General features: G+C 64.3%; 46 protein-coding genes. 24 read left to right on the plus strand and 22 right to left on the minus strand.

Translation table 11 applies throughout. The annotated features are described in order from the left end of the window. Positions 1–246 precede the first annotated feature (246 nt). Positions 247–1,827 carry a BCCT family transporter gene (locus tag RSO41_RS17230; RefSeq protein WP_315620478.1) on the plus strand — a complete coding sequence of 527 codons (1,581 nt, stop codon included), beginning with the start codon at positions 247–249 and terminating at the stop codon, positions 1,825–1,827. A gap of 134 nt (positions 1,828–1,961) precedes the next feature. Next, complete coding sequence (rlmM, locus tag RSO41_RS17235) at positions 1,962–3,026, plus strand: 23S rRNA (cytidine(2498)-2'-O)-methyltransferase RlmM (protein ID WP_410000355.1); 1,065 nt, start codon at positions 1,962–1,964, stop codon at positions 3,024–3,026. 32 nt (positions 3,027–3,058) lie between these two features. Here rlmM and RSO41_RS17240 read toward each other — a convergent pair whose 3' ends face one another. Then, complete coding sequence (locus RSO41_RS17240) at positions 3,059–3,346, minus strand: antibiotic biosynthesis monooxygenase family protein (protein WP_315620480.1); 288 nt, start codon at positions 3,344–3,346, stop codon at positions 3,059–3,061. Positions 3,347–3,390: 44 nt separating this feature from the next. On the opposite strand from RSO41_RS17240, the gene tusA reads away from it, so the two are divergent. Next, a complete protein-coding gene (gene tusA / locus RSO41_RS17245) occupies positions 3,391–3,642 on the plus strand; it encodes a sulfurtransferase TusA (protein WP_315620481.1) in 252 nt (83 codons plus the stop codon). A gap of 165 nt (positions 3,643–3,807) precedes the next feature. Here the strand turns inward: tusA and RSO41_RS17250 are convergent, their stop codons facing one another. The 3 genes from RSO41_RS17250 to RSO41_RS17260 all read right to left on the minus strand — a co-directional run bounded on the left by RSO41_RS17250 (position 3,808) and on the right by RSO41_RS17260 (position 7,161). Further along, the gene (locus RSO41_RS17250; protein WP_315620482.1) at positions 3,808–4,509 is read right to left on the minus strand and encodes a hypothetical protein; all 702 of its coding nucleotides are present in this window, start codon (positions 4,507–4,509) and stop codon (positions 3,808–3,810) included. Between the two features lie 176 nt (positions 4,510–4,685). After that, complete coding sequence (locus RSO41_RS17255; protein WP_315620483.1) at positions 4,686–5,678, minus strand: DUF3080 family protein; 993 nt, start codon at positions 5,676–5,678, stop codon at positions 4,686–4,688. A gap of 28 nt (positions 5,679–5,706) precedes the next feature. Next, positions 5,707–7,161 (minus strand): MATE family efflux transporter, encoded by a 1,455-nt coding sequence (locus tag RSO41_RS17260; protein WP_315620484.1) that lies wholly within the window; start codon positions 7,159–7,161, stop codon positions 5,707–5,709. 148 nt (positions 7,162–7,309) lie between these two features. Here RSO41_RS17260 and RSO41_RS17265 point away from each other — a divergent pair, with 148 nt between their 5' ends. Then, positions 7,310–7,873 (plus strand): elongation factor P hydroxylase, encoded by a 564-nt coding sequence (locus RSO41_RS17265; protein ID WP_315620485.1) that lies wholly within the window; start codon positions 7,310–7,312, stop codon positions 7,871–7,873. Between the two features lie 13 nt (positions 7,874–7,886). On the opposite strand, the gene RSO41_RS17270 is transcribed toward RSO41_RS17265, so the two are convergent. Together RSO41_RS17270 and RSO41_RS17275 are read right to left on the minus strand one after the other, a co-directional pair. Then, positions 7,887–8,366 (minus strand): hypothetical protein, encoded by a 480-nt coding sequence (locus RSO41_RS17270; RefSeq protein ID WP_315620521.1) that lies wholly within the window; start codon positions 8,364–8,366, stop codon positions 7,887–7,889. Between the two features lie 2 nt (positions 8,367–8,368). Further along, complete coding sequence (locus RSO41_RS17275) at positions 8,369–9,256, minus strand: TatD family hydrolase (protein ID WP_315620486.1); 888 nt, start codon at positions 9,254–9,256, stop codon at positions 8,369–8,371. A gap of 113 nt (positions 9,257–9,369) precedes the next feature. Here RSO41_RS17275 and RSO41_RS17280 point away from each other — a divergent pair, with 113 nt between their 5' ends. Continuing rightward, entirely contained in the window at positions 9,370–11,310 is a 1,941-nt protein-coding gene (locus RSO41_RS17280) for an ATP-binding cassette domain-containing protein (protein ID WP_315620487.1), read from the plus strand. 95 nt (positions 11,311–11,405) lie between these two features. On the opposite strand, the gene RSO41_RS17285 is transcribed toward RSO41_RS17280, so the two are convergent. Next, positions 11,406–11,867 (minus strand): universal stress protein, encoded by a 462-nt coding sequence (locus tag RSO41_RS17285; protein WP_315620488.1) that lies wholly within the window; start codon positions 11,865–11,867, stop codon positions 11,406–11,408. Between the two features lie 153 nt (positions 11,868–12,020). On the opposite strand from RSO41_RS17285, the gene RSO41_RS17290 reads away from it, so the two are divergent. Next, a complete protein-coding gene (locus RSO41_RS17290) occupies positions 12,021–12,569 on the plus strand; it encodes a preprotein translocase subunit YajC (RefSeq protein ID WP_315620489.1) in 549 nt (182 codons plus the stop codon). Between the two features lie 11 nt (positions 12,570–12,580). Here RSO41_RS17290 and slyA read toward each other — a convergent pair whose 3' ends face one another. Further along, complete coding sequence (gene slyA, locus RSO41_RS17295) at positions 12,581–13,021, minus strand: transcriptional regulator SlyA (RefSeq protein ID WP_275289047.1); 441 nt, start codon at positions 13,019–13,021, stop codon at positions 12,581–12,583. Between the two features lie 75 nt (positions 13,022–13,096). Continuing rightward, positions 13,097–14,317 carry a DUF5924 family protein gene (locus RSO41_RS17300; protein WP_315620490.1) on the minus strand — a complete coding sequence of 407 codons (1,221 nt, stop codon included), beginning with the start codon at positions 14,315–14,317 and terminating at the stop codon, positions 13,097–13,099. 235 nt (positions 14,318–14,552) lie between these two features. On the opposite strand from RSO41_RS17300, the gene fadB reads away from it, so the two are divergent. Together fadB and fadA are read left to right on the plus strand one after the other, a co-directional pair. Next, positions 14,553–16,736, plus strand: coding sequence for a fatty acid oxidation complex subunit alpha FadB (gene fadB, locus RSO41_RS17305; protein ID WP_315620491.1), 2,184 nt, complete (start codon positions 14,553–14,555; stop codon positions 16,734–16,736). A gap of 57 nt (positions 16,737–16,793) precedes the next feature. Then, positions 16,794–17,972, plus strand: a complete 1,179-nt coding sequence (fadA, locus tag RSO41_RS17310) for an acetyl-CoA C-acyltransferase FadA (RefSeq protein WP_315620492.1) — start codon at positions 16,794–16,796, stop codon at positions 17,970–17,972. A gap of 90 nt (positions 17,973–18,062) precedes the next feature. On the opposite strand, the gene RSO41_RS17315 is transcribed toward fadA, so the two are convergent. Both RSO41_RS17315 and RSO41_RS17320 read right to left on the minus strand, forming a co-directional pair. Continuing rightward, entirely contained in the window at positions 18,063–18,662 is a 600-nt protein-coding gene (locus RSO41_RS17315; RefSeq protein ID WP_315620493.1) for an inorganic diphosphatase, read from the minus strand. A 76-nt stretch (positions 18,663–18,738) separates the two neighbouring features. Further along, complete coding sequence (locus RSO41_RS17320; protein ID WP_315620494.1) at positions 18,739–19,200, minus strand: flavodoxin family protein; 462 nt, start codon at positions 19,198–19,200, stop codon at positions 18,739–18,741. Positions 19,201–19,350: 150 nt separating this feature from the next. Between RSO41_RS17320 and RSO41_RS17325 the strand changes: the two genes are divergently transcribed. Next, on the plus strand, positions 19,351–19,827 hold the full coding sequence (locus tag RSO41_RS17325) for a YbhB/YbcL family Raf kinase inhibitor-like protein (protein WP_315620495.1): 477 nt from the start codon (positions 19,351–19,353) through the stop codon (positions 19,825–19,827). A gap of 50 nt (positions 19,828–19,877) precedes the next feature. Here RSO41_RS17325 and RSO41_RS17330 read toward each other — a convergent pair whose 3' ends face one another. Further along, positions 19,878–20,765 (minus strand): LysR family transcriptional regulator, encoded by an 888-nt coding sequence (locus RSO41_RS17330; protein WP_315620496.1) that lies wholly within the window; start codon positions 20,763–20,765, stop codon positions 19,878–19,880. A gap of 102 nt (positions 20,766–20,867) precedes the next feature. Here RSO41_RS17330 and RSO41_RS17335 point away from each other — a divergent pair, with 102 nt between their 5' ends. The 3 genes from RSO41_RS17335 (at position 20,868) to RSO41_RS17345 (ending at position 23,805) form a co-directional block, all read left to right on the plus strand. Beyond that, the gene (locus tag RSO41_RS17335) at positions 20,868–21,752 is read left to right on the plus strand and encodes a hypothetical protein (RefSeq protein ID WP_315620497.1); all 885 of its coding nucleotides are present in this window, start codon (positions 20,868–20,870) and stop codon (positions 21,750–21,752) included. A 65-nt stretch (positions 21,753–21,817) separates the two neighbouring features. Then, complete coding sequence (locus RSO41_RS17340; RefSeq protein WP_315620498.1) at positions 21,818–23,101, plus strand: Xaa-Pro peptidase family protein; 1,284 nt, start codon at positions 21,818–21,820, stop codon at positions 23,099–23,101. Between the two features lie 131 nt (positions 23,102–23,232). After that, entirely contained in the window at positions 23,233–23,805 is a 573-nt protein-coding gene (locus RSO41_RS17345) for an ATP-dependent zinc protease (protein WP_315620499.1), read from the plus strand. Between the two features lie 144 nt (positions 23,806–23,949). Here RSO41_RS17345 and RSO41_RS17350 read toward each other — a convergent pair whose 3' ends face one another. The 6 genes from RSO41_RS17350 to ggt all read right to left on the minus strand — a co-directional run bounded on the left by RSO41_RS17350 (position 23,950) and on the right by ggt (position 30,496). Then, a complete protein-coding gene (locus RSO41_RS17350; protein ID WP_315620500.1) occupies positions 23,950–24,540 on the minus strand; it encodes a YajG family lipoprotein in 591 nt (196 codons plus the stop codon). 92 nt (positions 24,541–24,632) lie between these two features. Beyond that, a complete protein-coding gene (locus tag RSO41_RS17355) occupies positions 24,633–25,751 on the minus strand; it encodes a sulfate/molybdate ABC transporter ATP-binding protein (RefSeq protein WP_315620501.1) in 1,119 nt (372 codons plus the stop codon). Further along, positions 25,748–26,575, minus strand: a complete 828-nt coding sequence (gene cysW, locus RSO41_RS17360; RefSeq protein ID WP_315620502.1) for a sulfate ABC transporter permease subunit CysW — start codon at positions 26,573–26,575, stop codon at positions 25,748–25,750. The genes RSO41_RS17355 and cysW overlap by 4 nt, the downstream gene beginning before the upstream one ends. Next, positions 26,575–27,438 (minus strand): sulfate ABC transporter permease subunit CysT, encoded by an 864-nt coding sequence (cysT, locus tag RSO41_RS17365; RefSeq protein WP_315620503.1) that lies wholly within the window; start codon positions 27,436–27,438, stop codon positions 26,575–26,577. The genes cysW and cysT overlap by 1 nt, the downstream gene beginning before the upstream one ends. Before the next feature lie 41 nt (positions 27,439–27,479). After that, positions 27,480–28,502, minus strand: a complete 1,023-nt coding sequence (gene cysP, locus RSO41_RS17370; RefSeq protein WP_315620504.1) for a thiosulfate ABC transporter substrate-binding protein CysP — start codon at positions 28,500–28,502, stop codon at positions 27,480–27,482. A 263-nt stretch (positions 28,503–28,765) separates the two neighbouring features. Next, positions 28,766–30,496, minus strand: coding sequence for a gamma-glutamyltransferase (ggt, locus tag RSO41_RS17375; RefSeq protein ID WP_315620505.1), 1,731 nt, complete (start codon positions 30,494–30,496; stop codon positions 28,766–28,768). Between the two features lie 145 nt (positions 30,497–30,641). Between ggt and rpe the strand changes: the two genes are divergently transcribed. The 3 genes from rpe to RSO41_RS17390 all read left to right on the plus strand — a co-directional run bounded on the left by rpe (position 30,642) and on the right by RSO41_RS17390 (position 32,516). After that, positions 30,642–31,340, plus strand: coding sequence for a ribulose-phosphate 3-epimerase (gene rpe / locus RSO41_RS17380; protein ID WP_315620506.1), 699 nt, complete (start codon positions 30,642–30,644; stop codon positions 31,338–31,340). A gap of 2 nt (positions 31,341–31,342) precedes the next feature. Next, on the plus strand, positions 31,343–31,618 hold the full coding sequence (locus tag RSO41_RS17385) for a GIY-YIG nuclease family protein (RefSeq protein ID WP_315620508.1): 276 nt from the start codon (positions 31,343–31,345) through the stop codon (positions 31,616–31,618). A 64-nt stretch (positions 31,619–31,682) separates the two neighbouring features. Continuing rightward, on the plus strand, positions 31,683–32,516 hold the full coding sequence (locus RSO41_RS17390; RefSeq protein WP_315620509.1) for a mechanosensitive ion channel family protein: 834 nt from the start codon (positions 31,683–31,685) through the stop codon (positions 32,514–32,516). 81 nt (positions 32,517–32,597) lie between these two features. On the opposite strand, the gene RSO41_RS17395 is transcribed toward RSO41_RS17390, so the two are convergent. Then, entirely contained in the window at positions 32,598–33,896 is a 1,299-nt protein-coding gene (locus RSO41_RS17395) for an NAD(P)/FAD-dependent oxidoreductase (protein ID WP_315620510.1), read from the minus strand. Between the two features lie 103 nt (positions 33,897–33,999). Here RSO41_RS17395 and RSO41_RS17400 point away from each other — a divergent pair, with 103 nt between their 5' ends. From RSO41_RS17400 to trpC, 5 genes are all read left to right on the plus strand, one after another. Continuing rightward, entirely contained in the window at positions 34,000–34,665 is a 666-nt protein-coding gene (locus tag RSO41_RS17400; RefSeq protein ID WP_315620511.1) for a phosphoglycolate phosphatase, read from the plus strand. 256 nt (positions 34,666–34,921) lie between these two features. Beyond that, positions 34,922–36,409: an anthranilate synthase component I gene (gene trpE / locus RSO41_RS17405; protein ID WP_315620522.1), complete on the plus strand. Its 1,488-nt coding sequence runs from the start codon at positions 34,922–34,924 to the stop codon at positions 36,407–36,409. A gap of 271 nt (positions 36,410–36,680) precedes the next feature. Beyond that, positions 36,681–37,262 (plus strand): aminodeoxychorismate/anthranilate synthase component II, encoded by a 582-nt coding sequence (locus tag RSO41_RS17410; RefSeq protein WP_315620512.1) that lies wholly within the window; start codon positions 36,681–36,683, stop codon positions 37,260–37,262. 19 nt (positions 37,263–37,281) lie between these two features. After that, positions 37,282–38,301 carry an anthranilate phosphoribosyltransferase gene (gene trpD, locus RSO41_RS17415; protein ID WP_315620513.1) on the plus strand — a complete coding sequence of 340 codons (1,020 nt, stop codon included), beginning with the start codon at positions 37,282–37,284 and terminating at the stop codon, positions 38,299–38,301. Between the two features lie 22 nt (positions 38,302–38,323). Next, entirely contained in the window at positions 38,324–39,118 is a 795-nt protein-coding gene (gene trpC, locus RSO41_RS17420; protein ID WP_315620514.1) for an indole-3-glycerol phosphate synthase TrpC, read from the plus strand. Between the two features lie 138 nt (positions 39,119–39,256). Here trpC and RSO41_RS17425 read toward each other — a convergent pair whose 3' ends face one another. Then, positions 39,257–41,080 carry a sodium:proton antiporter gene (locus tag RSO41_RS17425; RefSeq protein WP_315620515.1) on the minus strand — a complete coding sequence of 608 codons (1,824 nt, stop codon included), beginning with the start codon at positions 41,078–41,080 and terminating at the stop codon, positions 39,257–39,259. Between the two features lie 315 nt (positions 41,081–41,395). Beyond that, positions 41,396–44,572 carry an FAD-binding and (Fe-S)-binding domain-containing protein gene (locus RSO41_RS17430; RefSeq protein ID WP_315620516.1) on the minus strand — a complete coding sequence of 1,059 codons (3,177 nt, stop codon included), beginning with the start codon at positions 44,570–44,572 and terminating at the stop codon, positions 41,396–41,398. Positions 44,573–44,910: 338 nt separating this feature from the next. On the opposite strand from RSO41_RS17430, the gene serS reads away from it, so the two are divergent. Further along, positions 44,911–46,191, plus strand: a complete 1,281-nt coding sequence (serS, locus tag RSO41_RS17435; protein ID WP_315620517.1) for a serine--tRNA ligase — start codon at positions 44,911–44,913, stop codon at positions 46,189–46,191. Between the two features lie 19 nt (positions 46,192–46,210). Here the strand turns inward: serS and queG are convergent, their stop codons facing one another. Further along, positions 46,211–47,323, minus strand: a complete 1,113-nt coding sequence (gene queG, locus RSO41_RS17440) for a tRNA epoxyqueuosine(34) reductase QueG (protein ID WP_315620518.1) — start codon at positions 47,321–47,323, stop codon at positions 46,211–46,213. 103 nt (positions 47,324–47,426) lie between these two features. Here queG and RSO41_RS17445 point away from each other — a divergent pair, with 103 nt between their 5' ends. Genes RSO41_RS17445 through RSO41_RS17455 form a run of 3 tightly spaced genes read left to right on the plus strand, consistent with a single transcriptional unit; the run spans position 47,427 to position 50,886 of the window. Beyond that, on the plus strand, positions 47,427–48,932 hold the full coding sequence (locus tag RSO41_RS17445) for an NAD(P)H-hydrate dehydratase (RefSeq protein WP_315620520.1): 1,506 nt from the start codon (positions 47,427–47,429) through the stop codon (positions 48,930–48,932). Between the two features lie 2 nt (positions 48,933–48,934). Further along, positions 48,935–49,438: a tRNA (adenosine(37)-N6)-threonylcarbamoyltransferase complex ATPase subunit type 1 TsaE gene (tsaE, locus tag RSO41_RS17450; RefSeq protein WP_315620523.1), complete on the plus strand. Its 504-nt coding sequence runs from the start codon at positions 48,935–48,937 to the stop codon at positions 49,436–49,438. A gap of 23 nt (positions 49,439–49,461) precedes the next feature. Beyond that, positions 49,462–50,886, plus strand: coding sequence for an N-acetylmuramoyl-L-alanine amidase (locus RSO41_RS17455; RefSeq protein WP_315620524.1), 1,425 nt, complete (start codon positions 49,462–49,464; stop codon positions 50,884–50,886). Positions 50,887–50,971 lie beyond the last annotated feature (85 nt).

Here is a 50,971-nt window from a genome sequence, read left to right on the forward strand (position 1 = left end):
AGTTCCCATGCGAGAGTAGGTCATCGTCAGGCACTTACATCAAAAAAATCCCCCGGGCCTTCCCGGGGGATTTTTTTTATGCAGGGCCGTGGTATTCGGCCCTTTCTCCCGGACTTTTTTCCGTTTCCGATATCCGCTTGCCGCACACTATGTCAGGCGGTGGCCCCATATTCATCCTTTCCGGCTGAATGACATTCTCGCCAGCAAGAGGAGGCTGGTCCGTCGAGGATCAGGCCATCATCACGCATGAGCAAGACGCAAACCAACGACGATACTCGATCCATCCACAGGCTTGGCGATCCACTGGTACTCGCCTTGAGCGTGGGCTTCATACTGGCGTTCATCGCCTTGTCGCTGTATGACATCGACATGGTCGCGGAGGGGGTCTCCGCCGGGTTCGCCTGGACGGCCAAGACCTTGGGCAGCTATTTCCAGTTGCTGCTGCTGCTGACCTTCCTGGTTGCCATGGGGTTGGCATTCACTCCGGCAGCGAGCGCCAGAATCGGGGGGCTCGAACGCCCCGAGCTGAGTACCTTCAAGTGGCTCTCGATCATCATGTGTACGCTGCTGGCGGGAGGTGGTGTCTTCTTCGCTGCCGGGGAGCCGGTCTATCATTTCATCGTGACGCCGCCGGCCTTCGAGACCGAGGCAGGAACGACGGAGGCTATCGCAGGCGCCCTGGCACAGTCCTTCATGCACTGGGGGTTTCTGGCCTGGGCCGTGCTGGGTTCCTTGACCGCCGTGGTGCTGGCTCGGGCGCATTATGACGAAGGGCATCCCTTGCAGCCTCGTACCTTGCTGATACCGGTGCTGGGCAAGCACCTGGTGAGCGGCTGGCCGGGAGGTGTCGTCGACGCCGTGTGCGTGATTGCCGTCGTCGCCGGTACCGTGGGCCCGATCGGTTTTCTCGCCACCCAGGTCAGCTTCGGACTGCATGAGCTATTCGGTGTACCGGAAGGCTATGGGACGCAACTGGTTATCCTGGCGGTGCTGGGGGGGATCTATGTCACCTCGGCCGTCACGGGGATTCATCGGGGTATTCAGGTCCTCAGTCGTTTCAATGTCTTCCTGGCGTTGGCCATTGCATCGGTGATCTTCATCTTCGGGCCGACGCTGTTTCTCGTCGATGCCTATACCCAGGGCTTCGGGGAATATCTGTCTTCATTCTTCACCATGGCGACCATGACCTCGCAGACGGCGCCCGACTGGTGGATGCAATGGTGGACGGTTTTCTTCTTCTCCTGGTTTATCGGGTATGGCCCCTTGATGGCCATCTTCGTGGCCCGTATTTCCCGGGGGCGGACCATTCGCCAGATGATTCTGGCCGTCGCGGTCATGGCACCGATCGCCACGACCGTCTGGTTCACCTTGATGGGCGGCTCGGGTATCCATTATCAGCTGACCGGTGCCATCGAACTTACCGAAGCCTTGAATGACTTCCAGTTTGACGTGGCGACCCTGACGGTGGCTCAGGCGTTACCGGGTGGTACCCTGATGGCTCTGGCCGTGCTGGTACTGACGACGATCTTTGTTGCCACCACGGGTGATTCGATGAGTTATGCCATCTCGGTGGTGGGGTCGGGGCATGATGAACCCAATGCCCTGGTGCGAGCCTTCTGGGGCATCATCATGACACTGATGGCGGCGATCCTGTTGCACATGGGCGCGGGGCAGGTTGGCGCGCTCCAGCAGTTCATCGTGATCACCGCCATTCCGGTATCCCTGGTGCTGCTGCCGTCACTGTGGACGGGGCCGCAGGCGGCGCGTGCCATGGCGATGGAGCAGGGCCTGCTCGGCGATACCCGTTGCTCCGATCCGGCTCGGTAACGTGCCGTCGTCCTGTCAGGGCTTGGCCTGCTAATATATCGACTTCGCGGATGTGCCGTCTCGGCAGGGGCGGTGCTTCCATGGCTTCGGGCAGGTAGGGAAGCCTTCCGACCAGAGGAGTCCCATCGGTGAAGATCGTCCCCAATGAGCTGTTGCTCTACTGTCGTCCCGGTTTCGAAACCGATCTGGCGGCAGAGGTGCTGGAAAAGGCCGCCCTGTCCGGTATCGGCGGTGCCCCGTGCTTCGAGCGTGGCGGGGGCCATGTGCGTTTCGACGTGGCCGGTGGGTGTCCTGCCAACGACTTGCATCGTGCTCTGCCGCTTGCGTCACTGGTCTTCGCGCGACAGAGCCTGGTCGCCATGCCGCCGCTGACCCTCGACCGCTCGGATCGGCTGGGCGCCATCATGGCACAGGTTCGAGACAGCGGCTGGAGTTGCGAGGCAGTCTGGCAGGAAACACCGGATACCAATGAGGCCAAGGCGCTGGCGGGATTGATCAAGTCGCTCAAGCGTCCTCTGGAGTCGCAATTGCGCAAGGCGGGTGTGTTGCGCCGCAAGGCAGGAGGGCGCCGTCTGCACCTGTTATGGAGTGATGGCGACCGAGTGCAGCTCGGCATGAGTTTTCCCGGCAATCGCAGCGAGCAGCTCGGCGGCATTCGTCGACTGCGTTCTCCCTCCCGAGCGCCGAGCCGTTCGACGCTCAAGCTCGAGGAGGCCTGGCACGAGTTCGTGCCGGCAGAACAATGGGCGACACGGTTGAGTGACGGCATGCAGGCGGCCGATCTCGGCGCCGCTCCCGGAGGATGGACTTGGCAACTGGTCCAGCGGGGGATGCAGGTCTTCGCCATCGACAATGGGCCGATGGATCCTGATCTGATGGCATCCGGCCTGGTGGAACATCTGCGCGAGGATGGCTTTGCCTGGACGCCGCCAGCACGCCTGGACTGGCTGGTCTGTGATATCGTCGACAAGCCGTCCCGAGTGATCACCATGGTCGAACGTTGGCTAACGCGACGTTGGTGCCGCGAGGCGGTGTTCAATCTCAAGTTGCCTATGAAACGTCGTTGGGACGCGGTTTCGGAAGGCCTGGCGCACCTGTCGGCATCTCTGGGGAGTGCCGGGGTGAGGGCTGAGATCGGCTGCCGTCACCTTTACCATGACCGCGAAGAGGTGACGGTGCACGTGCGCCTGCTTGATTGAGAGAGATCAACTGGTGATGCGGATTGTTGGGTTCACTGACTCGGCTCGTAGATGCGGATGCGCTCTTCTTCAGTCAGCAGGGGTTGCAGGCGTTGCATGGCCCTGGCGCGATGCTCGCTGTTGACCCACTCTTTCCAGGCGCGCATGTCTCGCCATTTGGTGATCACCAGGCGCCGGTCGCCGTGCCCCATCTCGACCAGGGTCTCGCCGCTGACGAAGCCCGATGCGCCAAGCGATTGGCGTATGGCCTCGCGAGCGGCTTCCTCGTATTCTTCTTCGAGTCCGGGCATGATACGACGCTCGATAATGACCTTGATCATCCAGCCACTCCCTATGTTTGCTCTTCGACACGATGAGGTTATCGATGGTTGATTCTGCGGATTCCCTTCCGAGCTGTCATGCAGAACTGGATACGACGGGACTCTACTGCCCGGAACCGATCATGTTGATGCACAACAAGGTGCGCGACATGCAGGCGGGCGAGGTCCTCAAGGTGATCGCCAGCGATCCGGCGACCACCCGGGACGTTCCCAAGTTCTGTGGCTTCCTCGGTCATGACTTGCTGCATCAGTACGAAGAGGAAGGGCATTACCATTATTTCATTCGCCTTGGCTGAGAGGGTGTTTACAAACTACTGCGCTCGCCCATGTGGCGTTGAAATCAGCCTCAAAATGCTCATTTACCCGCTCGTAAACTCCGCTGTTGCGGCTGATTTCGCCTGGCCTGGCCGTCGCTCGTGACTTTTGTAAACACCCTCTGAGAGGCAGAGCACTGCGCCTAGCTATTGTCCGGCGTCAGGCATGACCATCAACGCCAAGGCCTCCAGGGTGGCAGGGTCCTCCCGTCGGATGCGGTTGGCGATCTGGCGCTGGAAGAAATAGACCACGCGATGGCGACTATGGCCAGTATACAGGCAAGGGTCGCCGGGCAGGATCGGTGTGGAGTCGATCAGCTGCTCGTCGGCGAGCAGGGCCTCCACGGCACCATCGCTGTACAGCCGCCAGCCGAAGACTTGCTTCAATTGCCAGGGAGCGTCGCTGTCGTCCATGCACAGCGCATGGGTCCCCTGGGTCTCGGGTAGCTGCTGGATCAGGGTCGGCTCACTGGTTGTCTCATAGTCGAAGTAGGCCGCGGCCTGTTCGAGCTCGAACACCTTGTGGCCCGGCGCTTCCTCGAACAACTCTTCGGTTTCCGGATCGCGATACCCGATGAAGTGCCCATGTTCGGGATCCTCGAGGCGCTCGCAGGGCGTGAGGCTTTCCATCCAGGGCACCAGGCCGATGACATGGCCATCTTCCCTGAGTCCCCAGGCGAGCAGTGGCATGCCGTAATAGGCATCGGGCTCGGAGGGTAGCTGGTAGACCATTTCCAGGCCATCCAGCTCCGGTGAGAGGCGGACCAGGCGTCGCCTGGCCTCCTGGCGTTGGCGCATGGCGTCCAGATCAATGACCTGGGCGGGGCGCGGTGACAGCGGGATACCCATGAAGTCCCTCCTGCTGCTGCGTGGTCACGTCATTGGCATGGGAGGGGGCTGGCGATATGGCAGGCATATCCGGTGCCCTTGCCATATTGCGGCGTCCCCCTGGCCAGTCGGCAGCGCACAACGTCACTGTTCTTCCATCAATAGCACAGAGTGATGATCCCGTTAAGCCCTGGCTGTCATCGGCAGCGTTTCGTCAGTCGTTGGCGAAGTGCCTGATGTCGCTCTCGGGCGGTAACCATTGCCGACCATGGAGCATCCGGATTGTCCAGAGAAAGCCAACGATGTCGGTAGTCGGCCACCGCCGGCGGGGGCTCGAGCGGGTGGGCATCGAGCAAGTCCCGAATGGCGCCCAGCCAGCGGGCCGACTGGGCTTCGAGCCGTGTCAGCCAGCGATTGAGTGACGCCATGTCGGGAAGTGGCGGGGTTGCCTCGGGGGCATGGCAGTCTCCGGCACGAGCCAGTGCCGTCTCGAGCAGCGCCGAGGCTTCCGTCAGGCGCTGCTCGGTCAGCAGCAGGGCGCGCAGCAGCTCGGCCGTCAAGGGACGCTGACGCAGGGTGTTCAGGTGACCTTCCAGAGTGGCGGAATCCGGCGTCCAACGTGGATCGAACTGGTGCAGCGTCGCTTCGCGCAGGTAGGCGAGGGCAGGCAATTGCTCGTTCACCGCGTCCAGGGCGTCCGGCGGCAGCGGCGAGCTGGCTCGCGAGAAACTGTCGGCCCATTCGCTCGAATCGAAGAGCGCGTTCCAGCTGGCACGGGGCAGGCGTTCGGTCTTGAGTTGCGTCAGTCGCGCCAAGCGTTGGCGGTCGTCAGCGTCGAGGGCGTCTGGTACGTCAGTGTTCCAGCAGTCGCTGAGACGCCGCCAGAGTTTGAGTTCATAAAGCCAGCGTTGGCTGGGGGCGGCCACACGGCCCAGCTGGTTGTTGCGTTTGGCGACCAGATTGCTGATGTGGCAGCCGCGCAGGGCATAAATGTCGAGAAGGCTCTGGCGAATGTCCTCGAGGGGGAAGCGTCGTGCCTCGCGCTCCGGAAAGGCCCCGATATTGTCGGGTGTAGCGGTGTCCGGTGGCGAGAGTTTCAGGCTCGAGGCGAGACGTTGCTGATAATCCTGCAAGCGGTGTTCGGCCGCACCATCGGCGCAGCCGGTTAGCCAGCCGGTCAGCAGCAACACCACAAGAGTGGATCGCCAGCATCGTCTGTCAGATCGAGGTATCAGGGATCTCTTCGTCGCCACGTGCCACCGCCTTGCTGCGTCGTCGCAAGCGTTCTCCCAGCAGAATGGCGGCCACCGTCAGGCCGGCGATCAGGCCGGTCCAGTAGCCATGCACGCCCATGGGCGGCACGACGTCGAACAGCCCGTACACGCCCAGCCAGTGGCCGCCGCCGAGGCCTACCAGCCAGTAGGCCACCATGGTGATCAGCATGATCACGCGGGTGTCCTTGTAACCGCGCAGAGCGCCGGCCAGGCTGACCTGCAGGGAATCGGAAACCTGGTAGATCATGGCCAGGCCGATCAGCGACAACGTCAGTTGCTGGACGGCGGTATCGTGCGTGTAGAGTTCGATCACGGGGCCTGCCGTCAGCCACAGTATCAGGCTGTTGAGCAAGGCCACCACCAGGGCGATCAGAATGCCGTTCCAGGCAACCAGGCGGGCGCTGCCCGGCCGCCCCTGACCGAGGGTATTGCCGACCCGGACCGTGAGGGCCATGCCCAGTGACAGGGGAAGCATGAACAGCAGACCGGTGTAGTTGAGCGCGACCTGGTGCGCGGCCACGGTCACTTCGCCGAGGCTGGCGATGAACAGCGCGATCAGCGTGAACAGCGTGACCTCGACGAAGATCGCGACGCCGATGGGGACCCCGACATGGAGCAGTTCGCCGATCAGGCGCCAGCGCGGAGGCGCCGGCTCGCACCACAGCTCGACGTCGCCATAGGCGCGGCTGCGACGGGTGTAGGCGGCCATGGTCAGACCCATGACCCACATGGAGAGCGCGGTGGCGATGCCGCAGCCCATGGCCCCCAATGCGGGCAGCGCCTGCAGGGGCGCCGGCAGCGCGTCGCCCAGCAGAGCCGTCAGGCCCTCGCCGCCGTAGATGAGGACATAGTTGCTGGGAATGTTGACGGCGAGCCCGATCAGACTGATCCACAGTGCCGGGCGTGTATGGTTCATGCCATCGGAAAAGGCGCGCAGGGTCTGGAAGATCGCCACGCCTGGCATGCCGAAGCCGACCGCCGCCAGGTAGCCGGCGGAGCGCCGGGCGACTGCGTCGGGGACATCCATGGCCGAGAAGATCGGCATGACCGCCGTCCACAGCAGCAGGGCCGACAGGATCCCCAGACCGAGACCGATCCACAGGGCCTGGTGGACCTGGAGACGGATTCCCGCGCGCCGTTCGGCGCCGAGCAGGTGGGCTACTACCGGCGTCAGTCCCATCAGGGTGCCGGTCATGAACAGCATCAGCGGCATCCACAGGCTGGAGCCCACCGAGACCGCTGCCAGGTCGGTAGCACTCAGGCGGCCCGTCATCATCACGTCCACGACGCTCATGCCGGCCTGTGCAAGCTGGGCGCCGCAGATGGGCAGGGCGAGACGGATCAAGGGGCCGGTGTCGCGGCGTGACACTTCGCGCAAATCGGTGATGAATCCAGCCACGGCATGATGCTCCATGCGAATAACGGAAAGCCCCGGGCGTCATTGCATACGGGGAAGCTGCCCAGTCTATCAGCGCATGCCGGTTTTCGCCCCCGGCGCCGGCTCGCTATACTACGCCGCGCCGATCATTCACGACTCTGGAGTCCGCGTGACACACCGTCTCGACGATGTCATCGCCCTGTTCGACGGCCTCTTCATGCCGCGCCATGGCACCCGACTGGTGCGTGGTGACGACGAGCCGATCTATCTGCCGGCCGACGCCTCGTGTTCCTGGCATCGGGTGGTCTTTGCCCATGGTTTCTATGCCAGCGCCCTGCACGAAATCAGCCACTGGTGCATCGCCGGTGCGCGGCGACGCCAGTTGGAGGATTACGGATACTGGTATCAACCCGATGGTCGGGATACCGGCCAACAGCGCGAGTTCGAGTCGGTGGAGGTGGCGCCGCAGGCCCTGGAATTACTGTTCTCCAGGGCTTGCGGCTTGCGGTTCAACGTCAGCGTCGACAACCTCGGCGGTGAGGCGGACGTCGATCGTGACGCCTTCCGGTCGCGAGTCGCGGCGCGGGCTGCACGCTATGAAGCGGAGGGCCTGCCGTGCCGCGCCGAGGCCTTTCGTGCAGCCCTCGCCACCTTCTACGGTGAGGGGGCCTCTCTCGAGGCGGCGTTGGCCGTGGGACGTGAATGTCTGGAGAAGGCCCCCGAACCTGCCTGAGAGCCCGAGACAGTCAGGCGTCCTCGTTGATTCTCAGGTGCAGGGCGAGCATCACCTGTATCTCTTCTTCGGGGCGTAGCGGCTCGAGCCCCAGTTCGCCGAACAGATCCCCCCTGGCTCGGGCCCACTCCCCGGGCGCCAGGCCGTTGTAGAGGCTTTCGGCGGGCGCCAGTTCGACGAAGGGGTCCAGTCCATAGGTCTCGAACAGTCGCGACAGAGCGGCCTCGTCGTCGCCGACCCCGGCGGTGTAGAGCGTGGCGTTGAAATGGTCGGTCTCCAGCTCGCGGATGACGTCCAGAGGACTCACCCCCATGCTGTTGAGTTCTTCCAGGCTGTAGTCACCCAAGGAGACGAGCTCATCCTCTAGCCAGTTGTTGTCCGGCTGGATCAGGGTGTGCTTGACGCGACCATCCGGCAGGGTCCAGGCAATGGAGAGCGGCAGGTCTCCATCGTTGCCGGTCTCGATCGCGATGAATGCGGGCAGCTCATCCATGGTCATTGCCCCTCCTCGAGGGCAGAGTGGTGATCGTCCGCCATCTCGAGCCGGAAGAAATGGCGAGCGGTCGCGGTGGTAGCCCTGGCCAGCTCGGCTTCCGTCAAGCCACGCCAGTGGGCGATCTCGCGCACGATCCACGGCAGCAGAGCCGGTTCGTGGCGTCTGCCCTTGAGTCTGGCAGGTAAATTGCGCGGCAGCAGGTAAGGGCAGTCGGTTTCCACCATCAGGCGTTCCAGGGGAATGTCGCTGACCAGGTCGCGCAGGTGATGTCCACGGCGTTCGTCGCACAGCCATCCGGTCAGGCCGATATGCAGGTCCAGGTCGAGGTAGCCGTATAGTGTGCGGCGTTCTCCGGTGAAGCAATGCACGACTGCCCGAGAGATATCGTCGCGCCAGGCATGCAGGATCTCGTGCAGGCGCACACCGGCGTCGCGTTCATGGATGAACAGCGGCAGTCCGCTTTCGGCGGCGAGGCCGAGTTGGGCCTCGAAGGCGCGCTCCTGCTCGGAAGGCGTGGAAAAGTTGCGATTGAAGTCCAGGCCGCATTCCCCGACCGCGACCACTTCGGGGCGGCGATGCAGCTCGCGCATGCTGGCCTCGAGAGAAGACGACCACTCGCTGGCGCCGTGGGGGTGCAGGCCGGCGGTGGCATAGAGGTCGGCATGTTCGCGGGCCAGGGCGGCGGCCTGCTCGGCGTGTTCACGATCCGTGCCGGTCAGGATCAGGGATTCGACGCCGGCCTTTCGGGCGCGGTCGAGGGTTGCATGCAGGTCGCGGGCGAAGCTCGGGTGGGTCAGGTTGGCGCCGATGTCCACCAGCGGTGCCGGCGAGCGGAACCTCAATGCCTCGGGCAGGCCATCGTCGCGGTGTTCGGTGGTATCGACCAAGGGGCATCCTCCTGTACAGCGGTCGCGTATTGTACCCGGCGAGAACGGTATGGGGCCACGTCGGAGCGGTCATACGTTACACTAGCGCCCTCGATGAACCTGGAGGTGTGCGAGTGACCCTGCTACGTCTGGAACGGCTGCAACTGGCCTATGGTCCCCAGGTGCTGCTCGATGGTGCCGACCTGGTGCTGGAAAAGGGCGAGCGCCTGGCGCTGGTGGGCCGCAACGGCACCGGCAAGTCGACCCTGCTCAAGCTGGTGGCCGGCGAGATCACCCCCGATAGCGGTGAAATCTGGCGTGCCCCGGGGCTCAAGATCGGTGTGCTGGCCCAGGAATTGCCCGATGCCACCGGTGCGACCATCTTCGATGTGGTCGCCCAGGGGCTACCCGAGGCCGGTGAGCTGTTGTCCGAATATCATCACCTGGTTCAGGCCGATGATCCCGACATGTCACGCATGGCGCAGTTGCAGAGCCGTATCGAAGCAATCGATGGCTGGTCCTTCCATCAGCGCATCGATGTGGTGCTGACGCGGCTCGGACTGCCGGAAGACGCCGAGATGTCCGGCCTCTCCGGTGGCTGGCGGCGTCGGGTGGCGCTGGCTCGGGCCCTGGTCGCTGAACCCGATCTGCTGCTGCTCGATGAGCCGACCAACCACCTCGACCTGGACACCATCGCCTGGCTGGAGGAGCAACTTTCCGCCTTCAATGGGGCGGTGTTGTTCATCACCCACGACCGGGCCTTCCTGTCGCGGCTGGCCACGGCGATCCTCGAGCTCGATCGTGGTCGACTGGGGCGTTATCCCGGGGATTACGCCAGATACCAGGAACAGAAGACCCACGAGCTGGAAGTCGAAGCGCGTGAAAACGCCGAGTTCGACAAGAAGCTGGCCCAGGAAGAATCCTGGATCCGACAGGGCATCAAGGCACGGCGTACCCGCAACGAAGGCCGCGTGAGGGCCCTGGAGCAGATGCGCCGTGAACGAAGCGAGCGCCGTGAGCGCCAAGGTCGGGCCAATCTCGCCGTGGACAGTGGCGAGCGCAGTGGCAAGCGGGTCGTCGAGCTGGAAAACGTGACACAACGCTTCGGCAACGATGTGGTGATCGATGATTTCAGCATCGAGATTCAGCGTGGTGACCGAATCGGCTTCATCGGTCGCAACGGCGCGGGCAAGACGACGCTGCTCAAGATTCTGCTCGGCGAGCTCGAACCCAGTGAGGGGAATGTGCGGGTCGGTACCAAGCTGCAGGTCGCCTATTTCGATCAGCTGCGTGCCGGGCTGGAGCCGGAAAAGACGGTCTATGAAAACGTCGCCCAGGGTAGTGACCGGGTCGAGGTCGGTGGCCGCGATCGTCATGTGATGAGCTATCTGCAGGACTTCCTTTTCACCCCGGAGCGGGCTCGTCAGCCGGTCAAGGCCCTGTCGGGCGGTGAATCCAATCGCTTGCTGCTGGCGCGTCTGTTCACCCAGCCGGCCAATGTGCTGGTGCTCGATGAGCCGACCAACGATCTGGATGTCGAAACGCTGGAGCTGCTCGAGGAATTGTTGCTGAGTTTCGAGGGCACCCTGTTGCTGGTCTCTCACGACCGGGCTTTCATGGACAATGTGGTGACCAGCGTGCTGGCCTTCGAAGGCGAGGGAAGAGTCCGCGAGTACGTAGGGGGCTATAGTGACTGGGTGCGTCAGGGAGGCAAGTTGCCGCCGGCACCCTGGGAAGGGGCGGCGCGGCAACGGGCCGAACCGGTGGCCGATGTCGAGGCAGCGGGGGCACGCAAGTCTCCGGAGGTCTCGACGACGCCCGCCGCCTCGGCGGCGCCCAGGCGCACCAAGCTTTCCTACAAGCTGCAACGGGAGCTGGATGGTCTGCCGGCGGAGATCGAGCGCCTCGAGAGCGAGGTGGCCGAGTTCGAGCGTCAGGTGGGCGATCCGGCGTTCTACCAGCAGGACCCCGACACCGTTACCGCGACCCTGCAAGCGTTGAACGACAAGCAGGCCGAACTGGATTCGGCCATGGAACGGTGGATGGAACTCGAGGCCATGGTCGCTGGCGAGTAAGCGACGCTTGGCGACAATCAAATAGATCAGGACGATCTATTTGATTGTCAGGTTAATAGTAACCGGGCGGTCCATGCGACGAGCCGGTGGAGGCTCTACTCGGCGCTTTCCTCGCCATCCTCACCGGTGCCGACGCGCACGGCCAGGACGTCGCACTTGGCGCCGTGCAACACACCCGTGGAGGTGGAGCCGAGCAGGAGGGCGAAGCCGTGACGCCCATGGGAGCCGACCACGATCAGGTCGACCTTCTGGTCATCGGCGAAGCGGTGGATCTCGGTATCGGGCATGCCGACCATGACATGCTGGTTTTCGCGTGGCACATGGTCGTCAGCGATTTCGGCGAGACGCTGCTTGGCGTGTTCGTCGAGCTGGTCCTGAATGCTGGTGAGATCCATGGGGATATCGCCCCCGTAGGCGAAACCGAGCGGCTCCAGGGTGTGCATGATGGAAAGCTTGGCATGGTTGCGGTCGGCGATGTGCATCGCGCGCTCCAGAACCTTGTGGGAGTCCCTGGTCAGATCGACGGCGACCAGGATATGACGATATTCGTTGCTCATGTTGCATTCTCCGCAGCGGTGTCCAACGGGGTTGGTAACTGTCTTCCACTCTAGGATGCCAGGAATGACAAGACAACGACTTGCATCAACACAGGAAACACGGAAAGAACGGTGCATTATTATTCGGTGTTTCCCGAACAGGCAGGATGACGAATGCTCTGGTTGATCATTCTCGGTGTAGTGGGCCTGGCGTTTGCGCCGGCAATGACGCTGCGTCCGAGCCGGCGACAGCAGCGCGTGACGGGGCTGCGTGATCTCGCTCGAGACAACGGGGTTGCCGTGCGGCTCGAAACCTCGCCGCTGCACGACGGCGGCGAAGCGCTGCCGGCGTACCGGTGGCGTTATCCGCCCCAGCGGCCTGGCCCGGACTTCCTGCTGGTACGCGATGCCGTGGCCAGTGAGGCACTCAAGCCCTTTCGGCCGGGGTGGCGCTGGCGGGTGGAACCACTACGGCCTCTGCCGGAAGTGGTGGATCGTCAACTGGAGGATTTGCTGGGCCGCTTGCCGATCGATGCGGTCGTGGTCGAATCCAGCGCGGCCTGTCTGACGCTGTGGTGGGATGAATCCTGGCCGCCCGAGGCATTCATGGGGCTCGACGAGTGCATGAGAGCCCTACGTGACGACCTGGCTGGCAGGCCGGATTATCCCGGCGCCCATCGCAGCGCGCAGGCGCCGAGCGTTCCCCCCTCGACTGGCGGTTAGGGAGGCTTTCCTCAGCCCTCTTCACGCTCCTGGATCGCCAGCCCATTGGCCTCGATACGCGATAACAGGTCGATGAGGTGTTCGACCTCGTTGTCGTCGAGGCCTTCCAGCATTTCCTTGCGGGCCTGAGTGACGACGGCCTCGATGCGCTCGAGCAAGGGCGTGGCCTTGTCGGTCAGGAAGATGCGTTTGGCGCGACGATCCTGGCCACAGGGCCGACGTTCGATCAACCCCTGTTCGGAAAGCTGGTCGAGCGTACGGACCAGGGAGGGTGCCTCGACACCGATGGCCCGGGCCAGGTCGCACTGGGGCTGGTCATCGCCCATTCTCCACAGGTGATAGAGCGTGACCCAACGCGTCTGAGTCAGGCCGTCGGGGGCCAGGCGCCGGTCGATGACGGCGCGCCACAAGCGTGGCACGCGGGCAAGCTGAAAGCCGATGTTCTGATGCATGGCACGTCTACGTTGAAGAAACCTGTCGGGATTGTCTGAAGCCCCAGCGTGGAATGCAACCTTATGGTTCGAAGGCTACTCGTTATCCTCGGGGGAAGGGGGCGGGCCGTCAACGGTATTTTGACCCTTGGGGGGAGACGTTTCCTCGGGCCGTGCCACCAACCGACGAACGTCCAGTCCGGGAAGCCCGGGCGGAGAACCAATGTGGCCGTCGGCCAGGGTTGCCGCCTCGGGGTCGGTCGCGACCCGGAAGTGCAGCACACCGATGCGTTGGCCACTGGCTGTCATCACGTCGATGCGCCAGCGACCGGCGCTCTGTTCGGGAAAATTGCGCTTGTGGGTCCAGGAACGGTAGCCCTCCGCGCGTCCCCCCTGGATCTCGAGTGGAATGCGATCGATCAACTCACCGTCGTGGCGCCATTCATGCACGATTTCCTCGCGCAGCCCCCTGGGAGCGTGAATGGCGGTATAGGCATACAAGCCATTGTCGCCCAGCGCGTCGGGGGTCAGGCGGAGTTGCCCCTGTGGCGAACGGGCTTCGACATTGAATCCTGGAGAGAGGGCGCTGCCCGAGATCCACAGGCTGGCCGGCGGCACCCAGCTTCTGCCGACCCAGGCGGCGCCGGCAAGCAGAGGCAGCAGGGCGAGCATCAGCAGCCAGCGAGGCACCGTCATGGGCCGCAGCAGATGCAACAGGCTCGGCAGACTGAAGATCACCGTAGCCGCGAGTGCGAGCAGAAGGCTCTGGCCGGTGGTCAGGTGCAAGAGGGTCGGCAGGGTCACCAGGACGACCAGAAAGACGCACTGGGCGTGAAAGGCGAAGTAGAGCCCTCGACTACGCTCGGCGAGCCGATAGTAGAGCGGATCGAGGATCGACAATATGGCCAGGGCCACCATCGCGAGAGTGAAGAACGCCTGGCCGCTGGTCCAGACCGTGGTCGCCAGCAGGAAGGGCAAGGTGAAGAAAAGTGTCTCCTGGTGCACCATCTGGGCGATGAAGGTCGTCACGCCGCGCGGCAGGGTGGGGTAGCCGCGTCGGGCAAGCAGACGGCCGATCAGGCTTTCCGACAGCAGCAGGACCCAGGTGAGGAGCATGCTCAGGGCCAGCATGGCGCCGAGCCATTGCTGACGCTCGACCAGAAAGAAGCTGCCGGTACCGGCCAGGAAGGCAATCGGCGGCCAGAGCCAGCTCCAGGGCCGGACCCTCTCGGCAAGCCGTTCGATGCGGTGTTCCCAGGCACCGAGGCGAACAGCGCCGGTGCGACCGGGCGTCGGGGGCGAAGATGGGTCATGCATGGGGCGGTTCGGTGACATGAGCGCAGTTTAACAGCTTGTTTCCCGGGCCGGGGAAACGCCATCGGCGGCACGGTAGGGCTATCGCAGCTGGCTCTGTCGACGGGTCAGCCCGGGCGACAAAGCGTAACTGCGATAGCCCTGGGTGGCACGGGCGAAGCACTTGACGTGGCGCCGGGAGTGGATCAAGCTGTGATGAATCAAACGGGCGTATGAATTCCTGCACGGAGATTCTTGGATGATCTATCAAGGCAACGCCATCTCGGTGGCACGCGATGACGAGGGCATCGCGACCCTGACCTTCGACGCGAAGGATGAATCGGTCAATACGCTGTCAAGTGCCGTGATCCAGGAGCTGGAACAGGCGCTGGAGGCGCTGCGTGGTGAAGCCGGCATCGTTGGCCTGGTACTGGCCAGTGCCAAGGAGGCCTTCATCGTCGGTGCCGACATTACGGAGTTCCACGGGATGTTCGCCAAGGGCGAGGAAGAGATCCAGGGCATGCTCGAACGGGTGCACGGGATCTTCAACGGTCTCGAGGACCTGCCTTTCCCCACGGTCAGCGCCATCAACGGCCTGGCCCTGGGGGGCGGCTGCGAGGTGACGCTGACGACCGATTTTCGCGTGATGAGCGAAACCGCCAGGATCGGCCTGCCCGAGACCAAACTCGGTATTCTTCCTGGCTGGGGTGGCTGCGTGCGTCTGCCGCGGCTGATCGGCGCCGACAACGCCATCGAATGGATCGCCGGTGGCACCGAGAATCGCGCCGATGCCTGTCTGTCTGTCGGCGCGGTCGACGCCGTGGTGCCGCCCGAGTCTCTCGAAGCAGCGGCGCACGACATCCTGAGTCGAGCCCGGAGCGGCGAACTCGACTACCAGGCACGTCGCACGGAAAAATGCAGCCCCTTGGGCCTCGACGCCATCGAGCAGATGATGGCCTTCGAGACGGCCAAGGGCTATGTAGCCGGCAAGGCCGGGCCGCATTACCCGGCGCCGATCGAGGCGATCAAGGTCATCCAGAAGGGAGCCGGCGAGGAGCGATCCCGGGCCCAGGCCATCGAAGCCAAGGCGTTCGGCAAGCTGGCGCTCACCGATGTCTGCTACAACCTGGTGGGCCTCTTCCTCAACGATCAAGTGGTCAAGAAGAAGGGCGGCCAGTACGCGAAACAGTCGGCGCCCGTGGAACGGGCCGGGGTGCTCGGTGCAGGGATCATGGGCGGCGGCATCGCCTATCAGAGTGCTTCCAAGGGCACGCCGATCCTGATGAAGGACATCAAGGACGAGGCCATCGAACTGGGGCTCAAGGAGGCCCGCAAGCTGTTCGCCAAGCAGGTGGAGCGCGGCAAGCTTTCCAATGAGCAGATGGCCGAGCGGCTCAGCAATATCCGGCCAACGCTTTCCTATAGCGACTTCGCCCACGTCGACCTGGTGGTCGAGGCGGTGGTCGAGAATCCCAAGGTCAAGGGGGCGGTGCTCGCCGAGGTCGAGGAGAACGTGGGCGAGGACACCATCCTCACTTCCAATACTTCGACCATCTCGATCACTCGACTCGCCGAGAACTTGCAGCGACCCGAGAATTTCTGCGGCATGCACTTCTTCAACCCGGTGCATCGCATGCCGCTGGTCGAGGTCATTCGTGGCGAGAAGACCGGCGACGGTGCCGTGGCCGCGACCGTGGCCTATGCCCGCAAGATGAGCAAGACGCCCATCGTGGTCAATGATTGCCCGGGCTTTCTGGTCAACCGCGTGCTCTTCCCCTATTTCGGCGGCTTCAGCCAATTGATGGCCGCCGGGGCCGACTTCCAGCGCGTCGATAAGGTGATGGAGACGTTCGGCTGGCCGATGGGCCCGGCCTATCTGCTCGACGTGGTGGGCATGGACACCGCCGTGCATGCCGGCGAGGTAATGGCCGAGGGCTTCCCGGAGCGAATGGGCAGCCTGGGCGGCGCCGGAAGTGAGGGCAAGAGTGCTATCCAGGTGATGTTCGACAATGAGCGTCTGGGGCAGAAGAACGCCAAGGGCTTCTATGCCTATGAAGAGGACAAGAAGGGCAAGCCCAGGAAGGTCCGCGACGAGGCGGCCATCGAGCTGGTCAAGGGCATTGCCGAGTCGGGCCGCGAGTTTTCCGACGAGGACATCATCGCGCGGATGATGACGCCCCTGTGCCTGGAGACCGTGCGTTGCCTGGAAGATGGCATCGTCGGTACGCCGGCCGAGGCCGACATGGCGCTGATCTATGGCATCGGTTTCCCGCCGTTCCGGGGTGGTGCGCTGCGCTATATCGACGCCATGGGGCTGGAGGCGTTCGTTGCCCAGGCCGACGAGCTGGCCGCCGAACTCGGGGCGCTCTACGCGCCGACCGACAAGCTGCGCGAGATGGCGCGCAACGGCGAGCGCTTCTATCAGGATGCCGCCGAGGCCTGATTTACCACGTGCCATTCACCACCTGCTATTGATCAAGTGCCGGGGAGAACGAATTCGATGAGTGTGAATCCGAGAGACATCGTGGTAGTCGATGGCGTGCGTACCGCCATGGCCAAGGCCAAGAACGGCGCCTTCCGCCACGTGCGTGCCGAGAATCTGTCCGCCGGCGTCATGCAGGCGTTGTTCGATCGCAATCCGAACCTCGATCCCGCTGAAGTCGACGACGTCATCTGGGGCTGCGTCAACCAGACCCTCGAGCAGGCCATGAACATCGCCCGCAATGCAGCGATCATGACCGGGATCCCGCGCAGCGTGCCGGCCCAGACCGTCAATCGCCTGTGCGGCTCCTCGATGAGCGCCCTGCATATCGCCGCTGCCAATATCCGGGCCGGCATGGGCGACTTCTATATCATCGGCGGGGTCGAGCACATGGAACACGTGCCGATGACCCATGGCGTCGATGTCAATCCGGCGACCAGCAAGCATGCCGCCAAGGCGGCCATGATGATGGGCCTGACTGCCGAACTGCTGGGCAAGATGCATGGTGTGTCCCGTGAGGACCAGGACGCTTTCGGGGTGCGGTCCCACCAGCGCGCTCATGCCGCCCAGCAGAACGGCGGCTTCGACAACGAGATCATCGGCATCGAGGGGCACGACGCTCAGGGCTTCCGTGTCCGAGTGGACCGCGACGAGGTCATCCGCGCCGATGCCAGCCTGGAGGCGATGGCCGAGCTCAAGCCGGCCTTCGACCCGCGCAGCGGCACCGTGACCGCTGGAACCTCCTCGGCGCTCTCCGTGGGTGCCAGCGGCATGGCGGTGATGAGTGCCGAGCGGGCCAGTGCCCTGGGACTGGAGCCGATTGCTCGGGTGCTGTCGACCGGCGTGGCAGGCTGTGATGCCTCGATCATGGGATACGGCCCGGTGCCGGCTTCCCGCAAGGCGTTGAAGGCGGCGGGCCTGACCATCGAGGATATCCAGACCGTCGAGCTCAACGAGGCTTTCGCTGCCCAGTCGCTGCCGGTGCTCAAGGATCTCGGCCTGCGCGATCGCATGGACGAGGCGGTCAATCTGCATGGCGGTGCCATCGCCCTGGGCCATCCGCTGGGCTGTTCGGGCTCGCGTATCAGCACGACATTGCTCAACGTCATGCAGGAGCAGCGCACCTCGCTCGGCCTGGCCACCATGTGTATCGGCATGGGACAGGGCGTGGCCACGGTGTTCGAACGCCTGAGGTAACCGCGATCGAGACGAGGCCCACACAAGCGGCGCCCTTCGGGGCGCCGCTTGTGTGGGTGGCATAGAAGGGGCGAGCGCTGTGAGGCGTGACTACTCTGCCTGCTCGGCCTGGTAGGCGTCGAAGGCCCGGGTCAGGATCTCGCGTGCTTCGCTTGCGTCGCCGAAACCGTTCAACTCGATGTCGCCGCCATCCGGCAGGTTCTTGTAGACGCGGAAAAAGGCATTGAGCCGCTCGACCTGCATGGCCGGCAGGTCTTCCATTCCGTCGACATCGGCATAGGTGGGGTCCACGTCATCGGCGGGCACGGCGATGATCTTGTCGTCGGCTTCGCCGTCATCGACCATCCGCAGCACGCCGATGGCCCGGACCTTGATCACCGCTCCGGGGTAGATACTGTCGCGGGTCAGCACCAGTGCATCCAGGGGATCGCCGTCGCCTCCGGCCGAACTGGTGATGGAACCATAGTTGGCCGGATAGCGGACCGGCATCGAGACATAACGATCGACGATCAACTGGCCGTGTTCGGCATTGATCTCGTACTTGGTGAAGCTGCCGGCCGGAATCTCGTTGACGACATGAAAACTGGCCGGCGCATCATCGGTCTGTGGATACTCGAAGACATTCTGGGCCTGGACGGGGGTGGTGGCCAGGAGGCCGGCGGCGACCAGAAAAGAAGCAATGGACTTCATGGGACCTCGCGCTGCAGTGAGACGAAACGAGCCTCACAGCCTAACCCCCCGCGATGACATGTCCGTGACGCCCGCCCTACAGGATGCCTGCCTCGAGCCCGGCGGCGAGCGCCATGCCGAGCTCTTCCACCTGATCCTCGAAATCCGCCTGCCACTCGCCCCTCAGTGTCAGCGGTTCCTGGACCCACTTCCAGCCCAGGCCGCTGACGATGCCTTCCACGGCGCGCCGCGTGCCGGTGCCGTCCCGACCGGCCCGAATGTAGAGCGCGCAGGGCAGGCCCCGCTGCGCTTCCAGGACCGGGTAGTAGCTGCGATCGAAGAAGTCCTTCAAGGCCCCGCTCATATAGCCGAGGTTCTCGGTAGTGCCCAGCAGGATGGCGTCGCAGGCCAGGATATCCTCGGGGCCGGCGTCGAGCGGTGGCTTGATGACCGCCTCCACACCCTCGATATCAGGATGACGGGCTCCGCGGCCGGCGGCAGCGCGCAGGCGCCGGGTGTTGTCGGAGGGGGCGTGGGCCACGATCAGCAGGCGTTTCATCGGTCGCCTCCGGGTTGAAGAGCGTCGGTCACGCCATCATGCCATGGGTAGCGGTCGTTGACAGGCTATGGGCATTTGCCGAGCCTTGGACGACCGGAAACATAATGCCGTGTTTCCCATCATGACACTATTTCAGGGAGATCAACGATCATGGCCTTCGCATTGACGAACATGCGGGTGGAAAGCCCCGCCTTCACCGATCAGGGCGAGATCCCGGCACGACATACCGGGGAAGGCGAGGACCTTTCGCCGGCGCTGTCCTGGCACGATGTGCCGGAGGGAACCAAGGGCTTCGCGGTGATCTGCCACGACCCCGATGCCCCTCTGGTGGAGCACGGAGGCTACGGTTTCGTGCACTGGGTGCTCTACAACCTGCCGGGCTCAACCACCTCGCTCGAGGAAGCGTCCTCCGAGGGAACGCGCGGGATCAACCACTTCGGTCGCAACGGCTATGGCGGCCCCATGCCGCCCGAAGGGCATGGTGTCCACCAGTATTATTTCTGGGTGCTGGCGCTGGACAAGCCCACCGCTCTTCCCGAGGGCATCTCGATGGCCGAGCTGCTCAAGCAGGTCGAGCCGCACCTGTTGGGCATGAACCGCTTGATCGGCACCTATCGACGTGATTGAAGCACGACATGCCTGAGACGGTCCGCCCGCGCTCTCGGCGCGGGCGGCTCTTACCCTGGAAGCGCCTCGCCAGCTTCCGGCACCGCCACATCATGGTTTTCGGTGACGATCCGCTCCAGTTCCTCGCAGAAGGCTTCCAGGGCCTCGCTGGTGTGTCCGGGGCGGCGGTGCAATTCGATCTCGACCTGTCCGAGGGGGGGCAGGCCTTCCGCTTCACCGACGATCCGACACCCCGCCGGTACGCTGCGCGGCGTCTTTACCGTCATCGCCAGGCCCGCCTGCACGGGGAGATTGATACCGGTGGGCGATTGGCTCGAATAGTGCGTCTCCCACTGGCGTTCCTCACGTCCCAGGGCCGAGAGGGCATGCGCGCGGAAGATACAGCCTTCCGGGTTGAGGGCCAGGGGCAGGGTGTCCCAGTCCGCCGGCCGGCAGTGATCGGCCACGACCCAGACCATCGGTTCCCAGCCCAGCAAGTGGCCCGACTGGGTGGGGAGGTGCCGGATCGACAGAACGACATCCTGCAGCCCCTCGTGGAACTGGTTGACCAGGGTAGCGCTGATATCGCAGGTCAGCTCCAGACGGGTCTCCGGGAAGCGCTGCGCATGGCGGGGCAGCAACGACGGCAGATAGGCACTGGCCTGTTCCTCGGAGGTTGCGAAACGTATCAACTCACCGCGCCGGCGATTGCCCAGCCGTTCTCGCGCTTCGTCTTCCAACTTGAGCATGTGTCGCGCATAGGGCAGCAACTGCTCACCATGGGAGGTGAGCAGCACGCTGCGGCTGGTGCGTTCGAACAGCGCCTGTCCCATCTGATCCTCCAGGCGCTTGATCTGCAGACTGACCGCCGACTGGGTCCGGTGAAGCACTTTGCCGGCGGCGCTGAAGCCCTGGCTTTCGGCCACGGTGACGAAGGCACGGAGCAGCACGGTATCCATTATTGATGAGCCTTTGAAATTGGTTTTATCTCAATCATTCATTTTTATTATGAGGCTGCGCTGTCTAGGCTGTCCAGCGTGCATTGTTAACCGGAGACCCCCATGTCCGTGGCAACCTCGGCCGTCGCAAGCGACGTTTCCCTGGATGGCCTGATCGATCTGTTCCGTTACCCGCTCGACGATCTCGACGGTGAAGCGGGGCGCGAACTGATCGAGCACTGCCGCCGCCAACTGGCAGAGGATGGTTGTGTGGTGCTGGAACGCTTCGTGCCTCAACAGGCGCTGGCGCGACTCGAGCGCGAGACCGAACGGCTCTCGCCCGATGCCCACTACAACCAGACCGAAACCAACCCCTACAACAGTGACGGGGACCCCGAGCGTCCGTCGAGTCACCCGCTGAATCGCTTCGACGATCGCACCAACGGTTTCGTTGCCGGAGACCGCATCGGTGCCGATACCATCATTCGTCAGGTTTATGAGCACCCCGCATTCCAGCGGTTCATCGCCGCCGTGGTAGGCATGGAAGAGATCCACCAATATGCCGATCCCCTGGCCGACCTGGTGGTCAATGTGCTGCGCGAGGGCTGCCAGCATCCCTGGCATTACGATACCAATGAATTCATCGTCACCATGATGACCCGTCGCTCCCATGGCGGCGGCCGCTTCGAGTATGCCCCAGGCATTCGTGGTCCCGAAGGGGAGAATTTCGAGGCCGTGAAGCAGGTGCTGGACGGTGACCGCTCCCGTCTCGAGTCGCTGGATCTGACGCCCGGTGATCTGCAGATCTTCTTCGGGCGCTATTCGCTGCATCGGGTGACCCCGGTGGAGGGTGACAAGGAGCGTCACACCGTGATCTTCGCCTATGCCAAGGAACCCGGCTTCATCGGTCGTCCTGAGCGGGCCCAGCGCATTTTCGGCCGCATGGCGCCGGTGCATGAGGCCTTGCTGAAGGATGGCATGCGACGCAGCGACTCGCTGGCCGATTGAACCTCCCTGCATTGCCGGGCGACGTTCATCATGCGTCGCTTCATCCTCGAGTAGAACGGAACCCCATGAGCATCGTCGATTTCGAAAAGTTGACCGACAACGAACCGGACCGTCTCCCGGTGATTCCCTCGGCCCCCATGGCCAATGGCGACAGCATTCCCACGGCCTTCGACCCCAGGCAACTGCGTGCCGGCCGTCTGCGTCGCCTACGGGCGATGATGGCCGAGCAGGGCTATGCCGCCCTGGTACTGTTCGACCCTTACAATCAGCGCTATGCCACCGGCTCGCGCAACATGTTCGGCTATTTCCTGCGCAACTCCACCCGCTATATCTACGTGCCGCTGGAAGGGCCGGTGATTCTCTTCGAATATCCGGGAAGCGCTCATGTTTCCACCTGGCTGGAAACCATCGACGAGTCGCGCACCTCCAAGGTGGTCTGGTCGGCGGTCAATCAGCGTGACAATCTCTCTTCCGACCCCTTCGGCGTCGAGATCGCCGAGCTGGTCCGGGCGCACGGTCAGGGCAACACGCGCATCGGGCTGGACCGCTGTACCCTGAACCTGGCGCGCTCGCTGGAGGCGCAGGGCATGGAGGTGCTCGATTGCATGCAGGACACCCTGCATTGTCGGCGGATCAAGACGCCGGAGGAGGTAGCCTGTCTGGCCCAGTCCATGGCCGGCAGCGAGGCCGCGGTCGCCGAGGTGGAATCCGCCATCAAGCCGGGGGTGACCGAGAACGACCTCTTCGCGATTCTCTACGGCAATGTCATCAAGCAGGGCGGCGAATTCATCGAGACCCGGTTGCTCAACTCGGGGCCGCGTACCAATCCCTGGTTCCACGAGGCCAGCGACCGGGTCGTGCGTCCCGGCGAGCTGGTAGCGCTGGATACCGATACCATCGGCTGCCACGGCTACTATTCGGACTTCTCGCGGACCTTTCATGTGGGGCCGGGCCGACCCAGTGCCTATCAGCGTGAACTGTATCGCATGGCGTTCGACCAGGTGCACCACAACATGGATATCCTCGCGCCGGGGATGCGCTATCGCGAGATCGCCGAGCAAGCCTGGAAGATCCCCGAGCGTTTCCTGGACCGGCGTTATCCGTCGGTCATCCATGGTGTCGGCATGCACGGCGAGACCCCGCTGGTCGCTCACCACATGGATTTCGACCGATTCTCCAAGGACGGCATCCTGGAGCCCGGCATGGTGGTGTCGGTGGAGAGTTACATCGGCGAGGTCGGCGCCGCCGATGGCGTCAAGCTGGAAGAAGAAGTGCTGGTCACCGAGACCGGTATCGAGAAGCTCAGTCGCTACCCTTTCGACGAGGACCTGCTCGGTCGCGAAGTCTGAATGACGCGAGTGGATCGCGGCACCTGCCATGTGTGCGATGAGGTAGGGCCGGGGGGTGATGGATGGCGTGCGGTCATCACCCTTGGTATGGTTTCCCGTCTACCGTGACGGAATGACCGCAAGGAGCTGGCATGCACAAGTCGTTACGCCATGTACTGTCCGCCTGTCTGGCCACCGGCCTGATGAGTAGTGCGGCCCTGGCCGATGACGATGCCCCCGCCGTGTTCGGCTGGGTCGAGAAAGCGACCATCGAGGAGCCCTGGGGTCCCGAGGTCAAGGTCAAGCTCGACAGTGGTGCCTTGACCTCCTCCATGCAGGCGGAAGACATCGAGAAGTTCGAGCGCGATGGCGAGGAGTGGGTGCGCTTCGTCGTCGAGGTCGAGGACGAGTCGACCGAAGAGGTCGTCTCGAAGACGTTCGAGCGGCCGATCTTCCGCAAATTGATACTCACGGGCGCCGGCGGCCAGGATCGTCGGCCGGCGGTGCTGATGACGCTGTGTATCGGCGATACCCGCTACGAGGAGCAGTTCAGCCTCGAGGATCGTGATGATCTGACCTATCCGGTCCTGCTCGGACGTCGCACTATCCAGGAACTGGGCCTGCTGGACGTGACCCGAACCTTCGTCCACGACCTGGAGTGCGACGAAGACACGCCGCTTCACGAGCATGAGGACAAGGAGCTCGATGAGGATATCGGCATCTGAAGGGGGATTACCCATCCGGGATAGCTGGGTGGTCGACGATACCCGATGTCCGTGACTCACCATACGAGGCACAAGGCACTGTCTGAAAAGTCGGCGAGCGCAGTCAGTTTTCAGACGATGCCTGGCGAGCCCAGGACACCCGCTTCAACGTATCAGAAAACGCCCCAGCTCGGGATCCCTGAAGGCACGGTTCAGCCCGTCCGAGAGTAGCTCGGATACCATCTCGTTGTTTTTCTCGAGGTCCGGGCGCATGGCATAGCCCTGGGTGCGCCTGGACGTATAGGTCCCGGTATAGGTCGCGCCATCGTTCTCTGCCCTGGTGACCAGCACGGATTCGAGACGTGCCTCGTCGATCAGCGGGCGACTCTCTCCGCGGCCGTAGGCCAGGCGCTGAAGGGTCAGCGTCAGGCGGGGGCGTCCCTGGGCAGCCTGGGTGGTCGGCTCGAAGCCCATGTCGCGCAGGGCACGCTCGGCCTCCGCCTGCAGTTTCGGCATCAAGGGCCCGGCTTCCACCGTGATCACCGAAGTCGACATGGCATTGCCACTGCGGGTGCCGATCTGCGGACTGTCCCGGCCATCCATGACATTGACGGTGACCGCCTGGCCCTGACCGATGCCGGGAACCGTGGCGGTGCGCTCGGGAGACGGCTGCAGGTACTGTGGTGACGAGCAGCCGGCGAGCCAGCCGAGCGTCAGCACCAGGGCCGTGAGGCCCAGAAAGCGTCGACGTTGCATGGTTCTTCCTCCCTGACATCTGGCATGGCGACAAGGCTTCGAGTATAGCCTCGTCGCCATAATGCATGCATGTTGTGTTGTCGATATGCCACTCAGCCGGCGAGCGAGGCGATAGTTTCGCGTGCCGTCGTGGCGGTGTTCTTTGCCTGGTCCTTGAAACGGTGCCAGTGGCGGGGCAGGGCGAACAGTCGCTGGCCACGGGTGAGCGCGAGACGCTCGAAATCGGCATGGCGCACGGTGGCAAGCCAGGGGCCGGGCAGCCAGTCGGCGGCCAGTTCCACGCGGACCTCGGCGCCGACCGGCGAGATGGCGGTCACGGTCACCGGCAGGTGGGCCGACTCGCGGGGGGCCGTATCCAGGGCGACTTCGTGAGGACGCAACAATAGATCCTCGGGGCCGTCGGGCAGATCGACATCGAGGCGGGCGTCGCCGCAGGTGAGCACGCCGTCGCGTACCTCTCCCTCGAGATGGTTCACATCGCCCAGGAACTCGAACACGAAGCGGTTGGCCGGAGCGCGATAGAGAGCCTCCGGCGTGTCGATCTGCTCGATGCGGCCATCGCTCATCACCACTACGCGATCGGAGAGCTCCAGCGCCTCTTCCTGATCGTGGGTGACGAAGACGCTGGTGAAATTCAATTCGTCGTGCAGGTGGCGCAGCCAGCGGCGCAGCTCCTGGCGGACCTTGGCATCCAGAGCTCCGAAGGGCTCGTCGAGCAGCAGGACATCGGGGCGAAGGGCCAGGGAGCGTGCCAGGGAAACGCGTTGCTGCTGGCCGCCGGACAGCTGCGCCGGGTAACGGCCGGCCAATTGCTCGAGCTGGACCATTTCCAGCAGGCGATGCACCCGGGCGCGAATCTCGCCACTGGAGGGCCGCTGGCGGCGCGGCATCACCGTCAGGCCGAAGGCCACGTTGTCGTAGACCGTCATGTGCCGAAACAGCGCATAGTGCTGGAAGACGAAGCCGATACGCCGGTCGCGGACATGCAGTTGGGTGACATCGCGCTCGCCGAACAGGATGCGGCCGGCGGGCTGCCGGTCGGGGGCCTCGAGCCCGGCGATGATGCGCAGCAGGGTGGTCTTGCCGGAGCCGGAGGGGCCGAGAAGCCCGATCAACTCGCCCTGATGGATATCGAGATCCAGGGGCGCCAGGGCCTGGTGACGCCCCCCGCGGCCATAGTGCTTGGCGATGTTTTCGAGATGGATGCTCATGCGGAAGCCTCCCGGCGCGTGGCGCGCCACTCCAGGCCGGCCTTGGCGGCCAGCGTAAACAGGGCGATGAGGGCCAGCAGAGCGGCGCTGGCGAAGGCGCCCACGGTGTTGTAGTCCTGATACAGCAACTCGACGTGCAGCGGCAGGGTGTTGGTCTCGCCGCGAATCGCCCCGGATACCACGGAGACGGCGCCGAACTCTCCCACCGCCCGGGCATTGGTCAGGATCACCCCGTAGAGCAGCGCCCAGCGAATGTTCGGCAGGGTGACACGGCGAAACAGCGTGAAGCCCGAGGCACCGAGGGTGACCGCCGCTTCTTCTTCCCGAGAACCCTGGGCCTGCATCAGCGGAATCAGCTCCCGCGCCACGAAGGGGCAGGTGACAAAGATGGTGACCATCAGGATGCCCGGCCAGGCGAACATTAACTGGATGTCATGGGCATCGAGCCAACCACCGACCCAGCCATTGCGGCCGTACAGCAGTAGATAGACAAGCCCGGCCACCACCGGTGAGATGGCGAAGGGAATGTCGATCAGTGTCTGCAACAGGCGCCGCCCCGGGAAGCGGAAGCGCGTCACCAGCCAGGCGAGCATGACCCCGAACACCAGGTTCACCGGAATGGTCAAGGCGGTGATGAAAAGCGTCAGGCCGATAGCGGACAAGGTGTAGGTGTCGCTGACATTGTGCCAGAAGCCGCCGAGGCCCTCGGCGAAGGCCTGAGCGAAGATCGCTACCAGTGGCAGCAACAGGAAGAGTGCGGCCAGGGCCACGGCGGCGCCGATGAGCACCCGGCGCAGGACGGGCGCATCTCCGATTCGTTGCATCAGGCGCTTCCTCCATGCAGGCGTCGAATGAAGCGGCCCTGCCACAGATTGATGGCCAGCAGCAGGATCAACGAGGTGGCGAGCACCACCGAGGCGATGGCTGAGGCGCCGACATAGTCGTATTCCTGCAACTTGACGAAGATCATCAGCGAGGTGATCTCGGTCTCGTAGGGCATATTGCCGGCGATGAAGATCACGGCGCCGAACTCGCCGAGCGAGCGTACGAACGCCAGGCCCGTGCCGGTGACCAGTGCCGGCCACAGGTGAGGCAGGATCACGCGGCGAAAGGCCACGCCGTCACGGGCCCCCAGGGCCATGGCCGCCTCATCGACTTCTCCCGGCAGGTCTTCGAGGATCGGCTGTACGGTGCGTACCACGAAGGGAATGCTGGTGAAGGCCATGGCGAGTGCGATGCCCACCCAGGTATAGGCGACCTCCAGCCCTAGCGGCGCCAGTGCCTTGCCCATCCAGCCGCTGCTGGAGTAGAGCGTGGCCAGGGTGATGCCGGCCACTGCCGTGGGCAGGGCGAAGGGCAGGTCCATCAAGGCATCGAGCAGGCGCTTGCCCGGGAAGTCATAGCGCACCAGGACCCAGGCCAGCAGCAACCCGAAGATGGCGTTGATGACCGCCGCAACGGCCGCCGCGCCAAGCGTGGTCAGGTAGCTGGCCACGACACGCCCCTCGCTGATGATCGCCCAGTACTCGGCCAGCGACAGGCCTGACAGTTGGCCGACCAGGCCCGTGAGCGGCAACAGCAGGACCAGTGAAACGAAGGTCAGGCTGATGCCCAGCGACAGGCCGAAACCCGGCAGTACGCGCTGCCGGGCTCGGGGCATGGGCAAGGGGAAAGCCGATGCTTTCATGAAGGTGTCCCGTCGATCATGTCATTCAAGCCGTGAGCGCCTCAGCGACGCTGCAACTGGTCGAGCGTCCCGCCACTCTCGAAGTGAGTCTCCATGGCCTGATCCCAGCCGCCGAAGACGTCCTGAACCTCGAACAGTTCGGTCTCGGGGAACTGGTCAGCGAATTCCTCGACCACGGCCTCGTCATGCACGCGGTAGTTGAAGCCGGCGAGCATGCGCTGGGCCTCTTCGGTGTAGAGGTAATCCAGATAGTCTCGAGCCAGCTCGGCGTTGCCGTTCTCCTCGGCGTTCTCGCCGACGACCGCCACCGGGAACTCGGCGAGGATGCTGACCGGCGGCACGATGACCTCGTACTCGTCGTTGCCGTACTCCTGGCGGATATTGTTGACCTCGGACTCGAAGCTGATCAGCACATCGCCGATGCCACGCTCGATGAAGCTGGTGGTGGCGCCGCGACCGCCGGTGTCGAACACCTTGACGTTGCCGAGGAAGGTGCGCATGAAGTCCTCGATCTTCTCTTCGTCGCCGTCGAAGATGCGCTCGGCGGCGCCCCAGGCAGCCAGATAGGTGTAGCGACCATTGCCCGATGTCTTGGGGTTGGGGAAGACCAGCTCGACGTCCTCTTCGGCGAGGTCGTCCCAGTTCTCGATGCCCAGAGGATTGTCCTTGCGCACCAGGAAGGCGGTCGTGGAGTAGTAGGGCGAGGCATTGTTGGGCAGTTGCTGTTGCCAATCCTCGGCGACCAGCCCCGCCTCGGCGAGCACCTGGACGTCGGTGACCTGGTTGTAGGTCACCACATCGGCGCCGAGTCCCTGGAGAATGGCGCGGGCCTGTGCCGAGGAGCCTCCATGGGACTGCTTGATGGTCAGGGTGTCGTCGTGGCTTGCCTCCCAGTGCTCCTTGAAGGCCGGATTGATGGCGGCGAACAGCTCACGGGCGATGTCATAGGAAGAATTGAGCAGCTCTCGCTCGGCAGCCATGGCCGGGGGGACGAGACCGGCCCCCAGACCGACGGCAACGACGGAGGCAGTGAGGGTACGACGTACGAAGGGCAGCGGCGACATGACGATTCCTCGAATCTTCGATGGATTTCCTTAGATGGCTAAGGTAATAATCGCCATATGGAATTACAAGGGTATTGCTTATTCTTTTTTAGTCTATGGCTATCGAGCAGGGGAACGTAGGCTACGAGCTACGAGCTACGAGCTACGAGCTACGAGCTACGAGCTACGAGCTGCGAGCTGCGAGCTGCGAGCTACGAGCTGCGAGAGGCGAAGTATTGATAGGAGGGCCATGTCCCCGGTGGGGCCGGGGACATGGCCGGGCGTCAAAGCCCGATGGCGGATGAGGTGGAGCGGCGGGGGTCGGCGCCGCCGAAGAAGCGGCCGTCATCGATCACGATCGACTGGGCGGCCCCCATGGCAGGTTGTTGGCTGATGGTATGTCCCTTGCCTTCGAGCAGCTCGAGAGTATCCGGGCTGATGCCGGCCTCGATGCGGATCTCGTCGGGCAACCACTGATGGTGGATGCGCGGGGCGCTGACCGCCGACTGGATGTTCATGTCGTGGTCGATGACGTTCATCAGCACCTGCAGGGTGGTGGTGATGATGCGTGAACCGCCCGGACTGCCGGTGATCAGGAAGTTCTTGCCGTCGCGTTTGACGATGGTCGGTGTCATCGACGAGAGCATGCGCTTGCCGGGTTCGATCTTGTTGGCTTCACCGCCGATCAGGCCATAGGCGTTGGGCACGCCGGGCTTGGCGGAGAAGTCGTCCATCTCGTTGTTGAGCAGGAAGCCGGCGCCTTCCACGGCGATACCGGAGCCGTAGCTGAAGTTGATGGTATAGGTGTTGGAGACCGCCAGGCCGTCACCATCGGCGATGGAGAAGTGGGTGGTCTCGTTGGACTCGTAGGGCAGCGGCTTGCCGGGGGCGATATCGTCGCTCGGCGTGGCGCTTTCCATGTCGATCTGTTCCCGCAGCTCGTCGGCATAGGCCTTGGAGGTGATGCCCTCGAGCGGGACCTCGACGAAATCGGTGTCGCCCAGGTACTCCGAACGGTCGGCATAGGCGCGTTTCATCGCCTCGGCCATCACGTGGATGGTATCGGCGGAATTGAAGCCCATCTCCGGGATCGGGTAATCCTCGAGGATGTTGAGCATCTGCACGATGTGCGCGCCACCCGAGGAGGGCGGGCTCATGGCGTAGATGTCATGTCCCCGGTAGGTGCCGTGGCTGGGCTCGCGGATCGCCGGCTGGTAGCCGGCCAGGTCCTCCAGGGTGATCAGGCCATCGTGGCGCTGCATCTCGGCGGCGATCAACTCGGCGGTCTCGCCTTCGTAGAACTCCCGGGCGCCCTGGTCGGCGATGCGCTTGAGCGTCGCGGCCAGGTCCGGCTGACGGAAGATGTCGCCGACTTCATAGGCGCTGCCATCTTCCTTGAAGAACATCTTGCGACTCGATTCCCACTTCTCCAGGCGTTCACGCGTGTCATTGACGCCGGCGACGAAGCGTGGCGGTACCTCGAAGCCCTCTTCGGCGAGCCGGATCGCCGGCGCTAGGGCGTCGGCCAGGCTCATGGTGCCGTATTCCTCGAGGGCCAGGGCCAGGCCGGCCACGGTACCGGGCACGCCGGCGGCGCGATGGGTGAAGCGCGACCACTCGGAGACGGCATTGCCGTCCTCGTCCTGGAACATGGTCTCGGTCGCGGCGGCAGGCGCGGTCTCGCGGTAGTCGATGGCGATGACCTCGTCGCTGTTTTCGTCGGAGATCAGCATGAAACCGCCGCCGCCGATGTTGCCGGAGCGGGGCTGGGTGACGGCCAGGGCGAAGCCGGCGGTGACCGCGGCATCCACGGCGTTGCCGCCTTCTGCCAGAACATCGCGTGCCACCCGTGAGGCGAGGAAGTGGCTGGTCGCGACCATGCCGTTGGTGCCTTCTTCGGGGTGGAAACGCTCGCCCTCGAGGATCGCCGGCTGAGCCAGGGCGAGCGGGGCGGCCAATAGGGAACCGGCCAGCAGGCCGACGTTGAGGGGGTGAAGTAACCAGCGTGGGATCATGACCTCTCCTTGTCGTCGCATTGTTGTGAGTGACGGCAATTAACTATCGGTGGCGCATGACGATCCTGCAAGTCACGAGACGTGCCGCCGATCCTGCTAGAATGGCTCGCCATCGTGACCATTCGATCTTTTGCCAGAGAATCTCATGACTGCAACGACGTCCGATTACCTGATCGCCCCCTCGATCCTTTCTGCCGATTTCGCCCGGCTCGGTGAAGAAGTCGACGATGTGCTCGCCTCGGGGGCGGATATCGTGCACTTCGACGTGATGGACAATCATTACGTACCCAACCTGACCATCGGACCGATGGTTTGCGAGGCGCTGCGACGCCATGGCGTGACCGCACCGATCGACGCGCATCTCATGGTCAAGCCGGTGGACCGTCTGATCGGCGACTTCATCGATGCCGGTGCCAGTTATGTCACCTTCCACCCCGAAGCTTCCGAGCATATCGACCGCTCGCTGCAGTTGATCCGCGATGGCGGTTGCAAGTCCGGGCTGGTCTTCAATCCGGCGACCCCGCTGACTTTCCTGGACCATGTGATGGACAAGGTCGACATGGTTCTGCTGATGAGCGTCAACCCCGGCTTTGGCGGCCAGTCGTTCCTGCCGGGTACGCTCGACAAGTTGCGTGAGGCGCGTCGTCGCATCGATGCCTCGGGGCGTGACATTCGTCTGGAGATCGACGGTGGCGTCAAGCTCGATAACATCGCCGAGATCGCTCGGGCCGGCGCCGATACCTTCGTTGCCGGATCGGCGATCTTTAAGGCACGCAATGCCGAGGAGCCGCACCGCTACGATGGCGTGATCGACTCGTTCCGTCGGGCACTCGCCGAGGCGTGAACATGGAGGAGACGGCCACTCGGCAGTGGTACCTCTATGTGATCGAGACGGCCAATGGTGCGCTCTATACCGGCATTACCACCGATGTCGAGCGACGTCTGGCCGAGCACCGCGCGGGACGGGGCGCCAAGGCTCTGCGTGGCAAAGGGCCCTTGCATCTGGTATATCACCAGGCGGCGGGTGATCGCAGCGCGGCGTTGCGGCTCGAAGCGAGCGTCAAGCGGTTGTCGGCACGGGGCAAGCGGCGCTGGATGGAGAAAGGTTCTGCCGGTGTCTGAAAAGGCGCGGCTCGCGGGTACGATTCTTTTCATTGAGACGTTTCATTGAAGCAAAGGAGGCGATATGGAATTCGAGAAAGTCATGGAGTTCCTGCAGGTACAGGGAACGAGTTTCGTGATCAACCTGGTGGCGGCCATCGCCATCTTCGTGATCGGCCGCTGGCTGGCCAAGCTGTTGCATCGGCTAGTGATCAAGGCCATGAAGCGGGCCGGGACCGATCCGCTGGTCGTCACGTTCGCGGGCAACATTCTCTCTGCATTGCTGATGTTTGCGGTCGTGCTGGCGGCAATCGGCCAGCTTGGCATCCAGACCACGTCGCTGATCGCGGTGATCGGTGCCGCCGGCCTGGCGGTAGGGCTGGCGTTGCAGGGCTCGCTGGCCAATTTTGCCGCCGGCGTGATGGTAGTGCTGTTTCGGCCCTACCGAGTGGGCGATTACATCGAAGGGGGTGGCGTCGCCGGCACCGTCGAGGAAGTGCAGATATTCAACACCGAGCTCAGCACGCCCGACAATCGTCGGGTGATCGTACCCAACGGCCAGATGCTGTCGGATGCCATCACCAATTATTCATCGCATTCGACGCGGCGCGTGGACCTGGTCGTCGGCGTAGGCTATGGCGACGACATCGACACCGTACGTCGTGTACTGGAAGGCGTGGTAGCCGATGATGCCAGGGTCCTGGCTGATCCGGCGCCAAATATTCGCATCGGCTCGCTGGGAGACTCCAGCGTCAACTGGATCGTGCGCCCCTGGGTCAATGCCGCCGACTACTGGGACGTCTACTGGGAGATGACCGAGGAGATCAAGCGACGCTTCGATCGCGAAGGCATCAATATCCCCTTTCCCCAGCGCGACGTGCATGTCTATCACCATGGGGAGAAGAACGAGACCGACTGAGGAAGCATTGTCAAACCCTCGATGCGCCGACAAGGGCCGCCGGATATCCCGGCGGCCCTTGTCATATGCCAGCATCGCGACTCAGTGGAGTTTCATGCGTGGCTTCAAGAAGCGGTTGAGGCCATCCACCACGACCATCAGGCCGGTCTTCAGGGTGCCGTGGATGGCGCGCTGGTGCATGCGGTACAACGAGGCGTAGAAGAACTTCGCCAGGTGGCCCTCGATGAACAGGCTGCGTGCCGAGGCGCCCCGCATCAGGCTGCCGACGGCGTCGAAATGGGCCAGCGAGATCAGCGAACCGCGATCGCGGAACACGAAGGACTTGAGCGGCTTGCCGTCGAGTCGTGCGCGCAGGTTCTTGTACAGCAGGTTGGCCTGCTGGTGGGCGGCCTGGGCACGTGGGGGGACCTGAGAGCCATCTTCCTGCGGGCAGCTGGCACAGTCGCCGAAGGCAAAGATGTGCGGGTCATCGATGCTCTGCAGCGTCGGTTCGACCTTGATGCGATGGTTGCGCTCGGTAGCAAGGCCCAGCTCAGACAAGAAGGCGGGGGCCTTGATGCCGGCGGCCCATACGCTCAGGTCCGTTTCGATGCGTTGATCGTCGGCGGTGATGATGGCCGAGGGCTCGACCCGGGTCACGCGGGTCGATACATGCACCCGCACGCCCAGGCGCTCGAGTTCGGTGTGCACCGCTTGGCTGATGCGATCGGGCAGGGCGGGCAGGATGCCCGGTGCGGCCTCGATCAGGTGAACCTCGAGGTGTTCGCTCTCCAGGGGGGTGAAGCCGTAGCTGTGCAGCATCTGGGAAGCATCATAGAGCTCGGCGGCGAGTTCCACACCCGTGGCACCGGCGCCGACGATACCGACCACCATGCGGGTCTGGTTGTCCTGCTGCGGGGCGTTGTAGCGCAGGAAGACATTGAGCATGTCCTTGCGGAATGTCTCGGCCTGGTGAGGACTGTCGAGGAAATGGCAGTGATCACCGACGCCCGGTGTGCCGAAGTCGTTGCTGACGCTGCCTACCGACATGACCAGCTCGTCGTAGGATAGAGTGCGTGACGGCAGCACTTCCTGGCCGTCATCATCGAGGATGGGGGCCAGGGTGAGGGTGCGTGACTCCCGGTCCAGGCCGTCCAGGGTGCCGAGCTGAAAGCGGTAGCCGTTGGCGCGAGCATGGCCCTGGTAGGAAATCTCGTCTAGCCCGGAGTCCAGGGCGCCGGTGGCCACCTCGTGCAGCAGGGGTTTCCAGACGTGCGTGGCATTGCGGTCTACCAGCACGATCTCGGCACGTCCGCGCCGGCCCAGGCGTCGCCCCAGGCGGGTCACCAGCTCCAGGCCACCGGCGCCACCGCCGACGACAACGATTCTTGGTATGCTCATCTCGATAAGCTCCTGAGAAAATGGGAGTACCAGCATAAGCGCCCGGGCGGGTCCTGCCCATGCCCCATCCGGGATATGGCCAATGGGAAAAGGAGAAATAGGCATGCATCCACTGCTCGAAGGTGTGCGTCTGGTGGCTTTCGATCTCGACGGCACCCTGGTGGATTCCGTACCCGATCTGGCGGCGGCGGTGGATGATGCCTTGCGCGATCTGGACATGCCCGTCGCAGGAGAGGCGCGTGTCAGGGACTGGGTCGGCAATGGCTCGATGGTGCTGATAGAGCGTGCCTTGCGCGATGCCCTGGGGCGGGATGCCGATGCCGAACGTTGTCGAGAGGCCCATGAGCGCTTCCTGGTGCACTATGCCCAGCGACCCTGCCGATCGACCCGGCTCTACCCCGGCGTTCGAGAAGCGCTTGAGGCGTTGCGCGGTGCAGGGGTGGTTCAGGTGCTGGTGACCAACAAGCCCGAAGCCTTCATCGCACCGATTCTTGCGCATTTCGAGCTGACCGGGCATTTCTCGCTCTGCCTGGGGGGCGACAGTCTGCCGCGGCGCAAGCCTGATCCGTTGCCGCTGACCCATGCCGCCGAATGTTTCGCGGTGCCCCCGTCGGATTGCTTGATGATCGGCGACTCCCGGCATGATATCGCCGCGGGGCGAGCAGCGGGCTTCCGCACCCTGGCGGTTCCCTATGGCTACAATCACGGCGAACCGGTAGCCGCGAGCGGCCCGGATGGCGTGGTTGAATCGCTGAAAGAACTCGTTTAGGGTGATTTTGGCCCCTGTGTGGGCCACTTACGACCCATGATGCCCGGGAATTTCCGGATTACCTGCCCGTATGGACACCCGCATGACGCTGGATGCCTTTACCTGTCGTACTGTCGCCGCTCCCTTCAAGCCCCGCGCCCTGGGGACAGGCTGGCGATGGTGACGCTCGCACCCTGAGGACAGCACCGCTGTCGCTCGATTTGTCACGCTTTTCTCCACCGCGAGTCTTTCTCCATCGTGAGGCACTGGGCAGATGATGACCCCCGAACGTTTTCAGCAGCTGGCCGACGCCGGCTATAACCGTATCCCCGTCACCCGCGAGGTCCTGGCCGACCTCGATACGCCGCTTTCCACCTATCTCAAACTCGCCGATGCGCCCTGGACCTTCCTGCTGGAGTCCGTCCAGGGCGGCGAGAAGTGGGGGCGCTATTCGATCATCGGCCTGCCGTGCCGCGAGCGCATCGAGGTGCGCGGGTTCAGCGTCGAACATATCGTCGATGGCCACGGTGGCGGCGCCGTCGAGGTCGAGGACCCGCTGGCCTGGATCGAGGACTTCCAGTCGCGCTTCAAGGTGCCGCAGCTGGACGATACGCCGCGCTTCGACGGCGGCCTGGTGGGGTACTTCGGTTACGATACCATCCGCTATATCGAACCTCGGCTGCGTGGCGTGGAGAAACCCGATCCGCTCGGCGTACCGGATATCCTGCTGATGGTCTGTGACGACCTGGTGGTCTTCGACAATCTCGCTGGCCGCCTGACGTTGTGGACCCATGCCGACCCTGCCGAGTCGGAGGCGCATGCACAGGCGGTCGCACGGCTCGAAGCACTGGAGGAGAAGCTGCGTGGCGTGGTGCTGGAGGGACGTAGCCCCGGCACCGGCCGCCATGATGTCTCGGAGGACGACTTCCACGCCAGCTTCAGCGAGGCGGGTTACAAGGCGGCGGTGGAGCGCATCAAGGAGTATGTGAAAGCCGGTGACGTGATGCAGTGCGTGCCATCGCAGCGCATGTCCATTCCCTATCAGGCGCCGCCCCTGGATCTCTACCGCGCCCTGCGCAGTCTCAACCCGTCGCCTTACATGTTCTTCCTCAATCTCGATGATCACCATGTGGTCGGTTCGTCGCCGGAGATCCTGACGCGACTCGAGGAGGGCGAGGTCACGGTGCGGCCCATCGCCGGCACACGCCACCGGGGGGCCACCGAGGAGGAAGACCGTGCGCTGGAGGCCGATTTGCTGGGAGACCCCAAGGAAATCGCCGAGCACGTCATGTTGATCGACCTGGGGCGCAACGATGTGGGACGCATCTGCGAGCCGGGGTCGGTGACGGTCACCGACAACATGGCCGTCGAGCGCTATTCCCATGTCATGCACATCGTTTCCCAGGTCACCGGTCGCCTTCGGTCGGGCATGACGGCCATGGACGCCTTGCGCGCCACCTTTCCGGCGGGGACCCTGTCCGGGGCCTCCAAGGTACGGGCCATGGAAATCATCGACGAGCTGGAACCGGTCAAGCGCGGCATCTACTCCGGGGCGGTGGGATATCTCTCCTGGCACGGCAACATGGATACCGCCATCGCCATCCGGACTGCCGTGATCAAGGATGGCGAGCTGCACGTCCAGGCCGGCGGCGGTATCGTCGCCGACTCCGACCCAGACGATGAGTGGCAGGAAACCATCAACAAGCGCCGTGCGTTGTTCCGTGCCGTGGCCATGGCCGAGCGTGGCCTGGATAACCTCTCATGAGTGCCTTGCGATGCGCCTTGACAGTATCGCGGCACCACCACACTATAGCGAGCATGATGAATTCCACGATGACCTCCGCGAAAAAGCAGTGGCGCCTCGACGACTGAAGGGGCGGCTTTCGTGTGTCTGAATATCAGTGCCGCCCGCGAGGCGGCATTTTTGTATCTGCCGACTCGCGGAAGGGATGATTCGGGCATTGTGAACAAAACATGTGAGCGAGAAGCCATGGGGGCTGCGTGAACCCTATTGATAGCAGGAGTTGATGCCCGACATGATCGTGATGATCGATAATTATGACAGTTTCACCTTCAACATCGTCCAGTACCTTGGCGAGCTGGGGGCGGAGGTGGTCACCCATCGCAACGATGCCATCAGCGTGGCGGAGATCGAGGCGCTGTCGCCCAGCCATCTGGTGATCTCGCCCGGTCCCTGCACGCCCAACGAGGCAGGGATCTCCATGGAGGCCGTGCGCCACTTTGCCGGCCAGTTGCCGATCCTCGGCATCTGCCTGGGGCATCAGGCCATCGGCCAGGTCTACGGTGGAGAGGTGCAGCGCGCGCCCCAGGTCATGCATGGCAAGACATCGCGTATTCGCCACGATGGCCATGGCGTGTTCGCCGGCCTCGAGGACCCTCTCGAGGTCACCCGTTACCACTCCCTGGTGGTGGCGCGTGGCAGCCTGCCGGATTGCCTGGAAGTGACCGCCTGGACCGATGACGACGATGTCACGCCGGGGCTGATCATGGGGCTGCGCCACCGTGAGCTGGATATCGAAGGCGTACAGTTCCATCCCGAGTCGATCTTGACCCGCCAGGGTCATGAGCTGCTGACCAACTTTCTCGAGCGCCGCTGAGACCAAGGAGACGACTGCCATGCAGATGCGAGACGCCATCGGTGCGGTGATGCGCCGGGAGGACCTGAGCTACGACGCGACCCACCGGGTGATGATGGCCATCATGACCGGCGCGGCCTCCGACGCCCAGGTCGCCGCCTTCCTGATGGGGATGGCGATGAAGGGAGAGTCCGCCGAGGAGATCAGTGCCGCCGCCCAGGTGATGCGCGAGTTGATGAAGCCGGTGTCGCTGAACGCCGAGAACGTGGTGGACATCGTCGGTACCGGGGGGGATGGTGCCAACCTGTTCAATATCTCTACGGCGTCCAGCTTCGTGGCCGCCGCCGCCGGTGCCCATGTCGCCAAGCATGGCAACCGGGGCGTTTCCTCGTCCTCGGGCAGTGCCGACCTGTTCTCCGTGGCAGGCATCGGGCTGGACCTTTCCCCCGAGCAGGTGGGACGCTGCATCGAAGAGGTCGGTGTCGGCTTCATGTTCGCGCCCAACCACCATCCGGCCATGCGCCATGCCGTCGGGCCGCGCCGCGAGATGGGGGTGCGCACCCTGTTCAATATCCTGGGGCCGCTGACCAATCCGGCCGGAGCGCCCAATCAACTGCTGGGGGTGTATTCGTCCGCCCTGGTCCCCTTGATGGCGGATGTCATGCGGCGCCTGGGCAGTGAGCACGTGCTGGTGGTATGGGCCGAAGATGGACTCGACGAGATATCGCTCGCCGCCCCGACTCGGGTGGCCGAGCTCAGGGATGGCGAGATCAGGGAGTACACCATCGCGCCCGAGGACTTCGGTATCGAGCGCCAGTCGCTGGAGGTACTCAAGGTCCAGACGGCCGAGGACAGTCTGCGCCTGGTCGAACAGTCCCTGGTAGGTGATGGCCCGGCGGCGGACATCGTCGCGCTGAATGCCGGCGCGGCGCTCTATGCCGCCGAGGTGTCCGATACCCTCAAGGAAGGCGTCGCCATGGCCCAGGATGCCCAGGCCTCGAAGCTGCCGCTCGAAAAACTCAAGGAACTGGCCAACTTCACGCGCGTCTTCGCCCAGTAGGGCCACTGTTCAGGAGCATGATATGACCATACCTACCATCCTGACGCGCATTCTGGCCCGCAAGGACGAGGAAGTGGCCGAGCGTCGCCGGGCGGTGGCCGAGGCAGAGCTGTTGTCCCTGGCGCGCGAGATGAGTGAGCCGCGCGGCTTCATCGCCGCCCTGGAGGCGCGCATGCGTGACGGCGATCCGGCGGTGATCGCCGAAATCAAGAAGGCCTCACCTTCGCGGGGCGTGATTCGGGAGGACTTCCGCCCCGACGAGATCGCCGAGCGCTATACGGCGGGAGGCGCTGCCTGCCTGTCGGTGCTCACCGACGCCGATTTCTTCCAGGGCCACGAGGACGACCTCATCTCGGCCCGCGGGGCCTGTTCGCTGCCGGTGATCCGCAAGGACTTCATCACCCATGGCTACCAGGTCAGCGAGGCCCGTGCCATTGGCGCCGACTGCATCCTGCTGATCGTCGCTGCCCTGGACGATGCTCGTCTGGCCGATCTACATCGCCAGGCCACCGAGCTCGGCATGGACGTGCTGGTCGAGGTGCATGATGCCCACGAGCTGGAGCGGGCCCTGGCCCTCGACCTATCCCTGGTGGGCATCAATAATCGTGACCTGCATACCTTCGAGACTCGGCTGGAGACGACCCTGAACCTGCTTGGGCGTATCCCGGAAGGCGTCACGGTCGTCACCGAATCGGGCATTCACACCCGGGACGATGTCCTGCGCATGCGCGAGCACGATGTCCACGGCTTTCTGGTCGGCGAGGCCTTCATGCGCGAGGATGACCCCGGCGAGGCGTTGCGCCGGCTGTTCTTCTGAGTCCGACGAGCGAGCCGACCCCCTGGTGGCCGGCTCGCTCGGCTCAGGACATCAAGGACGTATCGAGTCGTGCCGGAGAATCGGCGAAGATCAAGCTGACCAGGGTGTCGCCGCGCTTGGGAGCCAGTCCGCTTCGGCTCAGGACATCAAGGACGTATCGAGCCGTGCCGGAGAATCGGCGAAGATCAAGCTGACCAGGGTGTCGCCGCGCTTGGGAGCCAGTCCGCTCTCGGCGGTCGCCAGGCGTACCCGGCCGGACTGGCTGATGGACAGCAGCGGCAACCAGCGTCCCGCATGCTGGCGTCGTTGCTTTTCCAGACGGCTCTTTTCACCGAAACGCATGCACTGCACTTCGCCCCCTTCGGCCACCAGCCGCGATAGGCGGGCGAAGGTCACGTCGCGGCCAAACAGCAGCGGCAGGTGGCTCAGTGCCTGGCCGTGAGGGCGATTGGCGCTGCGCCCTTCATCCACGGCCAATCGGAATACTCGCTCGCGTCCCAGCAGGTGCTCGAAGTGCAGCGCCGCCAGGTCGTTGAGCTCACGATAGGGCGACAGGGGCAGCAGATACCCGATATTGCTGAGCTCCAGGTGCTGGGCGGCATGCTCCGACAATGGGTCGCCGTAGTAGGTGGTCAGGCCCAGTGCCTTGGCCTCCTGGATGGCATCCCAGTTGCTGTCGGTGAGCACGACACTGACGCCTGCGACACGCAGCTGCTGGCCGATCTGTCGTGCCACCGGATTGGCACCGATGATCAGCACGCCGTCCGGCGCTGGACGGCGCACGCCCAGCCAGCTTGCCAAGGGGCGGGACAGCAGGCTCTGGCCGACCACTGTGCTGATGATCACCAGGAAGGTCACGGGCACCAGCATCTCCGCGCCGGGCATGCCGATTTCCTCCAGGCGCAGTGAGAACAGCGAGGCGGTGGCGGCGGCAACGATGCCGCGCGGCGAGATGAAGGCCAGCAGGGCCTTCTCGCGGATGTCCAGCCGGCTGCCCAGGGTACAGACCCAGACCATCAAGGGGCGCGCCACGCCGATCAGGACAAACAGGAAAGCCCAGGCCGGCCAGCCCAGCAGGGCCAGCTGGTCTACGGTGAGCCTTGCGGCCAGCAGGATGAACAATCCCGAGATAAGCAGTACCGAGAGCGTTTCCTTGAACTCGATGATGGGGCGGGTCGGCACGCCACGCATATTGGCCAGCCAGGCGCCCATGACCGTGACCGTCAGCAGCCCGGATTCGTGAAACAGCAGGTTGGAGATCGAGAACAGCGTCAGCATCATCATCAGGGTGCCGAAGCTGTGCAACTGACGCGGCAGCCAGTGGCGACGCAGTATCAGTCCCCAGAGGTAGCCGCCGCCGACGCCCAGGCCGAAGCCGATCAGGGCTGTCTTGCCGAACAGCACCAGGGTATGCGTGGCGGCGCCTGTCGCCCCCGAACCCAGGGCAACGTACTCATAGACCAGAACGGCGCCGATGGCCCCCACCGGATCGATCAGGATGCCCTCCCAGCGCAGTATCTGGGTCAGGTGCTGGCGGGCGCCCAGGGTCTGCAGCAAGGGCAGGATCACGGTCGGGCCGGTGACGACCAGCAAGGCGCCCAGCACGCTGGCCATCTCCCATGACAGCGACAGCAGCAGGTGAGCGGCGATGGTGCCGATCACGGCGGTAATCAAGGCACCCCAGGTGACCAGTCGCCGTACCGTGCGGCCATGACCGCCCAGCTCACGGAAATCCAGCGTCAGGCTGCCCTCGAAGAGGATGACGGCCACTGCCAGCGAGACCAGCGGAAACAGCAGGTCGCCGAACATGGCGTCGGGATCGAGTAGCCCCGTGACAGGGCCGGCAGCGATGCCGGCGACCAGCAGCATCAGAATGGCCGGCAGCTTCAGCTGCCAGGCAAGCCATTGGCAGATCAGCGCCAGCAGGCCGATCATCGCCAGGTCGAAGCCGGCATGCTCCATGAGTGTCGCGCTCCATCGGTTCGAGGTTCATCGGAGGGGCGCGCAGCCTAGCGTCGACGACTCCTATATGCAATCCATCGGCGCGATGAAGTGTCTCGATGTCGATCAACGATGGAACCGCCACGCCTCACGCCTCATCCCCCGCTACTATTAACCTGGCAATCAAATAGATCGTCCTGATCTATTTGATTGTCGCCCGCACCACGCTGGCGCAGATGCGTGGATCTTCTGGTGTGGCGCGGGCTCGCACCGGCCTGACGGCCGGCGGCGGCACGTCCCTGTGCCGCGATTAACCCGACATAAAAGCTTGCCGGGTTAATATCCCGCTTGGCTCAGCGCTGCCAGCAGCCCCTGAAGCGGGTGGGGCAGGGTGGCGTCCGAGAGCCGCCTGGCCTGGCTGCGGCAGGAGTAACCGGTAGCCAGCAGCCGGCCGGCGTTGGCGGTGTTCTCCACCCGCGGCTGCCAGGACTGGGCGTAGATGGTCTTCGAGGTCTCGAGGTTGCGCGCTTCATGGCCATAGGTGCCGGACATGCCGCAGCAGCCCGTGGCGATCACCTCGAGTTCGAGCCCGAAGGCCGCGAACACCTGCTGCCACTGCGACGGCGCGCCGGGCACGCTGGTCTTCTCGGTACAGTGGGCGAGCAGGCGATAGCCGGGGTCGTCGAGGCGAGGCCTGTCGGCGGCCAACCGGGGCGCGCGCTCGGCCAGCCACTCACTCAGCAGGCGGACCTCGGGCACGGCGTCGGCGCCCAGCGCCTTCACGTACTCCTGTCGGTAGGTCAGGGTCATCGCCGGATCGATACCGACCAGCGGTACGCCGGACGCGGCCAGCGCCCGCAGCCGCTCGGCCTGTTTCCCGGCGGTGCGCGCGAAGGCGCCAAGGAAGCCCTGGACGTGCAATGGCTTGCCGTTGGGGGCGTAAGGAGCGACGAAGACCCGCACATCGAGGCGCTGCAGCAAGGTGACGATATCGCGGACCACACTCGCCTCGAAATAGCGGGTGAAGGCGTCCTGAACCAGCACCACGCTGTTGTTGCGCTGGGTCTCGGTGAGCCGGCCGAGGGTGATCGGCGTGGCCTCGGGCACGCCCCAGGCGGTGAGCTGCCTGTCGAGCTGCGCCCGGGATAGCCGGGGGCTGTCGACCATGCCGACGGGGCCGGCCAGCAGGCGGCTGACCCAGCGGTTGCTCAGGGCAGCGTTGTAGAGCGGGGTCAGGCGCGACAGCGTCGGCGCGAGGAATTCCAGCCCGCCGATCAGGTAGTCGCGCGCCGGGCGCAGGTAACGGCCGTGGTAGACCTCGAGGAACTGCGAACGGAAGGCTGGCACGTTGACCTTGACCGGGCACTGGCTGGCGCAGGATTTGCAAGCCAGGCAGCCGGCCATGGCGTCGTAGACCTGGTGGGAGAAGTCCTCCTCGCCGCGCCGCCGGGCCAGCGTATTCCTGAGCTTGCCGGGAAAGGCCTTGATGGCGCCCCAGGCACCTGCGGTCCGCTGGCGATCCGCCGTCTCGACCACATCGATGCCGGATTCGCCCTGGCGGCGCAGCCATTCGCGCATCAGGCTGGCGCGGCCCTTGGGCGAATGGATGCGCTGGCGGGTGGCCTTCCACGACGGGCACATGGCGTCATCGGGGTCGTAGTTGTAGCAGGCACCGTTGCCGTTGCAGTGGACGGCATCGCCGTGGGCCTGCCAGACCCGCGTGTCGATCCGGCGATCGAGCTGGCCGCGGGTCGGCACTCCGTCGATGGTCAGCAGCCCCGGATCGACCCACTTCACGGCCTGCTCGTCGGCGTCGTTGCTCGACGTCTCGTGCGTCTCACTCTTTGCCGAGGTAGCCCTTTCCGCGTCTTCGGGCGGGGTGGAAAGCGGTGTCGCGATCTTGCCCGGGTTGAGCTGGTTACGCGGATCGAAGGCCGCCTTGAGGCGCTGCAGGCTCGGGTAGAGCGGGCCGAAGAAGGCCGGGGCGTACTCGGAGCGCACGCCCTTGCCGTGCTCGCCCCACAAGAGACCGCCGTACTTCTGGGTCAGTGCGGCGACCTCGTCGGAGAGCTCGCGGATCAGCGCCTCCTGGGCCGGGTCCTTCATGTCGATGGCCGGGCGTACGTGCAGCACCCCGGCGTCGACGTGGCCGAACATGCCGTAGGCCAGGTCATGGGCGTCGAGCAGGGCGCGGAACTCGGCGATATAGTCGGCCAGGTACTCCGGGGGCACCGCGGTGTCCTCGACGAAGGGGATCGGCCGCTTCTCGCCCTGGACGTTGCCGAGCAGGCCCACGGCGCGCTTGCGCATGGCGTAGACGCGCTGGATGGCCGCGCGTCCCTCGGCCAGGGTCTGGCCCAGTCGAGAGACGCTGGTGTCGTGGGCGAGATGATCGCAGAAGGCATCGACCCGCGCGGCGAGGCGTTCGGGATCGTCGTCGTTGAACTCGACCAGATTGATACCTTCCACGGGGGTGTCGTCTTCCGGGAAGAATTCGGCGACGTTGTCCCACACGACGTCCCGCCTGGCCAGGCCCAGCACCTTGCTGTCCACGGTCTCGATGGAGGTGGGGGCGGCGTCGCTGGCCATGAGAGTCTTGGCGTCGCGCAGAGCATCCATGAAGCCGGCGTAGCGTACATTGACCAGGGTCGAGTGCTTGGGGATCGGCAGCACGTTGAGTACCGCCTCGCTGGTGAAAGCCAGCGAGCCTTCGGCGCCGCACAGTACGCTGTTGAGGTCGAACCGGCCATCCTCGGTGCGCAAGTGCGCCAGGTCGTAGCCGGTCAGGCAGCGGTTGAGCGGCGGGAAGGTGTCGCGGATGCGCTCGCGCTGGGTGTCGATGATCTCCCGAGCCATGCGATGCACTCGGCCCACGGCGTCGTCTCGTGCGCAGAGCGCGTCGAGCTCGGTCTCGTCGACCGGTCGGGTGACCAGGCGCTCGCCGCCTAGCAGCACGCTGTCGAGCTCGAGGACGTGATCGCGGGTCTTGCCGTATTCGCAGCTGCCCTGGCCGCTGGCGTCGGTGGCGATCATGCCGCCGATGGTAGCGCGATTGGAGGTGGAGAGCTCCGGGGCGAAGAAGAGCCCGTGAGGCCTCAAGGCGGCGTTGAGCTGGTCCTTGACCACCCCGGCCTGGACACGCACCCGCCGGTTCTCGACGTCGATGTCGAGGATGGCATTCATGTGCTTCGAGACGTCGACCACCAGGCCGTCGGTCAGCGATTGGCCATTGGTGCCGGTACCGCCGCCGCGCGGTGCCAGGACGATATCGGTGAAGTCTTTCTGGCCGGCCAGGCGGGTCAGGCGCTCGAGGTCGGTGACATCGCGGGGATAGAGCACCGCCTGGGGCAGGCGCTGGTAGATGGAGTTGTCGGTGGCCAGCACCGTGCGGTTGGCGTAATCCGGGGCGATCTCGCCGGCGAAGCCGGCCTCGCGCAGAGCCTCGAGGAAGGCCCGGTAGTGGTCGGCCTGCGGGCCGAGAGAGGCATCACTGGTGTCCAGTCGTGCGATCATGATGTGAGTATCGATGTCGGTGCCACCCTGACGTGTCGCTTCACGTATCGGCAGGGCCGGCGGGAGAATAAGAGGGTGTCTACAAAATGCCTACACTCGGCAATACGGCGTTGAAATTGACCTCAAAATGCTCATTTACCCATCGTAAACTGCGCTTTTTCACTCAATTTCGCCTTGTCTTGCCTTCGTTCGCCTGTTTTGCAAACACCTCTAAGGTGATCGCTACTGTACCGCGACAGGGCCATGGCGCGCATCCCGGGCCGTGGCGCGAGGCCGGGCTTTTGCCTACAATGGTCGCCTTGCGTTTGCCGCTTTTCTTCATCGACGGACAGGATTCCATGCTCGATCCCAAACTGCTGCGCAGCGACCTCGAGGACGTCGCCCGACGACTGGCCAAGCGAGGTTTCGCTCTCGATACCGAACGACTGGCCGCGTTGGAGGCCCGGCGCCGGGAACTGCAGGCCGAGACCGAACGGCTGCAGAATGAGCGCAACACGCGCTCGAAGTCGATCGGCAAGGCCAAGGCCAATGGCGAGGATATTCAGCCGCTGCTCGACGAAGTGAGTGACCTCGGTGATCGCCTCGACGCGGCCAAGGCCCGTCTCGCTGACGTGCAGGCAGAGTGGGACGAACAGGTCAGCGGCCTGCCCAACCTGCCCCACGAGAGCGTGCCGGAGGGGCAGAGCGAGGACGACAACGTCGAGCTGCATCGCTGGGGCACGCCGCGCAAACTTGATTTCACGGCTCGTGACCATGTCGATCTGGGGGCCCTCAAGGGGGAGCTGGACTTCGACCTGGCGGCCAAGCTCACCGGGGCGCGTTTCGCGGTGATGCGCGGGGCTATCGCCAGGCTGCATCGAGCACTGGTCCAGTTCATGCTCGACAAGCAGACCCTCGAGCATGGTTACGAGGAATGCTACGTGCCCTACATGGTCAACCGCGATTCGCTCTACGGCACCGGGCAGTTGCCGAAGTTCGGCGAGGACCTGTTCCGGCTGGAGGATGAGCGCGGCTACCACCTGATTCCCACCGCCGAGGTGCCGCTGACCAATTTCGCGCGTGACGAGATCATCGAGCACAAGTCGTTGCCGGTGCGCCTCACGGCGCATACGCCGTGTTTCCGCAGCGAGGCGGGATCCCATGGTCGCGACACCCGGGGCATGATCCGCCAGCACCAGTTCGACAAGGTCGAGATGGTGCAACTGGTCGAGCCGTCGACCAGCTACGACACCCTCGAGGAGATGCGTGGCCACGCCGAGGCGATTCTCCAGGCGCTCGATTTGCCGTATCGCGTCGTCACTCTGTGTACCGGTGACATGGGCGCCGGTGCCGCCAAGACCTATGACCTGGAAGTCTGGCTGCCGAGCCAGGAGACCTTTCGGGAGATTTCCTCGGTGTCCAACTGTGAAGCCTTCCAGGCTCGCCGCATGCAGGCGCGTTATCGTCACCCGGACGAGAAGAAGCCGCAGTTGCTGCACACCCTGAACGGTTCCGGCCTGGCGGTCGGGCGCTGCCTGATTGCGGTGATGGAAAACCACCAGAATGCCGATGGCTCGATCACCGTGCCCGAAGCGCTGCGCGGCTACATGGGTGGCATGGAAACCATCAATATCGCCTGAGCCCACCGGCTGGGTGGGCTCAGGAGGCTTCCACGGCAATCATGCTGCCGCGCCGCTGTCGCTGCTGCGCCAGCGCCCAGCGGACATGCTCGCGAACCAGGTCGGAAGGGTAGGGCAGGCGTGCCCGCAAGGCGGATTCGACGCTTTCGCTCCAGGGCGCGTTGCCCAGTCCTACGGCCAGATTGCGTAGCCAGCGCTCGTAGCCGATACGCCGGATGGGGCTGCCGGCGGTCTTGTCGAGAAACTCCTCCTCACTCCAGGCGAAAAGGCTGACCAGGTCGACCCGATCGAGATCGTGTCGCGGGGCGAAGTCCCGCTCGCGACTGGCCCGGGTAAAGCGAGTGAAGGGACATACCAGCTGACAGTCGTCGCAGCCGAAGACGCGATTGCCCATGGCGACGCGGAACTCCTCGGGAATCGCCCCATGCAGCTCGATGGTGAGATAGGAGATGCAGCGGCGCGAGTCGACGACGCGGTCCTCGACGATGGCATCGGTGGGACAGCCCGTCCGGCAGGCGCTGCAGCTGCCGCAATGGGCGCCTTCGTAGGGCGGATCCACCGGCAGGGGCAGGTCGGTGTAGAGTTCGCCGAGAAAGAACAGCGATCCCGCCTTGGGATTGAGAATCATGGCATTCTTGCCGACCCAGCCGAGGCCCGCCTTGCGGGCCAGGGCGCGCTCCATTACCGGGGCCGAGTCGACGAAGGCGCGGTAGCCGAATGGGCCTATCTCGTCCTGAATCTGTTTGGCCAGCGTGGCCAGACGCTTGCGCATCAGTTTGTGATAGTCGCGTCCCACGGCGTAGCGCGAGATATAGGCTTTCTCGGGCCGGGCCAGCATCCGAGTGGTTTCGACCTCGGGGGGGAGGTAGTCGAGGCGCACGCTGATCACCCGCACCGTGCCGGGTACCAGCTCGTCCGGGCGGGTGCGCTTGGTGCCGTGCTTGGCCATGAAGTGCATGTCGCCGTGGTGGCCCTTGTCCAGCCAGCGCTGCAGGCGGGCCTCATCCTCGGCCAGGTCGATATCGGTGATCCCGACTTGCTGGAAACCGAGTTCACGGCCCCAGGTCTTGATCGAATCGGCCAGGGCCTGGAGGTCGGGGGATGCGTCGCCTTGAGCAGACGGCTGGGTCATGATCGAGCAAACACCACGCAGAATGGCGCCGCGACGCTTGGCGTCGGGCGGGGGACAAGACACACTCCACATGGTAAAGCATCGTGTGCTAGGGGAATAGCGAATGACACAAGTGCCACCGCTGAATCGGCATGCACTGTATCGCGCCGAACAGGTGCGCGAGCTCGACCGGCGCGTCATCGCGTCCGGCGTGGCAGGATTCGCCTTGATGCAGCGCGCCGCGGCCTCGGCCTGGCGATACCTGCGCGCCACCTGGCCGGAGGTGCACCGCCTGAGCGTGTTGTGCGGCGGTGGCAACAACGGGGGCGATGGCCATGTGCTGGCCGCCCTGGCGGCCGCCGAGGGGCTATCGGTGCAGCGCATCCTCGTCAAGCCCGTGGAGGCGCTCGAGGGCGACGCGCGGCGGGCCGCCGAGATGGCCGATGCTGCCGGCGTCGGGCGCGAGGCCTGGCACGACGGCATGAGGCTGACCGGCGAACTGATGGTGGATGCCTTGCTTGGCACGGGGCTTTCCGGCGAGGTGCGCGGGGCATCCCGGTCGGCCGTCGCCGCCATCAATGCCAGCGGCCGGCCGGTACTGGCCATCGATATCCCTTCCGGCCTGCATGCCGATACGGGGGCCGAACTGGGTGAAGCGGTGCGTGCCACCCATACCGTCACCTTCATCGGTGACAAGCTGGGCTTGCACACCGGGCGCGGGCCGGCCCGGGTCGGCACTCTCGTCGTGGAGGATCTGTCGGCGCCTCGGGACGTCTTCGACGAGATGGCACCAGTGGCCTGGCGGCTCGACCAGTCGATGATCGCGACGCTGTTGCCGCCCCGTGAGCGCGATGCCCACAAGGGAGTGGCGGGGCATGCGCTGATCCTGGGGGGCGCGCCGGGGATGGGGGGTGCCGGCCTGCTGGCCGCCGAGGCCTGCGCTCGGCTCGGCGCCGGCAAGGTAAGCCTGGCCACCGATCCCGCCCACGTCGCCGCCAGTCTGATACGTCGGCCCGAGGTGATGGCATATGGCGTGCGAGGCCTCGCCGATCTCGGCGATCTCCCCGCCCGGACGGATGTGCTCATCGTCGGCCCGGGACTCGGGCGAGGCAGCTGGGGGCAGGCCATGCTGCAGGGGGCTATGGCTGCCGAGAAGCCCCTGGTGGTGGACGCCGATGGCCTCAACCTGCTGGCCAACCGCTTTGCCGGCCAGCGGCGCGATGATTGGATTCTCACGCCGCATCCCGGTGAGGCGGCACGCCTGCTGGGTATGACCACTGCCGAAGTGGAAACCGATCGTCCGGCGGCGGCGCTGGCACTTCAGCAACGCTTTGGTGGTGTGGTGGTGCTCAAGGGGGCCGGCAGCCTGGTGGCGGGTCCGGATGGCATGGCGGTGTGTCCCTACGGCAATCCGGGCATGGCCAGTGGCGGCATGGGCGATGCGCTTTCCGGCATGCTCGGGGCGTTGGTGGCCCAGGGGTTGTCGCTGGAGGTCGCCGCCCGACTGGGGGTGGTGGTGCATGCTCTGGCCGCCGACATGGCGGTCCGGCAGGGTGGTGAGCGTGGCTTGCTGGCCGGCGATCTGGCATCCTGTGCGCGAATTCTGGTCAATCCGACGATGGACGAATGACGATGCGGTTGCGACTCGCTGATGAAGACCGACAGGTCGCGCTGGGGGAATGCCTCGGTCGGGCACTGGCTGGCCGGGGGCGGGTCTACCTGCAAGGAGAGCTCGGTGCCGGCAAAACGACACTGACCCGGGGGATCCTGCGTGCCTATGGTCACCAGGGAGCGGTGAAGAGCCCTACCTACACACTGGTGGAGCCTTATGAACTGGCGCAGGCGCGAGTACATCACTTCGATCTCTATCGTCTCGGTGATCCCGAAGAGCTGGAGTTCATCGGTGGGCGCGATCTGCTCGGCGAGGATGCGCTCTGCGTGATCGAGTGGCCCGGCAGGGGAGAGGGCTGGCTACCCGTGCCCGACCTTTGGGTGAGCCTGAGCGTGGAGGACCAGGGACGTCTGGCCGTCCTGTCGGCCGAGACCGAGCAGGGCCGCGGTGTTCTGGAACGACTGGCCGCGGATGTGGCCCGGTTGGATGGTTATCTCGCCAGTACGGACGAAGACGTTTCATGAGGAAAAGGATATTGCGTCGTAACATGGTTCGCTGGCGGTTGCTGTTGGCGCTGCTGGTGCCGTTCCACGCCGAGGCCGCCAGTGTCGATAACCTGAGGCTCTGGGCGGCCCCTGACCACTCGCGCCTGGTCTTCGACCTGTCGTCGCCGGCCTCGGCGGAGGTGTTCACGCTGGAAGATCCTCGCCGGCTGGTCATCGACCTCCAGGACAGTCGGCTCGACGCCGATGTCGATCGCCTGGATCTGTCCGGCAGCGCCATCAGCGAAGTGCGTACCGGCGTGCGTCATGGCGATGATCTGAGGGTGGTGCTGGAATTGTCGCGTGCGGTCGAGCCGCGCCACTTCACCCTCCAGCCGAACGAGCAGTATGGCCATCGATTGGTGGTGGATCTGGAGTATCCCGGCGAGAGTGCCGTGGAAGATCCCATCGATCCCATCGAGGCCAAGATCCGTGAACAGGAGATCGCCGTCGAACGCGCCCAGGCCGAAGCGGTGGCCGAGGGACGCGACCCGGAGACCGTGACGCCGGCGGTCGAGAAGGCTCAGCCGCATCCCCGGCGCGATATCATCATCGCCGTCGATGCAGGGCATGGCGGCGAGGATCCCGGCGCCACCGGGCCGAGTGGGACCCGTGAGAAGGATGTGGTGCTGGAAATGGCCAAGCGCCTGTCGAGGTTGATCAATGCCACCGAAGGCTTCAAGGCAGTGATGATCCGTGATGGCGACTACTATGTCGGGTTACGTCAGCGCACGCGCATCGCCAGGGAGCAGAAGGCCGATTTCTTCGTCTCGCTCCATGCCGACGCCTTCAACAGCCCCCGGCCGCATGGCAGTTCGGTATTCGCCCTGTCCCAGAGCGGCGCGACCTCGGAGACCGCCAAGTGGCTGGCAGCGACGGAGAATCGTTCGGACCTGATCGGCGGCGTGGACGGCAATCTGTCACTGGATGACAAGGACGAGGTGCTGCGTGGCGTGCTGCTCGACCTGACCATGACCGCAACCCTCAACGACTCGCTGACCATCGGGGGCCGGGTGCTGGATCGCATGGGGCGCATCAACGACCTGCACAAGTCTCGCGTCGAACAAGCCGGTTTCGTCGTGCTCAAATCGCCGGACATTCCCTCGCTGCTGGTGGAAACCGGATTTATCTCCAACCCTCAGGAAGAGCGGCGACTGCGCGACGGCAGTTATCAGCAGCGCATGATGCAGGCTGTTTTCGGCGGTATCCGCGCGCATTTCGAACGTAATCCGCCGCCGGCCAGCCTGCTGGCCTGGCAGCGTGATCAAGGTCGAGGCGGCGCCGGCGACGAGTACCGGATCCAGCCCGGCGACACCCTGTCCGAGATCGCCGCTCGGCATAATGTGCCGGTGGGCCAGCTGCGACAGGCCAACGAACTCAACGGCGACATCATCCGGGTCGGGCAGGTGCTGAGGATACCGAGCTCTTGACCCCTTCGGGGAGCTGTAAGCTATAAGCTTTAAGCTGTAAGAAAAAACAAAAAAACCTTGTTCCCGGAAGCTTCGGGGGTATTCT

Source organism: Halomonas sp. I1 (assembly GCF_032334135.1).
Classification (GTDB): Bacteria; Pseudomonadota; Gammaproteobacteria; order Pseudomonadales; family Halomonadaceae; genus Halomonas.

Excerpts from the sequence above, each read along its gene's own strand:
- RSO41_RS17230 (WP_315620478.1), top strand. The coding sequence starts at position 247 with ATGAGCAAGACGCAAACCAACGACGATACTCGATCCATCCACAGGCTT.
- RSO41_RS17240 (WP_315620480.1), bottom strand. The coding sequence starts at position 3,346 with ATGATCAAGGTCATTATCGAGCGTCGTATCATGCCCGGACTCGAAGAA.
- tusA (WP_315620481.1), top strand. The coding sequence starts at position 3,391 with ATGGTTGATTCTGCGGATTCCCTTCCGAGCTGTCATGCAGAACTGGAT.
- RSO41_RS17250 (WP_315620482.1), bottom strand. The coding sequence starts at position 4,509 with ATGGGTATCCCGCTGTCACCGCGCCCCGCCCAGGTCATTGATCTGGAC.
- RSO41_RS17270 (WP_315620521.1), bottom strand. The coding sequence starts at position 8,366 with ATGGATGAGCTGCCCGCATTCATCGCGATCGAGACCGGCAACGATGGA.
- RSO41_RS17285 (WP_315620488.1), bottom strand. The coding sequence starts at position 11,867 with ATGAGCAACGAATATCGTCATATCCTGGTCGCCGTCGATCTGACCAGG.
- RSO41_RS17290 (WP_315620489.1), top strand. The coding sequence starts at position 12,021 with ATGCTCTGGTTGATCATTCTCGGTGTAGTGGGCCTGGCGTTTGCGCCG.
- slyA (WP_275289047.1), bottom strand. The coding sequence starts at position 13,021 with ATGCATCAGAACATCGGCTTTCAGCTTGCCCGCGTGCCACGCTTGTGG.
- RSO41_RS17300 (WP_315620490.1), bottom strand. The coding sequence starts at position 14,317 with ATGCATGACCCATCTTCGCCCCCGACGCCCGGTCGCACCGGCGCTGTT.
- fadB (WP_315620491.1), top strand. The coding sequence starts at position 14,553 with ATGATCTATCAAGGCAACGCCATCTCGGTGGCACGCGATGACGAGGGC.
- fadA (WP_315620492.1), top strand. The coding sequence starts at position 16,794 with ATGAGTGTGAATCCGAGAGACATCGTGGTAGTCGATGGCGTGCGTACC.
- RSO41_RS17315 (WP_315620493.1), bottom strand. The coding sequence starts at position 18,662 with ATGAAGTCCATTGCTTCTTTTCTGGTCGCCGCCGGCCTCCTGGCCACC.
- RSO41_RS17320 (WP_315620494.1), bottom strand. The coding sequence starts at position 19,200 with ATGAAACGCCTGCTGATCGTGGCCCACGCCCCCTCCGACAACACCCGG.
- RSO41_RS17325 (WP_315620495.1), top strand. The coding sequence starts at position 19,351 with ATGGCCTTCGCATTGACGAACATGCGGGTGGAAAGCCCCGCCTTCACC.
- RSO41_RS17330 (WP_315620496.1), bottom strand. The coding sequence starts at position 20,765 with ATGGATACCGTGCTGCTCCGTGCCTTCGTCACCGTGGCCGAAAGCCAG.
- RSO41_RS17335 (WP_315620497.1), top strand. The coding sequence starts at position 20,868 with ATGTCCGTGGCAACCTCGGCCGTCGCAAGCGACGTTTCCCTGGATGGC.
- RSO41_RS17340 (WP_315620498.1), top strand. The coding sequence starts at position 21,818 with ATGAGCATCGTCGATTTCGAAAAGTTGACCGACAACGAACCGGACCGT.
- RSO41_RS17345 (WP_315620499.1), top strand. The coding sequence starts at position 23,233 with ATGCACAAGTCGTTACGCCATGTACTGTCCGCCTGTCTGGCCACCGGC.
- RSO41_RS17350 (WP_315620500.1), bottom strand. The coding sequence starts at position 24,540 with ATGCAACGTCGACGCTTTCTGGGCCTCACGGCCCTGGTGCTGACGCTC.
- RSO41_RS17355 (WP_315620501.1), bottom strand. The coding sequence starts at position 25,751 with ATGAGCATCCATCTCGAAAACATCGCCAAGCACTATGGCCGCGGGGGG.
- cysW (WP_315620502.1), bottom strand. The coding sequence starts at position 26,575 with ATGCAACGAATCGGAGATGCGCCCGTCCTGCGCCGGGTGCTCATCGGC.
- cysT (WP_315620503.1), bottom strand. The coding sequence starts at position 27,438 with ATGAAAGCATCGGCTTTCCCCTTGCCCATGCCCCGAGCCCGGCAGCGC.
- cysP (WP_315620504.1), bottom strand. The coding sequence starts at position 28,502 with ATGTCGCCGCTGCCCTTCGTACGTCGTACCCTCACTGCCTCCGTCGTT.
- ggt (WP_315620505.1), bottom strand. The coding sequence starts at position 30,496 with ATGATCCCACGCTGGTTACTTCACCCCCTCAACGTCGGCCTGCTGGCC.
- rpe (WP_315620506.1), top strand. The coding sequence starts at position 30,642 with ATGACTGCAACGACGTCCGATTACCTGATCGCCCCCTCGATCCTTTCT.
- RSO41_RS17385 (WP_315620508.1), top strand. The coding sequence starts at position 31,343 with ATGGAGGAGACGGCCACTCGGCAGTGGTACCTCTATGTGATCGAGACG.
- RSO41_RS17390 (WP_315620509.1), top strand. The coding sequence starts at position 31,683 with ATGGAATTCGAGAAAGTCATGGAGTTCCTGCAGGTACAGGGAACGAGT.
- RSO41_RS17395 (WP_315620510.1), bottom strand. The coding sequence starts at position 33,896 with ATGAGCATACCAAGAATCGTTGTCGTCGGCGGTGGCGCCGGTGGCCTG.
- RSO41_RS17400 (WP_315620511.1), top strand. The coding sequence starts at position 34,000 with ATGCATCCACTGCTCGAAGGTGTGCGTCTGGTGGCTTTCGATCTCGAC.
- trpE (WP_315620522.1), top strand. The coding sequence starts at position 34,922 with ATGACCCCCGAACGTTTTCAGCAGCTGGCCGACGCCGGCTATAACCGT.
- RSO41_RS17410 (WP_315620512.1), top strand. The coding sequence starts at position 36,681 with ATGATCGTGATGATCGATAATTATGACAGTTTCACCTTCAACATCGTC.
- trpD (WP_315620513.1), top strand. The coding sequence starts at position 37,282 with ATGCAGATGCGAGACGCCATCGGTGCGGTGATGCGCCGGGAGGACCTG.
- trpC (WP_315620514.1), top strand. The coding sequence starts at position 38,324 with ATGACCATACCTACCATCCTGACGCGCATTCTGGCCCGCAAGGACGAG.
- RSO41_RS17425 (WP_315620515.1), bottom strand. The coding sequence starts at position 41,080 with ATGGAGCATGCCGGCTTCGACCTGGCGATGATCGGCCTGCTGGCGCTG.
- RSO41_RS17430 (WP_315620516.1), bottom strand. The coding sequence starts at position 44,572 with ATGATCGCACGACTGGACACCAGTGATGCCTCTCTCGGCCCGCAGGCC.
- serS (WP_315620517.1), top strand. The coding sequence starts at position 44,911 with ATGCTCGATCCCAAACTGCTGCGCAGCGACCTCGAGGACGTCGCCCGA.
- queG (WP_315620518.1), bottom strand. The coding sequence starts at position 47,323 with ATGACCCAGCCGTCTGCTCAAGGCGACGCATCCCCCGACCTCCAGGCC.
- RSO41_RS17445 (WP_315620520.1), top strand. The coding sequence starts at position 47,427 with ATGACACAAGTGCCACCGCTGAATCGGCATGCACTGTATCGCGCCGAA.
- tsaE (WP_315620523.1), top strand. The coding sequence starts at position 48,935 with ATGCGGTTGCGACTCGCTGATGAAGACCGACAGGTCGCGCTGGGGGAA.
- RSO41_RS17455 (WP_315620524.1), top strand. The coding sequence starts at position 49,462 with ATGGTTCGCTGGCGGTTGCTGTTGGCGCTGCTGGTGCCGTTCCACGCC.